The following is a 57,671-nucleotide window of genomic DNA, read 5'->3' as shown; positions in this document are numbered from 1 at the left end:
CGTGGGAAAACGGCAAGCCTGTACGAGAAACTCTGGCTGCAGACATTCCTTTGGTTGTCGATCACTTCCGTTACTTTGCGGGTTGTATTCGAGCTCAAGAAGGCAGCGCAGCAGAGCTAGATTCAAACACCGCAAGTTATCACTTCCCAGAACCTATTGGTGTGGTGGGGCAGATCATTCCTTGGAACTTCCCGATTTTAATGGCGGCTTGGAAACTGGCTCCAGCACTTGCTGCGGGCTGTTGTGTGGTAATGAAACCCGCCGAGCAAACACCAACATCGATTTTGGTGATGATGGAGAAGATCGCTGACCTTCTACCAGCAGGCGTGGTCAACATCGTGAATGGTTTTGGTAGCGAAGCGGGTCAAGCGTTAGCAACCAGCGATCGTTTGGCGAAGCTGGCTTTTACCGGTTCGACAGAAGTTGGGCATCATATTTTGAAATGTGCGGCTGAAAGCTTGATTCCATCAACGGTTGAGCTTGGCGGTAAGTCTCCAAACATCTACTTCCCAGACATCTTTAACCATGAAGATGAATACCTAGATAAGTGTGTCGAAGGCATGCTGCTTGCGTTCTTCAACCAAGGTGAAGTGTGTACTTGTCCATCACGTGTGTTGATTCATGAATCGGTATACGACAAGTTCATCGCCAAGGTAGTCGAGCGTGCTCAAACTATTAAACAAGGTAACCCGCTAGATACCGATACTCAGGTTGGCGCACAAGCTTCAAAAGAGCAGTTTGATAAGATCTTGAGCTACCTAGAAATCGGTCGTCAAGAAGGTGCGAAAGTGCTAACAGGTGGTGAAATCGCGCAACAACCAGATGATCTCGGCAACGGTTACTACATTCAGCCAACCATGCTGGAAGGACACAACAAGATGCGTGTATTCCAAGAAGAGATCTTCGGCCCTGTTATCGCGGTAACTACCTTTAAAGATGAAGCAGAAGCGTTAGAGATCGCCAATGATACCGAGTATGGCTTGGGTGCAGGCGTGTGGACGCGTGATGCAAACCTAGCGTATCGCATGGGGCGCAACATTGAAGCGGGGCGTATTTGGGTGAACTGTTACCATGCTTATCCAGCACATGCCGCGTTTGGTGGTTATAAGAAATCAGGCATCGGCCGTGAGACACACAAGATGATGCTCGACCACTACCAAAATACTAAGAACCTATTGATCAGCTACGATACTAATCCGTTGGGCTTCTTCTGATACAGGTTCGTTCTAAAAGAATGAGAATGAATCATGGGTACAAAGAATAACTAACAACGCAGTCGGCTCTAATAAAAACAAAAAACAAAAAACAAAAAGCAAAACCAAAACGCCCAATTCAATTGAGTTGGGCGTTTTTATGTTTGAATTGGTCTAGCTTTTCGAAAAGAAGATCTCGGGCTTGTGGACAGGGCCATAGTTGCCTTCTAGCTGAGTGAGCTCTAAACCTTGCTTTCCGATCAGAGTACCGACCAACTGGCGGTTAAACGGGTAGCTGTCGGGGTTGTTAATATACTCTTCAACATCAATCCATTTAGCTTCTGCAATTTCATCAGTGTCTTGAATCGCGATATCTTGAGTTTGAGCGATAAGGTGACAAATAAAGTAGAGGTTTGATTTACCGAATTGATACGGGTGTCTTGTCGCCATGCCAACCACCGAAACGAACGTTGCCTCGATACCGGTTTCTTCCAATGTTTCCCGAACCACAGACTCTTCTATGCCTTCACCCAATTCAATATGACCACCCGGTAATTTGTAACCTGTCATACCGTGCTCTTTGATCATCAGCACTTGGTTATGTTCGTTGGTGATCAACGCGCCAGCGCCCAAGGTGTGGGTCGGAATGAAAGGCACAAATTCTACCATCTCGGATTTATGAATCAGTGTAATCTCGTCTTCTAAGCAGTTGTGAAACACGAAGCCTAGCTCAGTCGCTACCGGAATAAGGTGCGAGACTGAAATAGGCAAACTAATCCAAATGATACCTTTGTTATTTTGCTTTGAAAATTCGGTGATCTCGCTAAGTTCGGCATTGAATGAGTCAGCATCGTGAGGGGCTGTTGCTGGGTCGATGATGATGCCGTTAAATTTGTCGAGCGTAAATTCCACGGGTGATCCTTTATTATTTTTGATTTATAGGGAGTCGAGCATAGGTGGAGCTTATAACATCTTAAGGGCTTATAAAACCTGCTCTGCTTGTAGCATTTTTAAGAGCACGGCAGTGATGGGTAAAAAGTGGGGGAGAGTGCATAGCGGGCGGGTTGAAACGACAATTGCGCTAGAAACAAAAACTGCGCTTGGAAGCCAAAGCGCAGTTTTAAAATTGGGTCTATTTGGATTCGACGCTAACGAATATAGTTTGCATCAACACTTACGTACCAGTGCTGAAGCTTGCCGTCAGATTTTTTGATCCACAAATCGTTGGTGTAGCTCTCTATTTTACCGTTAACCGTTAAACTGAACGTGTTCTCGTCGAATTCGCCAAGCTTCACGAACTGGTCTGTGGTAACTAGGAACGGGTCCATGTCGTCCACGCCAACCACATCTGAAATCACATAGTAGTGGTAGGTCAGCGGCTTGCTCGCATCATTTGGGTTGCTGCGGTACGCCACAAGCTTGAATGGTTCCGTTAATGGAACATCAAGCGTTTGCTTGTCCATGGTCGCTGGAATCGGGATAAACAGCCAAGCGGTAAACAGACCGCTCAATAAAACCATCAGGAAGAAAAGAGTCTTAATTGCTTTCATAGCAACCTTCAAAATAGGTGATGTTGAAGACGCTATGGTAACAGGTTTGATTTGCTGATTGTAAGAGTATGAATAAGTGAAGGCGACACCTGTCTGTTAGGAAGTTTGAATGAATTGACACACTGTTAATAAGTCACTATCTACACTAGTGTGAGTGACCTTGAGATAGGTTGATCATCACAACACCTGCCGCCACAAATAACATACCAACCCACACCATAGTATCGAGGTGCTGGCGGTAAACAAACGTAGAAATCAAGCTCACGGTTACGATAGCCAAGCCCGCCCACAAAGAGTGAACCACACCTACAGGCATCCCTTTCATTGCTTGGCTCAAAAATAGAAATGCCGCCAAGTGTCCTGAAATCACCAATAGAGCAGGGATGGGTTTAGACAAACTGAAACCGTCGGTTGCTTTAAGTGCTACGTGAGAAAGTGCTTCCGCCATCACGCCCATCATTAAGAAAAACCAGCTCATAGTCGTACCTTTTAGTTGTATTGTTTTTGTTGGTATAGCGGAGTGTTTGAAAGAGTGAATCTTTGTTGCTGCTATTGAATAACAACGAGCTGCCCAAACAGCAGGTACAAAAAAGCCCACACCTCACGCTTTTGCAAGGTGTGGGCTAATTCGGTGTGACTACTTGTTTAGGTAAGCAGCATGGAACTCAATATGTTCATCAATAAAGCTAGAGATGAAGTAGTAGCTGTGGTCGTAACCTGGCTGCATACGTAGCTCTAAATCGGCATTGGTTACCTTAGCCGCTTCGACTAATTGCTCAGGCTTAAGCTGCTCAATCAGGAAGTTATCGGCTTCACCTTGGTCAACCAACATTGGCAGCTTAGTGCCTTTGGTTTTTAGAAGCTCAGAGGCATCGTATTGCTTCCATTCTTCAATATCTAAGCCTAGATATTGGTTGAATGCTTTTTGTCCCCAAGGGCATTGCATTGGGTTGGTGATTGGGCTGAATGCGGAGATAGAACGGTAGCTATCTTCGTTTTTGATACCAATCGTTAGGGCACCGTGTCCGCCCATGCTGTGACCAGAAATCGATTTCACCGAAGTCACAGGGAAGAAAGATTCAATCAAGGCTGGAAGCTCTGTTACCACGTAGTCGTACATGTGGTAATGGCTGTCCCATGGTGCTTGAGTGGCATTCACGTAGAAGCCTGCGCCTTGGCCGAGATCGTAGCTTTCATTGTCGGCAACGCCTTCACCGCGCGGACTAGTGTCCGGTGCAACAATAGCAATGCCTTGCTCAGCCGCAGCTTTGAATGCGCCGGCTTTTTGCATGAAGTTTTCATCGGTACAGGTTAAGCCTGATAACCAATACAAAACAGGAACTGGGTTTTCTTTGCTTGCGTTAGGTGGCAAGAAAATCGCAAAACGCATGTTGCAGTCAAGCGTTGCAGAAAAGTGGGTGTATTGTTTGTGCCAACCACCAGCAACCTTTGCTTGGCTAATGTTTTCGATTGTCATCTATTGTGCTCCGTTAGGTTGATGGTTTGTATATCACTTAAAGTTTCACCACCCACCGGGCAGGAGGTGGTGAAGACAGTTTGTTGCTTTTCATTTATAACTTTGGCCTCGATGCTCGAAAGAATCGAGGCCAAGAGGTGTTATACCAATCACAGTAAGTAGATGGTCATAAATAGCGTAGGAAAAAGGCTTGAGAACAAGGCAGAAATTTTCGATAAGTAGTTATTCTACAATCAAAATTTCTAACGCCGTTATCGAGTGTTTTAACAAGCTAGAATGACCAGTTATTTACTACGATTGGTATTATTTATCCATGTGTAGAACAGTACGGATAGATTCACCTTTGTGCATTAGGTCGAATGCTTCGTTTACGTCTTGCAGACCCATAGTGTGAGTGATGAACTCTTGAAGACCAAACTCACCCGCCATGTAACGGTTAACGATTTCTGGAAGCTCAGAGCGGCCTTTAACACCACCGAAAGCAGAACCACGCCATACACGACCAGTCACTAGTTGGAATGGACGAGTTGCGATCTCTTGACCTGCACCCGCAACACCAATGATGACTGATTCGCCCCAACCTTTGTGACAGCACTCAAGTGCTTGACGCATAACGTTTACGTTGCCGATACACTCGAAAGAGTACTCAACGCCGCCGTCTGTCATATCAACAATCACTTCTTGGATTGGCTTGTCGAATTTCTGTGGGTTAATACAGTGAGTCGCACCAAGTTGTTTTGCTAGTTCGAATTTGCTCTCGTTGATGTCAACACCAATGATTATTTTCGCACCAGCCATACGAGCGCCGATGATTGCAGAAAGACCGATACCGCCAAGGCCGAATACAGCAACGTTGTCGCCTTTTTCAACTTTAGCTGTGTTCAATACAGCGCCCATACCCGTTGTTACACCACAACCTAGAAGACAAACTTCTTCAAGTGGTGCTTCTTTGCTTACTTTCGCTAGAGAGATTTCTGGAAGTACTGTGTACTCAGAGAAAGTAGAGCAACCCATGTAATGGAAAATTGTTTCGCCGTTAATAGAGAAGCGGCTTGTACCGTCTGGCATTAGGCCTTTACCTTGCGTTTCACGAACCGCTTGGCATAGGTTAGTTTTACCTGATTTACAGAACTTACATTCGCCACATTCAGCTGTGTAAAGTGGGATAACGTGGTCACCAATCTCAACACTTGTCACGCCTTCGCCGATCATCTCAACGATACCGCCACCTTCGTGACCAAGAATTGAAGGGAAGATACCTTCTGGATCGTCACCTGATAATGTGAATGCGTCAGTGTGACAAACACCAGTAGCAACGATGCGAACTAGAACCTCACCCGCTTTAGGAAGTTGTACATCAACTTCTTCCATTTTTAGTGGCTCGCCAGCTGCCCATGCAACCATTGCTTTTGATTTGATATGAGTTTGACCAGGTTTAATTTCGATTGTCATTGGATGCTTCCTATATATGTCAGTACAGCGGATAACTGTGCAATTAGCTTTAACCCGTTAAGAGTAGTTGAGCTTAATTGTTTCCGCTCTCTCGTTTTGTTGGAGCTAGTATAGGTGTGAGTGCGAGTTTTGATAATCCCCTTAAATAGAAAATGATTATTACGTATTTGTAATAATTCGCGTGTTCAGAGGAGTTCGGAGAGGGGGAGTTACTCAGAAAATGTAAGAACATTCTGGGTAGCTTTCTATGGAAGGCACTAATTGGAAACAAATGGGGAGTAAGTTAATAGCCTATGTGACTTGGTATGGTGGTCATCAATTTGTTTTCGAAGTTTGTGGGTCACTAGGATCTCTAACTCATTTCTGCCCCATTGTAATCTAGACCTTTTACTCATTCACAATCTGTTCATGAGCTTTTCCCCTACGAAAGGTTATCTGAAGCAATGTGTTGTCAAAGTTATATGCAAAGGCTATTTACCCCGTCATATCTGTTGGTATTGTTGAAGGTTAAAAAGAAAGAAGGCATTATTGGCCCATAAAATACGGACAGTCGACATATAGAAAGCGTTATGAGCTTCCAAGAATAGAAGGAAAATATGGCAGTTTTAGAAATTCTGACTGCACCAGATCCAAGGCTTAAGGTCAAAGCGGAAAAGGTGCAAGATCTCTCCACGGTACAAACATTAATAGACGACATGTTGGAAACGTTATATGCGACTGACAATGGTATTGGTTTGGCTTCAACTCAAGTTGGTCGTAAAGAGGCCGTTGTTATTATTGACCTTTCCGAAAGTCGAGATGAACCATTAGTTTTGGTTAACCCTGAAGTGGTTAGCGGCTCGGATAAAACATTGGGTCAAGAGGGTTGTTTATCAGTTCCTGACTATTATGCCGACGTAGAGCGTTTTACTTCAGTTGTTGTGTCTGCTTTAGATCGCGAAGGTAAACCAATGACCATCGAAAGTGATGAGTTTCTAGCTATCGTAATGCAGCACGAAATAGATCATTTGTCGGGTAACTTGTTTATTGACTATCTTTCACCACTTAAGCGTCAAATGGCTATGAAAAAGGTTAAAAAGTACGTTAAAGCGCACTCTTAACTTCCGCCTATCAATATAGGTAATTACATCCTGTTGGCTGCGTGAGTAGCCAATGCTTTTCGAACAACAAAGTTATCTGCTTCGCTTTGTCATTTCGGTCATTAAACATTGCTTACGACAAACACATATAGAAGATCTCTTATTGTGGTCTCTCCGCAGCCAACCACTATTGGCTAGGCCATTAGACATTTATCGGTACGACAGAATCGCTTGGTGATCACACGAGCTAGCCATCGTGACTAACTCAGAGCTGCCCCAAAGTGAGCCAGAAAGGGATTGAACTCAGTTTGAAACCCTGTAACTTGACTTACTTTTCCTCATGCCTAGATCTCCAACAATGTAGCTAAATGTTCTAATCCACAACAGACTAACCTTCAATAACACTCACGCACGAACATATTGTTCAACTATTTCTAAGCTATTGAATAATTGAGAACTAAAGGGAAGTTTTGATTGATAACATGCCTTGAATTGGAAGCAATATGTGCTTGCACGGTTTTCAACTAGAAATTAGATTCAAACTAATTATATGCATAATTTTCAGTTGGTTAGATAGGGTTCTTGAGATATGCTGAATACATAAATTCGTGCTGGCACGATATTAAAATGTTATAAAAATCAATGAAATTTGAGTAAAAATGAAGTTAATACATATAAATCCAAATGTTAAGTATAATGAATCTTTCCTTGAAGATACATACAGAATGGCAACTTACACCTCTTTAAATCTTGGAGGTAAAACTGAATTATTTATATTAAAAATGCACCTTTGTATTGAAGAAATGTTTGAAAAAATAATTAAGACATCATTTCCTTATCCAAACTCAATTTTAAAAAGTGAATTGTCATTTTCACAGAAGCATGGAATCATTAAAGCTATATTATATCGTGATGACATAGCGCTAATGTTTAGAGATATTGATCTTCTAAATAAAATTAGAAATGAGTTGGCTCATAATTTAGAAAGTCAGAAATATGCTCAGAGGTTAGCTGAATTAGATGCCAATTTAGAAATCAGCTCGGGATTTGAATTAACACCAGAGTCATTGAATCTTTTTCAGAAACGGTATCAATGTTTATATGGATCTCTTTTAGACATATATCGTCAAATCTAAACGCGCTTTAAGGATTTTTATAACAAATGCATCAACACGATTTCGTACCTCTCTCCCTAGACGAGGTATGGATAGAACTCGGCGGTGTTTAATGCTGTTGGCTTGGAAGTCAAAATGCCATTTGGCCTGTACTGCAATTAGGCCATTCCACCACATCAAGATTTCAGCGAGCAACGCAATAAGAAGCAGGATATCTAATCGCTTAGTACAGCGAGTTCTGTTGTGACGAAGTGCGATCCCATAGGCAGAACTCTTTAGATCGCGGAATGCCTCTTCTATCTGCATACGCTTGGCGTACAGATTGGTAATTTGTACTTCATTTAAGATATGTCGAGGGACATTAGTCGCGAGTAGCCACGGCTCCTTTGCACTGCGTTGATAGAGATGTGTAGCGGAGTGTTTTTGGCTGGTTCGGCTATGGCGCTGGGCTTTTCTGCCTTTTTCTAATCCCTTATAAACATAGGCTTCACAAGATATCGGTGATCTCTTTGCTAGTAAGCAGTGGCCAAGATATTTGGGTTTATGGACAGCGGTTGGATAAAAGGTTTTATTTGAGACCCAAGGTTTATGAGGTTGTTTGATTGATACTTCACCTCGGACACGACCTAACCAAAACCAGCCTTTCTTTTGAACTTGTCGGAACCAAGTATTTCGAAAACCCGCATCAGAAACGATGATTGGACTGGTTTTACTGGGTAAAATACTCTGCAATTTATCGAGGAATGTTTGGTGACTTTTCGGTGAATTATATTGGCCATACTCAAAAACTTGTTCAAAGATTGTGATGGCTCGACCATCAAGTGCAACGGATGCTCTTAACGTCATATAACGAAGTTGTTCACGAACATCAGACCAATCCACAAGGATCACAGGGCATGAGTTGGCGCCCGTTATTAAGTAGGCATGCCATTTATAAATAAGGTCTTTTTCACGATGTAGTTGGCGATTTCCAAGCAGTCTATCAACGCGTTTGATTGCATGTTTTACCGTGGTATTAGTTTCCAGTTTCCGACCTAGTTTAGTCAGCGTTAAATCTGAGCCGTCAAGTACACTTTTTGTAGCAAGTATCAGAGAACTAACGCGTTTTTTGTGAATGGAGGGGCATTGGTTTTGTATGGTTTGTTGTAGAATCTGAATGTCGTGCATTGTTAACCCACTTGTTCGAAATGTGTGTTCAGCGATAGTCATTAGATCAAAGACGGCGATGCACGTCTACCTCATTGTTTTTACGCCTGATTATGAGGGGATTCGCAAGATGCAGGCGTTATGCGAAATGGAGGTGTTATGTTTACCAATTGGCTTAAAAAATATTTTTCGATAGAAAAAAGAATTGAATGTCATCCAAAATTTAGAGACGCCTTTAAGATCGTAGGGTATGTTTTAGCTGGTGACAAAACAACAATGGTAGAAGGTATTCAAGCTCAATATTCAAAAGCCGTCTTAATATTGTGTGTTCGTGATGCTCAAGAGTACTATCAAGTTTGGGAGTCGGAAGAATATCGATACCATGAAGATGCATTGAATGTATTAAAAGCTGAATGCGGTCGTATTTCTGAGTTTATCTACAAACGAATTGAAATTTGTGATTTTTCGTCTAAAACAGGAAATAATGAAACTATTGATATATATAATGAAAATAACCGACAGTATATTTTAGAATCAACAAATCTGTGAGATATCGCATAACAAAAGCATCAACACGATTTAGTTTATTACCATAACAGCCGTTGTGCGTAGGTGGTCGATTTACCATAACGGCACTTAATACGCACCTAACATAAACCAATACTTTTGCTAGTGCGATGTTACTCATCGCACTAGCTCTTCACAAGTAAATTTGCCATACCTGTAGTTATTGATGATTTTCTAATTTAGCAAAAGCACTGGCAAGGTTATGTCCAAAAATGAGTTAGTAATCTTTAAACAACCCCCTCACACCCCAACACAGTCACAAACGCATCCAAATATTGTTCAATAGTCAGATCCGCAGAAACGGGCGGTAGTTCTACGGTAATGCACGGTAGGCTTCTTTCTTGGCACCAAGTGCCGAATGAGCCTGGGGTTTCGTAATCGACGTCTTCGACGAGTGGTAGGTTGAACTGCTTGCCTAGCCAAGTGGCGAGTTCTGATTGGATTGGGGCGTCGACCATGGCGAGTGGTTCGTGGAAAGATATGACGAATTTGGGTTGGCGTAGTTCAATGAGGTTGATGAGCGACTGCACTTCCGGTTCAAGTTGGTTGGCTTGTCCCGTTTTCACTTTTACATCTCTGGCTGGGGTGTGAGAACTCCAGCGATAGACGGTGCCGTTTTCTGTCCAGTTTTGAGTTGGAAAGGCGCGGTTGAGATCGACTTGGTTAGCGTTGGCGCGAGTGCCTAACTGATTGCCGTCTGGGTTCATCGATAAGATCACATCGTGTCGCAAGTTGGCGGCAGGTAAGCTTCTTAGCGCGCAAGATAAACCCGCGATAGAAGCAGTTTCATCGCCGTGTGTGCCTGCTAAGATCAGCCCGCGAGATTCGCTTTCGATTTGCGCGGGGAAATAGAGCAAAGGCGCACCCAACCCCGATTTTCCATATGACAGCGGCTTTATCGAAAACGCAGCTCTTTCCGTTCTTGGAATTAAACTCACCTTAATCTCCTGATTGATCAAGTACTATCAAAGTGTCACTACTATTTAGATGACCTCTATTAAATAAACCATAGCGTCAAAACTCGTCAACCGTCGCATTGTTAATTTTATTACTTTGCTTCAAAGATAGGCTAGGAGAGCAAAAAAACATGGATTTTAAGAAACATTCAACGGCTTTACTCATTTCATCTTTATTGACCCCTTTTATATCAGTGACTGCCGTTGCTGAAACCTTACCTGCCGGAACTTCTCTGGCGAAAGAGCAACATTTGGTGCGAGCCAATGATGCAGAAGCTGCGACACTCGATCCGGCAAAGGCAGAAGGCTTGCCTGAAATGCACATTCTACGTGACCTGTTTGAAGGTTTAGTGATTCAAGATCGCGATGGCAATATCACCCCAGGTGTTGCGGAATCTTGGGAAACCGAAGACAACCAGACGTTTGTATTCCACTTGCGTAAAGACGCGCAATGGTCGAATGGCGATCCGGTGACGGCCGATGATTTCGTGTATGCGATAAGACGCGCGGTCGACCCGAAACTCGCTTCGCCAAATGTGTGGTATCTCAAGCTAACTCAAATCAAAAATATCGCTGATGTGGCAGAAGGTAAGAAGCCTGTTGAAGAGCTCGGTATCTCGGCCGTTGATACGCATACGGTGAAGTTCGAGCTTGATAGTAAAGTGCCATATTTTGTGGCGATGACAGGTCACACTTCAATGATGCCCATTCACAAGACAACGCTAGAAAACAGCGACAAGCCGTGGAGCGATCCTAAGCAGTTTGTGGGGAATGGCGCTTTTGTTTTAGACGAGTGGGTGGTTAACGAACGGATTGAACTGAAGAAGAATCCTAACTATTGGGACAGTTCAGATACGAACCTAACTCAAGTGACATACATTCCGTTTGAGAACCAAAATTCCTCGATTAACCGTTATGCGGTGGGCGAGGTTGATATCACGTCTGATGTGCCGACACACATGGCGCAGCAGCTGAAAACAAAGTATCAAGACGCTTATACCGCCGTCCCTCTACTGTGTACTTATTACTACGCATTCAATACCACACGACCTCCGTTTGATGACGCGAGAGTGCGTCAAGCAGTGTCTTACTCAATGATGCGTGATGTGATTACCAATGGCGTCACTCAGGTGGGTAACTTGCCGGCTTATACCTTTGCCCATGAATACACAGCAGGTTTTGATGCGACTCAGCCTGAATACAGCTCATGGACACAAAAAGAGCGGGACCAAAAGGCGAAAGAGCTGTTGAAAGAAGCGGGGTACGATGCCGCTAATCCACTAGATTTCAAATTGCTCTACAACACCAGTGAATCGAATAAGTCGATTGCGGTGGCGATTGCATCCATGCTGAAAAGTAATCTAGGCGCGCAAGTTGAGTTGGAAAACCAAGAGTGGAAGTCTTACCTAGTATCACGTCGCCAAGGTGATTTTGATGTGATGCGAGCATCTTGGTGTGGTGATTACAATGAAGCGTCGACCTTCTTAAGCCTTCTGCGTTCTGAATCTTCAGGTAACTTTGCTCGTTACAACAATGACAAGTACGATTCAGCAATGGATAGCGCATTGGCTGCAACTAACGAGCAAGAACGCCAAGGTTTCTATGATCAAGCGGAGCAGTTACTGGCTGAAGATATGCCGATCGCGCCAATCTACTACTACATGCAAGCACGCCTAGTGCGACCAAGTGTCGGTGGGTTTGCTAAGAACAACGTTGAAGGGCGCATCTATTCTAAGGATCTTTATATCAAAGAATAGATAGATTAACTGTGAGATCTGATATGGCGGTTTGAAGACATGACGGATCTAAGAAATAGCGCATAAAGATCAAAAAAAGAAGAAGAGGGACGTTGAACATAAATATATGATTAACGTCCCTTTATTATACCTCTGTTTTAGATAAGGCTATTTATAGGCAATTTTAGCTGCCTATAAATGAACGTTGAGGCTCGAAGTCGATACTAACGATTATTATTTTTGAATTCGTTACGGAGAGCCACTCTAAAGCTATTGATATTTATAATATTTGAGGTTTTCTGCAAAAATCACCCTCTATTTGTTGAGTTCTAAATATCTATTTTTCTATTTAGTCTATTTGTATTTAAGTTGATATCGATCAATTGAAAAAGCCTAATTCATTCCTACGCTTAATTATATAAATAGAGCAATGGGATTTAGGAAGGTAATAATGAAGTACTCAATGATGACGCTATCAGCCGTGGCTGTACTTATGATCATTCCAGCCAGTGCTGTTCAAGCAAAAGATAAGATACTAGAGAGCAGTAAGCTTGCCTCAAATATAGTTATCGATGGCAGCGTTGATGCCGTTTGGGATCAAGCTAAACCGCTGACTCAGAAGGTGAATAAATTACCGTATAAGCCAAATAATGGCTATGAGGGTATTAAAAAAACCAGCGTGGAAATGAAATCAATGTATGACGATGAATACATTTATTTCTTGTTTAGTTATGCCGATCCGACCAAAAGTATTGACCGCTTTCCTTGGATTAAGCAAGAGGATGGTTCATGGAAACAGTTAAAAAATAAAGATGACACCGGACATGACAATACCTACTACGAAGACAAATTTGCGGTCTATTGGAATATCAATGCTGAAGGCTTTTCTGATAAGGGGTGTAATGCTGCGTGTCACAGAGCTAAAAAGGGAAAAAACGCAGGGCGTGATGACAAGAACCCTGCACGGAAATACACCAATCGTGAAGGTGAGTTTATTGATATGTGGCACTGGAAAGGTGTGAGAACTGCGGTTCATAACCAGCTCGATGACCAATACGTCGATAGCAATACTGATCCAGAACAAAACAAAGGTTGGGGACGTAAAGGTGACAGCAAAACAGGTGGTGGGTACGTTAATAACGTAAAAGACGGCCAGCCAGCCTATGTATCAGATAACTTGACTAATGAAACGTTACTGATTTTAGACTCAGGGAAGAAACCATTTACACCTGACTACAATCAGTTGGAACGAATCCCAGGTTTAACGGGTAAGCCATTTACCGGTTCTCGTGGTGATATCGAAGTCGGTGCCGTTTGGAGAGAGGGTATTTGGACTCTTGAAATGAAGCGTAAGCTTGTCACTACTGGTGAAAATTCAGAAACGCAAGATGTGCAATTTAATGATTTGAGCCAATTATATCCATTTGGTGTTGCGGTTTTTGATAACTCTCAAATTAATCACATATACCATCGTGGTGTGTTAAATCTTGAGTTTAAATAAGTATAACACTCGTCACTAACTGAAATGATTTGTGTCGAAATAATCGGCTCAAATCATTTCTTCACAGAAGAGTACTATTATGGTCAAAACAGTTACTCAATATGTTTCTTATTTATTTGTGTTGACCACGTTGAGTATATTCTTTATTCCGTTATCGCTCTCATCTGAGTCAACAGTTCAGGATTCCGCTGTCCATAATGTAAAACCGTTTTCTAGCCAAATTACCAATGAAGCGGGAATGCATACTTTAATAAAGGAAAATAAGCGTTGTATACGGTGCCATCAAAAAAAGCGTCTGCTTAAAAATATTGATGCCATCGCTTCTGTAGGCGCACATGCCAGTACCGAGTTTTACAACAACTGCACGGCTTGTCATGGCAGAAAAGGTTCTCACCCCAAAGATTCTGATCTAGTGAGTGTGATTCCATTCGATGATCATGTCGACTTACCAATTTTCGAACAAAACCAAAAGTGTATCGCCTGTCATTCTCCAGAAAGCTTGAGGGCCAGTGAGTGGACCCACGATGTACACGCCACCAAATTAACATGTTCCAACTGCCACAATTTACATCGAGATTCAGACCCGATTATCGGTATCAGTAAGAAGTTCCGTATTGGGCTATGTGCAACCTGCCATGAAGCTATTCTGCGTGAGAAAGCGCTTAAGTCGCATCGGTAAGAAGGAGCCAGTTTTATGAGTACGACTAAATATTTAATTGGTGTGTTACTTGCTGGAGTATGCGTTCTGGTGGTCGCTGAAGATTTACCTAATCCAGATGAGCATAATCTAGCGAATATTCACCTAAAGGATGAAACATGTGCGGGGCAGTGCCATCTAGACGAAGAGCCTTCTGACGATCTTGAGTTTGAATATAACAGCTGCGTGGAGTGTCATGATGATTTTGGTCACCTCGAAGGGCGCCAGCATAATCTAAAGCACAAAGAGAGCGAGGAGATGGAGTGCGTCGAGTGTCATCTTCCTCATGAAGAATTTGATCCTAAGGATAGCTGTATAGATTGCCACGATGAAGAAGACGAGGAATTATCAGACTTTTATTCAGTTAGGCTAGAGCGCTATTTAAATACGTCTAGCCTTAATTTCTAGAAACTCACCATATTAAAAGAGTAGAGCCGCGCACACTTACTTTAGATTTGGTGGGTTTACTCCTTCAACGTCTTTAAGCGGTGCGTGCTTCGCAAATATCTGCATTTTCTAGAGCTGCGTTATTCCAAAGATCGCTACATCAAAGAATAGATAAGTCTGATGCGATCTTGGATCTATCGCTCAATGGAGCCATGTTACCCCCCTCTACGCGCTCTTGTTGCGTTCTAAGCTGTTGCTCGTATTGGTTCCATTGGCGCGGCTGCCCGAGAGCTTTGTGTCACTCAAGCTGCGGTTAGTCAGCTGCTCAAAAGTTTAGAAACCTTCTTCGCCTGCCACCCTTCTATAAAAAATACTCTTTTATCAGGCTCGATATTTAGCTGGTGGACTGGCCATCAACCACCCCTTGTCAGAATGTTGATATCGAACTGACTAACGGCAAGGTCGAAAGCGAAGACATTCATTGCGAGCGACTGTTTCAAGAACATTGGCAGTTGGTGTGCAGCCCTTTCAGAGAAATTACGCTCAGCAATTCAGAAGATCAAACTTGAGCAACAACCAACTCTAACAATTACGTCTAGTTTTGGTATTAGCTTGCTATCAGAAAATGAAAAGTGGAAAGACTGTGTCGATCGCGCTGATAGGGCGCTTTATCAAGCAAAGCTTAAAGGACGAAATACAGTTGTGATTGAAGAGTCATATGGCAGTTACTCGACATCAACAAAAGCGATTGGCAGCTCTTAGTTTGGCTAAGAGCTAATATTCTCACAAATTGTTCTTGCCATGTTTTAGCCTTAAAAGGTTTTCGTCGCGCAGAGTGATGACGAAAATCGGTAAACAAAAGTTAAAAATAAAAACGCGAGCGGTAGATTGCGATTTATGTTGGTGCTACGTTATGAGCAATTTATAACATATAAGTCATGACACATTAGACTGAGAGATAGCAGCTAACGATGAACAAGACAAAAAGATATCCGGCCAACATAGTATTCAGTTACTTAATACTGTCATCTTTATGGGTTTTATTTTCTGATCTCGCGGTCGAATCACTATCAAATGACTTGCGAGAACACGCCTTAGCACAGACAGTCAAAGGCCTGGTATTTATCATTCTAACGTCTGCTTTGTTATGGGTAATGGTTCGGAAAAATAATCGAGATTTAGAGAGCGCTAACGATCTTGATAGTGTCACTGGGCTTCATAGCCCATCCGTTTTTTATCGATATTTAAACAAAAGGCTAAAAAAATCCCAGGCCAGTGACCATTATGTCCTCTTCTTACTCGATATTGATAACTTCAAATCTGTAGCTGATCAGATTGGGTTCGAAAATACGAATTTATTTTTAAAAGACATCGCCCGATCGATTGAACTTCCTATTGAGCATCAACCACTTTCTTCACGGGTACATTCCGATGGTTTCGCATGTTTAGTCAAACTCGATGATAAGGAAGATATTGAATCCTACATTGCTCTCGTACATCGTAGATTTAACCAATGTGCTTATCGTTATGATATCAACGCCACTTGTTGTATTGGCGCTGCTCTATTCCCCTCTGATGGAAATAATGCCAAGCAACTTATGGCATCAGCAATCCACGCCTTAACTGAAGCAAAGAAAAGCAAGAATACGATTGAGTTTCATGACCCAAAGCTCACTGAGCTTGAACGTCAACGTCAAGAGATGGTGCAAGAATTACGTAAAGCGATTGATGACAAAGCGATTGATATTGTGTTTCAGCCTAAATACAACATTGAAAGTAAATTTGTCGCTGGCGTGGAAGTGTTGTCTCGTTGGACGCATGAGCGCTATGGTGTCGTTTCACCGGATATCTTTGTCGCGCTAGCAGAAGAAAATCATTTTTGTCGTGATTTGACTACGTTAGTTCTAGAGAAGACTGCGTCACAACTTAGGGCTAATGGCTTGCTAGGAAATGAGCTTAAAAGTGTCTCGGTCAATATTTCAGCGGTAGAGCTAAATAGCGTTGATGACATGAACCATCTGGATGAATATCTACGAAAGGATCCCGAGTTTGCTCGCTTACTTTGTCTTGAAATCACTGAAACCGCTATTTTGAAAGATATAGATCAGTGTGCAATCGCTGTTCAGACGTTAAAAAAACAAGGGGTGTCCTTTTCGATAGATGACTTTGGTGTTGGTTACACTTCTTTTGGTATATTTAGTAAATTAGATGTAGATGAAATCAAAGTCGACCGCAGTTACATCAATGGGTTAGAAGATGATTATCGTTCTAGAGCCATAACGTCTGGTATCATTGATATAGCGCGAGGGTTTGGCATTAATGTCGTGGCTGAAGGGGTTGAAAATGCTCAACAACTGTCAATTTTGAAAACGTTGAATTGCGAACAAGCCCAAGGTTATTATCTGGGCTACCCGATGACCTCCAAACAGTTAAAAGTAAGTCTCACCCCTGAAAAAGAACCATGTTCAACAACATAACGTAATATTTTTTCATCTAAGCGACAGGGATACAGATGACTTGTATCGAGAAGGATACTGTTAGCCTAACTATAAAAAATCCCCATTCGTTGATAAACGAATGGGGATTTTAGTTACTAGGGGGTAGTTACTTTATCAATAGTGAGCATTCACTAATTTATTGATTCTTTTAGATAGCTTTTGGCTTTAGATAACCTTTGGCTTTAAATAGCGACCATAGTCGCGGCTTTCTTCATCGCTTCCTTAGTCGAGCATTCAATCACGTTCGCGTTAGCAAAGCGGTGTGCGTCTTTCACTTGAATATCGTGAGCCAAGATAACCAGCCTTGCGTTAGCCACATCTAGGTCGCTGATGCGGTTCTGAATACCGTTTTGACCTTGTGTTTCTACCTTAATCTTAAGGCCTGCTGCTAAACCTGCTTTCTCTAATGCTTTTGCTGCCATGAAGGTGTGTGCAACACCAGAAGGACAACATGTTACTGCTACGATGTCGTACTCGCCTTCGCCTGCTACTGGAGCCGCTTGAGCTTGTACTGGCGCTTCAGCCATGTCTTCATCGGTTTCAACAGCCACTGGTTTCCAGAAGCCAACGATAACGGCTGTGGTTAGTGAGCCAAGCGCAATACCGACCACGTACATTGGAATGTTGCTTGATACTGGCGCAGTGATTAGGCCGCCCCATGGTGCGTGCAGTAGAACGTCTGTCATGAAGCCGAACACACAGCCCACGATACCACCGGCAACGATTGAAGGAAGTACGCGCATTGGGTCATTCGCTGCGAATGGGATAGCACCCTCAGAGATACCGATAGAACCCATGATTGCTGCTGCTTTACCTGCTTCTTGCTCTTGTTTAGAGAACTTGTTTTTGAATAGGAAAGTCGCCAGTGCCATACCTAGAGGTGGCGTACAAATCGCGATGCCTACGCCGCCCATTAGCCACGGTTGTGTGTCTACTTGAGTTTGAGCAAATAGGGTCGCTACTTTGTTGATAGGGCCGCCCATATCAAACGCAGTCATACCGCCAAGGATTGTGCCTAGAACCATCTTAGATGCGCCAGCCATTGAAGCTAAGAACTCGTTCATAGAAGACATGAACAGTTTGATTGGCTCACCGATGCCCCACAATACGATACCTGCAGAGATTAAAGTGCCTAGAAGCGGGTAGATGAAGTACGCACCCAGCGCTGTCATGTTCGCAGAAAGTGGGATCTTCTTAAGCTGGAAGACGACGCCACCGGCGATAAAGCCTGCCACGATACAGCCAAGGAAGCCGCCGCCCATGTCAGCCATGATGCCAGAAGAAATCATAGCAGGAGCTAGCGCTGGTTTGTCTGCAATGGAGTAACCAATAAAGCCGCCAAGAATGATTGGGAAAAGAACAAGGCCTTTGATACCGATATTAGAGATGTCTGCCAGCAAGCCGTCGGCAGGTACTGCGCCTTTACCCGATGCCATTACCGCTAAAGCCAACAGAACACCACCGGCTACGATGAAAGGTAGCATGTGTGATGTACCAAAAAGCAGGTGACCTTTCATGGTACTAAGGATTTTTTTATAGTCGCTACTACTATTCTTATTATTAGAATTGCTACTGGTATTCGTAGCTTGATTTGCTAGGGTGCTCATAATTTTCTACGCCTTATGAATTAATTAAAATATTAAGGATTTGCTGTTCGTCTTTTGTGTTATGGATATTTTGAATAAATTCATCGCTGAATTTTCCAAATAATTCTTGTAGTACATAAATATGATGGTCAGCACCGTTATCTGGTGATGCAATCATAAAAAATACGGTTGGGTTAATGCCGTCTTCATCGCCATACTCAATGCCTTCACGCTTAACACCGACAGCAATTGCGGGTTCAGTGACTGCCTTGCTTTTTGCGTGTGGGTAAGCAATGCCGTCCATTGAGGTAATGCTTTGAGATTCACGAATTTCGATGTCTTCCAAGAAGGCTTCTTTACTGCTGATTCGCTTGTTCTCAAATAACATGCCTGCCAATTCTTCAAACAGTTCTTTTTTATTTTTCGCTTGAAGGTTGCTATTAATTAAGTTGACGTTAGTTAGCTGTGTGATCATTTATTAACTCATTCACTATTGAAGTTCTTGAATTAAAATTAATGGATTAACCCGATTCGCGAAATAGCAAATAAAAGCCCTTCACTGCATATTTGTACCAAGCAAAATTAAGTGTGATTTGCATCATTAATGCAGTGTGATACGGGTCATACTTAATGGCGTTTTGATTATGTTTTGATACGCCAATAGGCTTCGTAAAAACAAAAATGCCCCGCAAAAGCAGGGCATGATCAGTGTGAGTTTATTTAGATTTTCTCAGTGCTGACTAACTGTAAGCGCGTGCAACACGCCCAACACAATCCAGTTTGTAACTCTCAGCATAAGCGGGAATGAAAACCGATTGGCCTTTCTCTATCACACAGGTTTCACCGCATTGATGGGTGAGCACCATGGATTCATCGAGCGGCAGCAAGATCTCTGCGCCCTCAGTAGTGATCTCTCTCTTATGAGAATTCTGGACGATAGAGAACTTAAAATCCTCGACGGGAATTTGGTATTCCATTACATCACCTTGCTCAACTGGGCTTAGCAGTAACCTATCCGCGGGCTTTTCATTGAATTGAGTACAAGAGACTAGTTCATTGATATCCATGTACTTAGGTGTCAACCCGGCACGAAGCACATTATCGGAATTCGCCATGATCTCTAATCCAGTCCCTTTGATGTAAGCGTGGGGCGTTTCGGCATCCAAATACATGGCTTGCCCTGGCTTTAGGGTGATCACATTCAATAGCAGCGGGGCAAACAAACCGACATCACCTGGGTATTGCTCTTCCAACTCTGAGATCAACTGGAATACACGGTCATCAGAAAGCTTGGCCCTCATGATCAACATGGTGAGTGCCATTTCTTTTTGTTCGCCTTCCAAAGATAACAGGCTTGCGAAAAAGCACGCTAATCCATTCGGTGTTTGATCGCCCGCTAAATCGTTGATCATCGAATGCAGCTCTGGAATATCGAGGTAGTGGAAATGTTCAAGGATCTCGTCGATCGACCTAAAACCATTCATCGCCGTGTAGTCGGTTAGGGCATACACCAGTTCTGGCTTGTGATTGGCATCTTTGTAGTTACGGTTGCCCGCCGTCATTGGAATGCCTTGCTGCTCTTCGAGTGCATACCCAGATTCCGCTTGTTGCTTATTCGGGTGTACTTGAACTGAGAGCGCTTTCTCTGCTGCTAATACCTTAAACAGATACGGCAGCTCACCAAAACGACTCGCCACTTTCTCGCTTAGAAACAGGTTGAGGTTCTTGGAAATAAGGCTCGACAACGTGGTTTGCTGACCATTGTCAGTGACCATCGAACAACCATTGGGGTGGGCGCCCATCCAGATCTCCGCTTGCGGCTCACCAGATTGGTTATCAATACCAAACAGTTGGCTAAACGAAGAAGGGCTACCCCATGCGTAGTTCTGAATCACGTTGGTCATAGGGTAGAAAAAGCGTTGTACGAACGAGTCGTTCGCTAAAGAAAAATCAGACATCGAAATCACCATGAAGGGAAACATGGCTTGAGCTGTAATCGACTGACTCGTTAGTAAAAAACTAGTTACTAAAACTATTAGTTATCAAAAACAGAGAGTCGAAGGGCTCAAGCCATTGGAGTTGAAATGGCTTAAGCCGCTGCTGTCGTTAGCTTGGCTTTGCGTAGATTTTTAAGCGCGATACATGTAACCGCAGTTACGCCCGCACCTGAAGCCATACACAGAAGTGCCAGCATTGGGTAGTTCATTGCACCGAGTAGAGCCACAACTGGACCACCGTGGGCAACGCTGTTGGTGATACCAAATGAGAACGCCATAACCGCTGCAGTCATTGAACCCAGTACGTTGGCAGGGATAACTGACATCGGATCTTGAGCCGCGAAAGGAATCGCACCTTCAGAGATACCCACTAAGCCCATCGCGCCTGCAGCCTTACCCGCTTCAATTTCAGAAGATTCGAATAGGTCGAACTTACGGCCAAGTCTGGTTGCGATAGCCATACCCAGTGGAGCAACAGGAATTGCACACGCCATTGCACCCATGAATTGAGTTTGACCGCTCGCAATCATGCCGACCGAGAATAGGAACGCCACCTTGTTGAATGGGCCGCCCATATCGAAACCAGCCATACCACCAAGGACAATGCCTAGCAGAACCACGTTGCCTGTGCTCATGCTCGTTAGCAGTGCAGTCAGTGCATCCATCAGCCCAGCGATAGGTGCGCCAATCACAAAAATGAACAGACCCGCGATGAACAGAGAACCAGTGATCGGAGCGATCATGATAGGCACAAGTGGTTGAACGAATTTGTGGTAGTTAAATGAGGTAATCCATTTAACGAAGTAACCGACTAACAAGCCTGCGATGATCGCGCCAATGAAGCCTGTACCCGCATCAGCGCCGTAGAAAGAACCGTTGTTCGCAATCCAACCGCCAATCAAGCCAGGGGTTAGGGCAGGGCGGTCAGCAATCGCGTAAGCAATGTAGCCAGCCAAGATTGGGATCATTAGGGTGAAAGCAACCACGCCCACTTCTAGAATTTGGTTCCACATGCTGCCCGCAGGAATCGCCATGCCGGATTCACTTGGCTCGCCGCCAATGGCCAGTGCAAGTGCGATCAATAGGCCGCCAGTGACTACGAATGGGATCATGTGTGATACGCCATTCATCAAGTAACGGTAAAGGTCTGAACGCGCTTGTGAGGCTTTTTCTACAACAGATTGGTTGGTCGGCGTTTGGTCTGCTTGATAACTTGGTGCGTTGAGCGCTTGCTTAATCAAACCTTGTGCGTCTTTGATTGGTGCTTTTACGTTGGTGCTGAGGACGCGTTTTCCCGCAAAGCGCGCCATGTCGACCTGCTTGTCACAAGCCACGACAATCGCGTCAGCACGTTCGATCTCTTCTTGAGTTGGGCTGTTTTTAACACCAATAGAACCGTTGGTTTCGACCTTGATGTCGTAACCAAGTGCCGCCGCGCCTTTCTCAAGTGCTTCTGCTGCTAAATAAGTGTGTGCAACGCCAGCTGGGCAGCCTGTCACACCAATGATGAAGCCTTGCTTCTCAACGTTGGTTTCGATTGTTGATGGTTCAGGTTTAGTAAGCAGTAGTTCCAACGCCGCTTGTTCTGATTCGGCATTCATGAAGCTTTCGATAAAGCCTTCTTCAATCAGTTTTGAAGAAAGCTCTGCTAGAACTTCGATGTGATGGTTATCGCCGCCATCAGGAGAGGCAATCATAAAAAAGAGTTTGGATGGCTGACCGTCATCTGCGCCGTAGTCGATGCCCTGCTTGTGGACGCCGATCACAACCGCGGGTTTGATTACCGCGCTACTTTTCGCGTGTGGAAGGGCGATACCTTCTTCAAAGCCAGTATTACCTTGTGCTTCACGCGCCTTAATATCGGCAAGAAATTGTGTTTTATCTGAAATTCGACCCTGTGCATAAAGCACGTCTATTAGCTCTTTAAATACGTCTTCTTTTGAATTAGCGCTAAGCGAAAGCTTAATCAAATCTTGATTGATCAATGTCGTGATCATAATGAACCCCTAATACGTTTTTATTTTGTAATGGGTATTCTGGAATTGATCACTCACCTTCTGTAGTGCAGAAAAAATGCATTTACTGGATGATTGTTGCGTTCTAAAAAGAGTGTGATTTTGATCGGTATAACCGTCGATTTTAGGCCTATCTTGACAGCGTTGATAATGCAACGAGGCTTTTATTTATAAAGGTTGTGGCGTAGTGGTCTATTTTAAAAATGACGTTCTATATCAGTTTTCAGACTGGATATTTATTTCTATGACTGGATTTTTGTAACCTGGATCTCAAATTGTGATTTTGCTCAATAGCGCTATGTTTCACTAAGGGGTATATCTATTCTCGTAGCCTTATTGCTGCCCATCAGAGTACGAATAATGATATTTCATGACTTAATCTCCTCGGTGTTAAATGAGAGAGAACCGTTTCATAACATCTGGTTTGCTGGAGATTTTCATACGCCTTCAGCTTTTAGTTATCAGGTGAACTTTCCGCGTTTAGAGTTGGTTCTTGACGGAGAGTATATTAATGAAATGGAAAGTCATGATCGCAAAATCACTAACGTTGTTGCCAAAGCCGGAGATGCGATTTTCATTCCGCCTAACTGCTGGAATAAGCCTAATTGGGATACCGATTGTTCTGTGTTGAGCATGTTGTTTGGGCGTCGTCAGCTTGGTTTAAGTTTGGTGAGTAAGCGCAAAGGGGAAGAGAGTTTCTATGATATTCAAAAGCACAGTATTCAGACTCGATCTGGGTTTGCGATTGATAACATTCTAGAGGCGCTCAGCTCACTAGCAAGAGAGAGCAACAAGCAGCCTATGGATGAGTTATTGCTACAGGCTCTTCTTCAATACAGTAAGTCGATGTTGGATGCGCCGGTCGAGAAGTCTCACAGCCGAGTGCAGGATGTATATCAGGGAATTTGTATCTACATTCAAGAGAACTTCCATCGCCAAATAACCCGAGACAGCATTGCCTCACGCTTTAGTATTTCATCCAATCACTTATCACGCATGTTCCGCCAGCAGGGCCATATGACGCTGGCAGAGTACATCACACGCGTGCGAGTCGACCGCGCCAAGTTCATGCTCAAAAAGTACAACTTCAAGCTCAATGAAGTGGCGGTGCGTTGTGGCTTCAAGGATGTGAATTACTTTTGTCGAGTGTTCAAAAACCGAACAGGAAGAACACCGACACAATATCGTGGGTCAATCTAGCGAACTGTTTGTATAGGTAATCAGATCTATCCCGTTAAGAAGTACTATATAAGACGTGACGAGATATACATCAGCAACGCCTGCAAATCGACACTGCTTCGAGTCATTTGTAAACGTTCATTGACCTGATCGTGGAGCAGGTTTCTGGTTAGATTGGTGGCCGCTACAATATGTTCTCTTTGTGGTTTGGTTGGCAGTACAAGTGCGATGGCAACGTGTACTTGGCCAATTTGAGACGCCCAATCAATCGCTTCGTCACTGACGATGACCGCGATGGAAAGATCTTTGGTCGATTCAAACATCACATGAGGTAATGCGATGCCCGGCGATACACACGTTGAAGAGCGTTCTTCTCGCTTAATGAAAGCCAGAATAAGCTCATCAGGATCGTCTGGGTGAACTAAGTGAGCGAGTCCTTTTAAGCATTCGAATTTGGTTAATTGAGTTTGTGCTTTGGCATGATGCCATTTGATCTCACAAGGTGGGCATATCTGCGGCATACGCTGAATTAAATCGTTAGAGAACTCATGGTTTACTTGCGATCCAACCATGGCGTAATGCTCGGCGATTATGTCTTTAAGAACAAAGCACGCCAGTTCCGCATCGATACCAACAGCGGTTATCTGACACAAATCACCACGAAGTAGACCGACTTGTAACATCGCGACAGATTTGGATAGATCGGCCGTTCGATTTTGAGTGATGTTGATAATACGGATGTTACTTTTGAACTTCTTCGCCAAACGGGTGAGAGGCTGCGCAACGTGAGAATTAGCCGCTGGGTCGTCTACGAAGAAGGTGATCTGATATTCATTCATACCGAGGATTAGCTGCGACAAGGCTTCGTATCACGACAAGGTTTTAGGTCACGACAATGCTTGATAAAGACCTTTTCGACGCTTAACAGTACTTCCTCCATTGAGATCAACACGGTTTTCGCAGGATCAAATCGGTTTGGTTGTTCAATGTCGATATCGGAGACGATCAGGATTTTATCAGCCTGCACGATATCGTGATCTGTCAGTAAGTTTTCAATACCCATCGCACCTTGCGTTTCAACCTTGATTGAAACGTTGAACTTAGGGGCGGTTTTAACTAATGCATCCGCTGCCATGTAGGTATGGGCAATGCCTGTAGGGCACGCAGTTACCGCTACAATTCTCATTATTATTCTCGGCTTGTGTGGATCAGATACTATTATCCGAATCTGTGGATTTTATGGATTGCCGTTTTTAATTCAAAGGTGGACGTCACACTCTGAGTTCTTGGTTACAATTATCCAGTTAATGCACTTTTCGTCCTATATATTGAGAAGCCTTGCGTCGTTAATCTTTTCATCTCATTAACTTCTTTAGCTCATTTACTTAAATCGGCACTCGTACGAGGCAGCATATGGATATCACTAACATTATCGAGCCAGAGATTATCTGCTTGGAATTACAGGCAGACTCGAAACAGGCGGTATTTGAAGAGCTTGTTGAACTGCTCGACCGTGCCGGTAAGCTCTCGAGTAAAAGTGATTTCCTTGATGATATCTGGAAGCGTGAAGCTATAGGTAATACTGGATTTGATGATGGTATTGCGATTCCACACGCGAAAAGTAAAGCCGTAGCTAAACCTGCTGTCGCCGTTGGTATCAGTCGTTCTGGAATCGATTATGGGGCCGACGGTGGTGAGTTGTCGGATGTGTTCTTCATGCTCGCTTCACCCGATAACAATGATGATCATCATATCGAGGTATTGGCTCAAATATCGACCAAACTGATTGAAGATGACTTTGTTACAAAATTAAAGGCGGTGGAGTCGGTAGAGGAAGCTTTAGAGTTGTTTCTCGAAGCCAATTCTGAATCGTTCGATAGTTACGCCTCAAACTATAATGAAGTTTACGTCGAGCCGCTCAGCCCTTGGGCTCAATCTCTCAATCGCCTTAAAGAACACTTGTTGTACGGCACTTCACACATGATTCCATTCGTGGTCGCGGGCGGTGTTCTGTTGTCTTTATCGGTGATGATGTCTGGTCACGGTGCCGTTCCAGAGAGCGGCGTTTTGGCTGACATTGCACAAATGGGTATTGCGGGCTTAACGCTTTTTACCGCCGTGCTCGGCGGTTACATCGCGTATTCAATGGCAGACAAACCGGGTTTAGCACCAGGCATGATTGGTTCTTGGGTGGCGGTTAATCAATACAACACTGGTTTCCTTGGTGCGATTGTGGTCGGCTTTTTCGCAGGCTTTGTGGTTAATCTACTTAAGAAGATCAAGCTGCCAGACAGCATGATCTCGCTGAGCTCTATCTTCATCTATCCGCTTGTCGGCACGTTTGTTACCTGTGGGGCTGTGATGTGGGTGATTGGTGCCCCCATTGCGCAGGTGATGCTTGAGATGAACCAAATGCTGACTGGCATGGCCGGCTCAGGAAAAGTGGTGCTGGGTAGCATTCTAGGTGCAATGACCGCGTTTGATATGGGCGGCCCAATCAACAAAGTAGCCACGCTGTTTGCACAAACTCAGGTGAATACTCAGCCATGGTTAATGGGGGGGGTTGGCATTGCCATTTGTACACCTCCATTAGGTATGGCGCTGGCGACTTTCTTATCGCCAAAGAAGTTTAAACGAGACGAACGCGAAGCAGGTAAAGCAGCAGGTATTATGGGAATGATTGGCATCAGTGAAGGTGCAATCCCATTTGCAGCGGCCGATCCTGCGCGTGTTCTGCCTGCGGTTGTGGCTGGTGGCATTGTCGGTAACGTGGTTGGTTTTATGTTCCATGTAGTAAACCATGCTCCTTGGGGGGGCTGGATTGTTTTGCCTGTGGTTGATGGCAAGATTGGCTACATTGTTGGGACGTTAGCGGGTGCACTGACGACGGCTGCGATCGTGATACTGCTTAAAAAGAATGTGGTTGAAGATGAGTCTCGCTCTAATCAATTTGCGGGTGGTTCGGTAACGGAAGAAGGGCAAGCTGATGTACTTGCTATTACTTCTTGCCCGTCAGGTGTCGCGCACACTTTTCTGGCGGCTAAGTCTTTGGAAAAGGCGGCGCATCATCTTGGGGTTCGGATAAAAGTCGAAACACAAGGTGCAAACGGGATAGGCAATCGCATTACACAAAAAGATATTGAAAAAGCTAGGCTAGTGATTTTTGCTCACGATGTGGCAATCAAAGAAGTCGAGCGCTTTGCGAACGTTAAAACCTTAGATGTCAGCACCAAAGAAGCGATGCTTAATGCACAGGCGTTAATCATGACGAAAGTATCAAAGTAATCGGCTCTTGAGATTGGCTGAAAAGCGATAAATAAAAAGACGCCCAAGTATTGATAATAATACTTGGGCGTCTTTTTATATGGTCTGAGCTTATATAAGTTCAGCCTCTAAAAAGGGTGGTACTTAAATACGTCCTCAACCATCGAGTTGAGTAATTCGATGTCGTCGCATGTTTTGGCATAGGTACGCAAGCCTGCGATCTGAACTTGAACATGACGAGCAAGCTGAGCGGGTTCTCGCTCTTTGCTTATCTCACCTAGATCTTGTGATTCAGCTATCAACTTGGCGAATTCACCTTCCATGATCTTTAGTGATTTCTTCGCTTCTGCTAATAATTCTGCGTGCTCGTCAGTCAGTTCAGCAACCGTTTTAGCTAACATACACATGCCGTTAGGAGAGCTCTGTTTAGATTCGACAACGGCACGCTTTACGAAGTTTTCTAGCGCTTTGATTGGAGAATCCGTTTCGCTGCGGAAGCGGTTCAGATTGAGAATGCCAAGCTCGGTATAACGAGCAAGCGTTTCCTTAAATAGGCCTTCTTTGCTGCCAAAAGTCGCGTAGATGCTTCCCGGACGCATATCAATCACGTCTTGCAGGTTGCGCATAGAAGTCGCGTGAAAGCCCTTTTCCCAATACAGGTTAGTTGCTTTATCTACCACATCTTGTCTATCGAACTTCGCTGTCTTGGCCATAACATCTACTTCATTAATCTGAACATATGTTCAATATTTTATGCTGAACGCCCGTTCTAGTAAAGAAGAGCCAGCAAGAAAGTAAGCCGCTTAGTTTAGTTATTTGCTAAGTATTTGAAATAAAGTGGCCAGTGTGTAGCCACAAGGCTGTAATTTACGCGTCGACTACTTCTACAGTTTTATGTTGCGCGCCGTAATAGGTGCCTTCATCAATGGTATACATTAGAGTTTCATCGCATTCTGGGCAGTTGAATTCTTCGTTGGGTTCAATTGCTGCCTCTTCTACCCACTCCCATCCAATGTTTTCTTCGCAAGCAGGACAATTCATAAAACCTCTAATTATGCATCTACGTTAATTTTAAGAGCTCGGCATTATACATATTTGATGTTGAATTTATAGATGATCGCGAGTGCATGGTTTGGTAAGGATTATACTGCGAGCGCCGATCTACCTCTTTATGGTTATGCAAAAGCTGTCAATTTTTAGTCACTCCGCCAATAAAATGTTGTTGCACGCATTTGTATGGCTACTAAGGTTGCATAGCTTGCAGTTTTATAAATAAATCAATGAGTTTTGTAAGGTTAAGTGTTAGATTTATCGATTGCCGTCGATATAGAACGGTAATTGTTAAAACTGAATAATTATATGATCTCAACAAGGGCATGCCGGTTTAGAAGTGTGTCTAATTACATGACAGATAGAGATTTGTTAGCTGCTAGGGAATAAAAATGAAATTATCCGATATGTCTTTTAAGCAAAAAATCATTGCTTTGCTTATTTTGCCGATCTTAGGGTTTCTATGGCTCAGTGTTTCTACGATTTCAAAAGGCGTAGAAACGACGAGTGAAATGTCATCATTGAATCAACTGACACGCTTGTCGGTTGTTTACAGTGAATTGGTACATGAGTTGCAAAAAGAGCGAGGCATGACGGCTGGCTTTATCGGCTCTCAAGGCACTCAATTTGTCAGTGAATTACGTTCACAACGTACTAGTGCAGATAGTCGACGTGATCAGAGAAACGAATACTGGCAGTCGGCTGATATCGATCTGCCACAGATCAATCGCTTGAACAGTGAAATAAGCCAAAGCCTTAATCAAATAACCACGATTCGAAACCGAGTGGATTCTCAATCAATTCCACTCTCTGAGGCGTTAGGTTACTACACAAAACTGAATGCAAAACTGCTTAGTGTATCGGCTTTGATTGCGGAACTGAGCTCAGACTCGACGATTACTACTGAAACCATCGCTTACTACAATTTCTTGCAAGGTAAAGAGCGAGCTGGTATCGAGCGTGCTGTCCTCAACAACACCTTTTCTAAAAATGAATTTGGCCCAGGTATGTTGGTTAAATTCATCTCTTTGGTGACTGAGCAAAATACCTATTTCTCGAACTTTGAAGTTCTGGGTAACCCAGACAATGTTCGCTTTTTTGAACAACAATTGAATGACCGCTCGGTCGCGGAAGTCGAGAAGCTTCGTGATGTGGCTGAATCGAAAATGAGCGGATTTGATGTCGACCCTGTCTATTGGTTCGCGCAATCAACGGCGCGCATTGTTCAGCTGAAGAAGACCGAGAACCAACTGGCAGACTCTCTTATTGCATTGACTGATCAGAAAACTCAGCAAGCTCAATCAGCAATGATGGGCAGTATCACGATGTTTGTTGTGATCACTCTGTTTGCTACCTTTATTAGCTTTAAAGCCATTACAGATTTAACAACTCGAGTTAAAGATCTTACGCGTGTGCTTTCTAAAGTCCGTCATGACAATGATCTAACCGTTCGTGCTACTTACGAAGGTAACAGCGAATTGGGTCAGATTTCGTCATCGCTTAACGAAACGTTAGAGAAGTTCTCTCAGGTGATCGATAACTTGTCTCAATCAAGCTTAACACTCGCTTCGGCAGCCGAAGAGACGGCGCAAACTTGCCAATACAACTCCAATACATTAGTTGAGCAACAAGACCAAATTGGGCTGATTGCAACGGCAACTGAAGAGCTTTCGGCAACCGTGAATGAAGTCGCGGCTAAAACGCAGCAAACGGCAACTTCGGCGAAAATGGTGGATCAACAGTCACAAGAGGGCTTGAGCACAGTTCAACACTCTTATGAATCGATTGAAATATTGGCATCTGAGATTAATGGCTTAGCTGAGAAAATTACCCACCTACACGAAAGCAGCAATAACATTAACAGCGTTATCGATGTGATTAAGTCGGTTGCTGATCAAACAAACTTGTTAGCACTAAACGCAGCGATCGAAGCGGCACGTGCAGGTGAACAAGGCCGTGGTTTCGCGGTGGTAGCTGATGAAGTTCGTACACTGGCTCAACGCACTCAAGAGTCGACGTTGGAAATTGAAGGCTTCATTAGTTCGCTACAGTCTGATGTTCAAACGGCGTTCAATGTGATTGAGAACAGTAAGAAAATGTCATCAAGAGCGGTTGAAGATTCGCGAGAAGTAGAACAAACGCTACAAGATATTTCTAGTGCTGTGAGCGAGATATTCAGCATGACAGAGCAGATTGCAACGGCAACAGAAGAGCAAGCGGTCGTGACACAAGACATTGCTCAGAACGTGGTGGCGGTTGAGCAGAAATCGACCGAATCGACGACGGGCGCGACTCAAATTGCAGCAACAGCCAAAGAACAAGCAGAATTGGCAACATCACTGAAAGAACTCTCGAATACGTTTAAGAGTTAGCATCTCAGAGCTAGAAGCTTTCTATCTTATATAAAAAATGTCCCGCCTAGTGCGGGACATTTTTTTAGGAATTAAAACGATCAGTAGAGTCGCTTAGAGCTCGAATAGTACATCAGTACGAATAATGTATTTTGTCCCAGAAAGTATCGGTGCTGAGCCGTGTATACAATGGGCAGGGTGAGTACCGTGAGGAAAACAAAGCACGCTGCCGCTCGGTGTTCTAACCGATTCTATATCTGCACTCTCATGATGATGCCCTTGACGACGAGCAGGCTTACTCGGGTCATCATGGCTAACCATGAATTGAGTTTCGCCACCGACGAAATCATCACTCAAGAGAAGCAAAAAGGTATACATGCTCCAACGGTCGCCAAAAGAGTCATCGATCAGTTCTCCATCGACAACTTGACTACCGGGCCAAGAGCCATCGGTGTGCATTTTAAAGAAATCCCCTTCATCGTAGCGATAAAATCGAAAACGACCGTTGATTCCAAGTGGTTTCACACCAGCAAAATGGCCGTACTTATCAACGAAATGATCTTTGCAACGCTTCCAAATAATGTCGAGGGTTTCAGTATCCGCGATCAAGTTGAGATTCTGATTGTGGCGAACTTCTCTTGGTAGAGACACAGCTGCATCTTCTGTAAAACCAAGTTGGTTGGCTTCATCGAGTATGCGCTGAACTTCTTCAGGAAGCAGCACATCGAGTAACTGAAAAGCACCCGGTACATTGCTTACTTCAGCGCGTGATACCGCGTTAACGTTCTTATCAAGTGCAAATGGGTTTGCAGACTTTGGTGCCCAAACGGGAAGGTCACTGCGCTGAGTGCCTGATTCTCGTCTAACAACGTAGAAGTTCTGTTCGTTATTCATCATGAATCCTTATTTTGAAACCACTTTTACTTGTGCAAACTGACGGTGTCCGTCAACCGAGCCGTGGTAACCAAGGCCACTCTGTTTCGCGCCAACCCAGGGAGCGTCGCCACTACCGCCTTGTCCTTGATTGATGCCAACCATGCCAGCATCAAGTTCATCAGCAACCTCGTTGGCGCCTTGGTTTCCGAACACCACAGCACCCAACCCATACTCGCTGTTGTTAGCGCGCTCAATCGCATCTTCAATGTCGGAATAGCGACTGATCGCGACCACTGGCCCAAAAGTCTCTTCTGTTTCTAACTTCATTTCAGGAGTCATTCCGGTGATAACAGTAGGGCGGATATAACGCTCTGGTTGTTCAATATCACCTAGAAGGAAAGTTGCCCCTTTTTGTTGTGCGTCTTTTAATTGTTCAACGATTTTTCCATGTTGCGTAGCATTGATGATTGGTCCTATGTTTACGTTAGGCATATCCCACGGGCCAATCTGGTACATATTTGCGATCTCAGTGACACGTTGTTCGAATTTATCGGCGATTCGCTCATCAACATAAATACGTTCGATGGACGTGCACATTTGCCCTGAGTTCTCAAAGCTACCCGCGACGGCAAAACGTGCTGCTTGCTCTAAGTTAGCATCGCGCATCACAATCATTGGGTCTTTGCCACCTAGCTCCATGACCAAGCGTTTCACTTTGCTTGCTGCACGAACCATGATGTCTTGGCCTGCTGCTTTAGAACCCGTGAACGCAATCATTTGAATATCACCTTCAACTAAAGACTTACCCGTTTCGCGGTCGCCATGCAAAATTGTTAATACGCCTTCGGGTAGGTGTTTCTGTAGCTCACCAAAGAATGCTTGAGCGATAAGAGGGGTCTCTTCAGAAGGTTTTAGAATCACGGTATTACCCGCGACTAACGCAGGCACGATGAGGTTATTTGCCATCATCACCGGGTAGTTCCAAGGAGAGATTACACCGACAACCCCAAGTGGGCGATATTGAAGCTCTGTTGACCCCGACAATTTGCGAGTGTTGAGCGCGCGTTGTGCTTCTTCTGCATAATGCTGACCCATATAAATCGCGCCTGTTGCTTCGCCAATCGCGCGACCAATATCTTTACCCATTTCGCGGGCAAGTAATTCTGAGAAGGAGTCTGCATGCTGATCAAGGTGTTGGTAAGCTCTAATAATGGTTCGCACGCGCTCATTTATCGGGAGTTTTCTCCATGCTTTTTGTGCTGCCTTTGATTGGCGAATCGTTTGAACTACTTCATATCTAGAGGCGTTATTGACCTCACCAAGCAGTTCTCCATTACTAGGATTAAAAGATTGAATAGACTTGCTCATGTTTACCAACTCCGTTTAATTTTTCGTATATTTTTTCTATTTAGTTGCACATCCGCATAGTTAGATATCGAGAAATCTCGATATCTAATCTTCCAAAAATAGATAAGATTAAAATGGGCGGCGTTATCCACCCAGTCTGTTTTGATTCTGCTTCTTAGAGTGAGTTAGATAACTCTTTTAAAAACGTCTCGATGTATTCGTCATTACGCTTGTAGTACGTCCACGAGCCAATGCGTTTTGAAGTAACCAGCTTTGCACGTTGCAAGTTAGAGAGATAAGACGAGACGGTCGATTGGGATAAGCCACTCTTCTCTTGAATAATGCTAACGCATACCCCCTCAACATCGGTATCAACGAGTTGTTTCTCTAGGTTAAAGTGCTCTTGAGGCGACTTAAGCCAATGAAGAATATCTCTGCGTACAGGGTTGTTGATTGACTTTAAAACTTCATTCATATCTGACATGGTGTTTGGCTGCTGTTTTCGATTAACGTGAAATATACTCTTTAAAGTAAGATATCGCAATATCTCAATATCATGATTTGGCTGCATTGAGGTAAGAATGTCATTCACGCTTATCGTCGGCGTGTTGATTTTCATCGTTAAGTTCTAGGTTCTCGTTCTATGCTTTAAGAACCAAGAACCAAGAACTAAAGCGCTTGTCCGTTAACCGACAATTTCACATCAATGTTGCCACGAACCGCGTTTGAGTAAGGGCAAACTTGGTGAGCCGTTTTCACAAGCGTAACAGCTTGTTCCTGATCTAAATCGAGTTCAACGGCTAGTGAAACGGTTAAAGCAAAGCCACCATTCTCATTTGGACCAATGCCTACCGTTGCAGTGGTTGGCGCTGATGCGATCTTAATCTTCATCTCTTTCGCTACATGAAGCAACGCGTTTGAGAAGCACGCAGAATAGCCCGCAGCAAATAGCTGCTCTGGGTTGGTCGCTTCACCTGAACCGCCCATCTCTTTAGGGTAGCTCAATGCCACTGAGAGTAGATTGTCATCAGTTGATACTTGGCCATTACGACCTGCCGTTGCTGTTGCAGAAGTTGTGTAGAGTGTTGTCATTGTTTTAGTCCTTACTTGAATTGCGTAAAATTAAATTGCGCACAACTTAATTTTAGAGCTAGCTTAATTGATAAAACTTGAGCGCGCAAGTATATTGTGCACAATTTAATTTATTGGTGAGGTGATCATGAGCGACCAAGATGACTATCTAAAGCTGGATAATCAGGTGTGTTTTGCGTTGTATAGTGCGTCGAATGCAATGAGTAGGGCGTATCAACCTTTATTGAAAGCGCTTGACCTTACTTACTTGCAGTACATTGTGATGATGGTGCTTTGGGAAGAAAAAGAGATAAATGTCAAAGCGCTAGGCGCAAAAACGCATTTAGATTCTGGTACCTTGACGCCACTACTCAAGCGTTTGGAAGCGAAAGGTTATGTGCTTAGAACTCGCAGTGCTGAAGATGAACGAGTTCGAGTTATCACGTTGACACCTGCAGGGGTCGCTCTCAAAGAACAAGCGCAAACCGTGCCAGTTGAAATGCTGTGTCTCTCCAAGATGAACGAAGATGAGCTTAAATCATTAAAAGCACAGTGTGAGCAATTGCTTGGTAACTTGACCAAATGAGAGAGGGCTTTTAGTTCTCGGCAATGATAATCAGAAAATGAAAAAGCCCGTAAGCCTTTACTACTAATTAGCGGTCATTGCTAATCCAGAGTAATGCTCACGGGCTTTTTGGTATCGACTACCGTTGAAATGGTCACTTGATATTGTATTAGTTTGAGAATTAACCCATAAACCAAGAGATAAAAATCAACGCACCAAAACCAAATGTTGCGATAAGTGCCGTGTCGCCACCGGCTGCGGTATAGCTGCCTTGAGTCTGTAGGTGAGGAAAGTCTGGCCTACGAACTTTAACCACCATTGCAAGTGGTCCCCAGATAGCTAAGAACACCAACACCATCCCCGCGTAATCCAACATGCTCACGAATTGGCTAGCGAATAACTCAGCTAATACCAAAGGTAGAACGAAGGTTAGGGCATAAGCCAATGCTTTGTTGCTGGTGACTGCATCTTTGTTTTGGTCATACAGCGCCATAGACACACCAAGGAAAGATGTCACCAATGCCAATACTGAGAACAGCACAATCACTACTTTCAGCCAAGAAGACTGTCCGCTAAACGCCGAGATCAGTTCTGAAATGTTATGGAATTGGCTGATAGCGTCTGTACCAAGGTTACCGATAATCGCGAATAACCAAGTGAGGTAGCAGATTAGTGGAATCACAGAGCCTAGCAGAATCATATTGCGGATCTGCTTTTGAGTCGCTTCTCGGTTGTATATAACCAGTGACGGAATCACCACCATAGAGGCAAAGCTGGTAAAGATAACTGCGCTGTACTGCACCACGTCATTAGCCGTGTATTTGCTAGCTTGAGTCAGGTAATCAAGGCGAATGTTGCTAAACAAAGAGGCGATAACGATAAGCAGCATCACCACCATCGTGATGAATAAACCGCGATTTAACTTGTCGATATACGACTTACCCGCCACCACAATCACACCCATTAATAGGCTGAAAACGGTATAAGCAGCGGATGCAGAGATGTCTATACCGACATCGAGCAGTAACTTATGAATGATGTCGCCGACACCCAAGATATAAGCGATGAGCATGCACACCAACAGCAGGTAAAAGAGTGCATTGATAAAGTGTTTGCCTTTGCTGCCTAACGTTAGGTAAGCAACACTGCTCATTCCACTGTTGTCTTTGGTTTTGGTGCACGCTTCTGCCAGGAGGAGTGCTGAGTAGGTGGTGCCAATAAAGATAAGCAGCATAAGCACTGAGCTGATCATGAAGCCAAATTGGGCCAACACCATGGGAATGGCAAGCATACCAGCCCCTAATGCAGTTCCTGAAAGAATCAAAGAACTGCCGAATAATTTCATATTCAAGAAAACAACCTCGAGGTATCCAATTAATTTTTAGTTGGATTGTAAATATTTGTTGCCAAGACTAACAAATTACTCAGTAAAGTTAGGGGTTAAATTCTAATAAATTTTGAATTTTTCTAAAAAAATTACGCAGAGATTTGCGCTGCATATGGCTGGTTGTTTTTGATATTCATCTTGTGAGTTGTTTTATCTTTTTGATAACTTATGTTCATTAACAGCCGTTTAATCATTCGTTCTATACGGCTGATTAACGGATGCCTTAATTTCAGTGAAACCAAGTCAAAACCTTGCTAATTTGATGATTTCCTGCCGGATTCCCTTATTTTATGAGTATTAATTGGATCTCCTCAATGAAGAGACTATCCAGTTGTAGCATGAGGGTTTGTCGTAAATGGAAAGATCCGTTGTCGTAGATACCACTCGGTAGTTTGGCGTTTCGCTCTTATTATCCTCACACCAATTATGTGGGGGTGTTATGTACCGTTTTCTATTTTGTAGTTTTACGCTTGTTCTCTTGTATCCAACGGCTATTGATTTGTATTTGGTTGGGTTGCCTCAAATTGCCGCGGACCTAAATGCGTCTGAGGCTCAGCTTCATGCCGCGTTCTCTATTTATCTCGCAGGAATGGCAACCACCATGTTGTTTGCCGGTAAATTTGCCGACAGTGTAGGAAGAAAACCTGTCGCTATTTTCGGTGCAATTGTCTTTGCTACCTCTTCGATGTTCGGCGGTGTTGTGACCAGTGCAGAACCATTTCTTCTTGTGCGTTTCTTTCAAGGTGTGGGTGCTGGCTCTTGTTATGTGGTGGCGTTCGCTATCTTGCGAGATCTATTGGATGACCAAAAACGCGCTAAGGTGCTGTCGATGATGAATGGCATTACCTGCATCGTACCAGTGCTTGCGCCTGTGATTGGCCACTTAATCATGACGGTTTACCCGTGGCCGAGCTTGTTCACGACCATGGCGAGCATGGGTGTTGTGGTGTGTTTGTTGTCGGTGCTCGTGCTAAAAGAGACTAAACCTAAAGTTATAGGGTCGGTGTTAGCGAAAGCTTCTTTATCTGAAACATTTCAACCGACTTCAACTGAAACGTTCAAAGACCCGTTGTTTATCAGCCGAGTGATCATGACCAGCCTAGGAGTGACCGCAATTCTCACTTATGTGAATGTCTCTCCACTGTTGATCATGACAGAGCTAGGCTTCGACCGAGGTCAGTATTCTTACACTATGGCATTAACCGCATTGGTGAGTATGTTGGTGTCATTCTCTGCACCATTTGCTTTGAATGTGTTTAAGCAAAAGAACTTAATGCTGACTTCACAAGTTTGCTTTGTCGTTGCGGCTATCTTGTTGCTCGCATCGATTGATGGTGGGTTAGGGCATTACGTGACGTTGTTGGGCTTTGCTTTTGTGTGCGGCGGCTTCTCATTGGGTTTTGGTGTCGCGATGAGCCAAGCATTGAGCTGTTATTCACAGCGCGCAGGTGTGGCAAGTTCAATACTCGGAGTTTCCCAAGTATGTACTTCAGCACTGTTTATCTGGTTTATGGGCGTTATCGGGTTAAGTGCATTGAATATGTTGGCATTTATATTGGCTGCTGGTGGAGTTATCAGTATTGCTCTAATACTATGGGTAGGTCCTTCCCAAGTTAAAAGTGATTATGAAGAAGCCACTAGCCCGTCTTGATCTGAATTTGTTATTCACTCTGCAATTGCTGTTGCAAGAGCAGAGTGTTTCAAAAGCTGCCAAAAAGCTCAACGTCACGCCTTCAACGGTAAGCAAATCACTGACTAAACTTCGAGACTGGTTCGATGATCCTCTATTTGTGAAAACGCCGAGGGGCTTAACGCCAACACCACTTGCGCTGAGCATGGTGAAAGATCTTCAAGACTGGTTGCAGATTGGTAGTCAAATACTCACTACTCGTGGCGACGATGCCCCAAAGGACTTACGTTTAAATTTAGAAGCCGAATCTCCGTTATCGTTGATCATGCTGAACGAATTGACGCAAAGCGTGTATCAACGTTATCCCAATGCGAAGATCAAAATGCGCAATTGGGACTACGATTCGATAGATTCCATCGTACGTGGCGAATCTGATATTGGATTTTCAGGGCGAGAAAGCCACCCACGTTCTAAAGAGTCTCTAGATGCACTGCCATACTTCATTGATTTCGAGGTATTGTTCCACGATTTGCCCGTGGTGTATCTGAGAAAAGACCACCCAGCCTTGCAAGAAGAGTGGAACCTTGAGGCTTTCCTCAAATACCCTCACATCAATATTGTGTGGGAGAAAAGTGAAACATGGGCGTTGGATGAAATTCTCACAGATTTGCAACTCGACCGACATATCGCACTTACGCTAGCGGGTTTTGAGCAGTCTTTGTTTATGGCGGCTCAGTCAAACCACACCATGACAACCGTGGCACCGAATTACTGCCGGCGTTACGTTGAACAACTTCACCCTAATCTTACTTGTCTGCCTATTCCTCTAGATGAAGAGAACGCCAAAAAGCTGCTGATCCCGTTCACCATGATTTGGCATAAACGCAATGCTTACAACCCAATCGTTCTATGGCTAAAAGACACGCTTAGAGAGCTTTATCAGTTTGAAGGGAAAAGTGTCTAACCTTGTGATGAGATTAAATGTGATTAGGTGACCTGAAGGCTTGTACCGTTAATATTGATCGTTGATTGAAATAAGAATTCAGAGTTAGAAGCGAGCCCATCAGATGTTATCTGATGGGCTTTTTTATTTTAAATCATACGGATAGGGTCAGAACTTCTCAAATGAATACGGTTATTTCTTAATTGTTGATTCGATAAATAGAGTTAATTTGAACGATTGTTCAAATTAATTCTTGAACGATCGTTCTATTTTGATCTATATTGTTTTCACGCCAACGGAGAACAGTCATATATCACTCCGATTGTGAATCAAATTAGTATAAAGAATCGAAAGGAATAGAACATGAGCAACTTTAAAATTCACTCAGTAGAATCAGCACCAGAGCAAAGCAAACCCATTCTTGAAGGGGCTGTAAAACAGATGGGTCGAGTTCCTGGTCTTTTTGGGGTGATGGCTGAATCACCTAATACTCTCAAAGCTTACACGCAGCTTCATCAAGCATTTAGTGATTCGTCTTTTGATGCTGATGAGTTAACCGTGGTATGGCAAACCATAAATGTTGAGCACGAGTGCCACTACTGTGTTCCTGCTCATACTGGCATTGCACATTCAATGAAGGTTGATCCTGCAATCACCGAAGCACTTCGTAACCGTACTGCACTGCCAACTGAAAAACTGCAAGCATTGCACGACTTCACGTTAAGCATGGTACGTAATCGTGGCAATGTGCCAGCGGACGAAATGGAAGCCTTCTTTGCGGCGGGTTACGGTCAACAACAAGTGCTAGAAGTCATTCTAGGTTTGTCTCAGAAAGTGATCAGTAACTACGTAAACCGTGTTGCTGAAACGCCAGTAGACAAGGTGTTCGAACAGTTTGCTTGGCAAGGTTAATTTACCTTTAAATAAGTAAATAGTAAGAATGATGAAAGCCCCGCTCAGTTGAGTGGGGCTTTGTTGTTTGGAGTGGATGACGTTTTCTAGTTACTTACTTATCTACAGCTAATGCTACTTTTAGTCGTACCAAAGCGTCTGCTAATACTTCTGCAGGGCACCCTAGATTCAATCGAATAAACCCTGAACCTTCTTCGCCAAAGGCACAACCCATACTCGGTACAATACCGGCTGCAATGAGTTGTTGCTCAAGCTCTGCATCGCTTAGTTTCATTGCACGGCAATTTAGCCATGCAAGATACGTCGCTTCGGGTTTAGTGAAACGAATATGAGGTAGTTCTGTTTTCAAGAATCCATGCAGCGTTTCGATGTTGTCTTGCAGATAGTGTTTTAAGTCCGTCAGCCAAGTGTCACACTCTTGATATGCTGTGGTCGCCGCAGACATGGATAGGCTGTTGAAGCAATCCATGCCATGAGCATCCAAACGGCGAACAAACTGCTCTTTCAACTCCGAGTTAGGAATGATGAAGTTTGAGATTCTCAATGATGACAAACCAAACGTTTTACTGGCCGCAGTCGCCACAATAAGTTTGTCGGTTAGCGAACTTGGCAAGCTTAACGTCGAATGGAATACATTAGGTGTTAGCGTTAGGTCACTCCAAATTTCATCACTGATCAGCCATACATCGTGTTTTCTACACAGCTCTGCAACTTGCGTTATCTCTTGCTCGTTCCATGCTCTGCCTGTTGGGTTGTGAGGATTACAGAAGATCAACGCCTTTGCACCACTAGCAAAGCAGTCTTCCAAGTGAGCAAAATCAAGCTGGTAGTGACCATCAGATTCAATCAGTGGGTTGTTCAAAACTCTGCGGTCATTCAGTTCGATGATCTTACGAAATGAACCGTAGCCTGGGCTTTGAATAACGATCTGGTCATTCTCTTGAGTGAGCATTTGCAGCGCCATTGCGATACCCGGCAATACACCATGTATCGTGGTTATCCACTCTTTTTCGATGTTAGTATTATGTTGGTTTTTAAACCAATCAATCACAGCTTGGTAATAGTCATCCTGACGTTCTGAGTACCCAAAAATACCATGAGCGATATCTTGAGCTAAACGGTCGAGCACTTGCTGAGGAGCTTGGAAATCGTAGTCTGATACCCACATCGGTAGTAAGTCAGATCCTTCCAACCCTAGTTTCTGCTCCATAAAGTCCCACTTTACCGACCCTGTATTTCGGCGGTTAATCGTATTGTCGAAAGAATTCATAGGATATGAGCCTTACTTAGTGCTGTGAGCTAGAGATGTTTCTACTGAGTCTTCTGACTGTTCAGGCTTTGCACGTGCAATACCAAACCCAGTGAAGCCATAAATCAGAGCGAAAACGACACCGGTGTAACATTGGATAGCCCAAGGTAGGTAATCTAACGTTGCTACGCCGAGTGTGCTTGCCATGTAAATACCCGCAGCTGTCCAAGGAACCAGTGGTTCAATAATCGTGCCTGCGTCTTCGATGGTTCTGGATAGGTTTTTAGTATCTAGCCCCATTTTACGGTAAGCGTTTTGGAACAATTCACCTGGGATAAGAAGGGCTAGTTTGCCATCAGATGTCGTGAAAACTACGGTAATAGTCGCGATCACTGTTGATGCGATAAGCTGTCCTGTTGAGTGAATCATATGCAAGAAACGACCTAGTACCACATTCAATGCACCGGTTAGGCTTAAAACACCTGCAAAAGAGAACGCACAGAAAACCAGTAGGATGGTGCTCATCATTGAGAACAAACCTCCACGGTTTAGTAGCTTAGACACATCAGGAATTAAGCCATCAATCGCCGTACCTTTCGCTTCAAACAGAGCGACATTGAAGCCGTCGACATAAGCTTGGAAACCTTGTTGTAGAGAGAAACCTTGTAGAACCATACCTAATACAATCGCTAGGGCAGACGCACCTAGCATCAGTGGCAGAACAGGCTTTTTGGTTAATGCACCCCAAAGAATCATTACTGGTGGGATAATTAGGAGAATGTTGAAGTTATAGAGGCTATCTAGCCCAGCAAGAATTTGAGTCACTTTTTCTGGCTCGCCAACCGTGCTGATATCGGCACTTTGCCCTGCGAAGAAAAAGACAACAGAAGCAATCACAAAGCCCGGTAGCGTTGTGTAAAGCATGTGCTGAATGTGTTCGTATAAGGTCGTGCTTGAAACGACAGGTGCAAAGTTGGTTGAGTCAGAAAGAGGCGAGATCTTATCGCCAAAATATGCGCCAGAAACAACGGCGCCGGCAGCAGCAGCCAGTGATACATCTAAACCCGCCGCAACGCCCATCAGTGCAACACCAACGGTACCCGCAGATCCCCAAGAAGTACCAGTACACACAGAGACAACAGAAGTAACAAAAAAGGCAGCAATGAGTATGTATTCAGCACTGATGACTTTAAGTCCCCAGTAAACCATGTAAGGGATGGTGCCGCTGATCATCCAGCTGGCGATAAGGCCGCCCACTGAAACCAATATCAAAATAACAGGCATCGCTTTTGCGAGTTTCTCAACAATCGCGTTGATGATGTCATCCCAGTTGTAGCCCATCTTCCAAGCAATACATGCCGTGAAAGTCGCGGAAATGAGTAGCAGAACTTCAATGCGAAGTCCTAAAACACCGTATCCAATAGCAAGCAGCGCAAACATAACGGCTATAGGTGCTAATGCTAATCCGAACGATGGTAGAGGCTTTGAGTTATTCATATTTGTTGTCCTCAGGTGAATGTAGGGTTTGTTCGGAATGGATAATAAGCGTGCTCTGAAATCGAAAGTGCGACTTCAATACTGTTTTCATGTAAGCGGTTACATGAGGTGTGTACATGGGATTTTGGTCACATTTCGTCTCATTTTAGTGCTTGATTGACTTTACGGTCTGCCTTTCAACCAGTGTCGCTTCGAATTTATGTTGCTTGGGAGGCGCGTATCCTGCGGCTTTAAGTTTAATGGCAAGGTTAGCCGCATAAGTCGACATCTCGTCGATAGGGTTGTGCATGGTGGTTAACCGAGGGTAAAGGTAGCGAGCGAGTAAAACATCATCAAAGCCGATGACTGAAATATCGTTGGGAACCGAGATACCTTGATCTTGTAAGCTCGTCATTAATCCGGCTGCCATAACATCATTAAAGGTGACGGCGGCTGTGACCTCTGGGCATTGGTTTACCAAGATATCACCTGCCGCTTCACCACCTGATTCACTAAAATTTTGGTTGATGATCCAGTTTGATTGTATTTCGATATTGGCCGCTTTCATGGCTTCTTTGTAGCCTTGCAAACGGTCTGTTCTGTCTTGGATTGGAAGGTCGCTCGAGACATAGGCAATTTTTCGATGACCTAATTCGATGAGGTGCTGCACCGATACTTGAGCCCCGAGTTGATTGTCTACCCAAACCGAGCGATTCGATATTTGAGCGATCGTACGGTTGAGTAAAACCATTGCAGGTAATTGAGCGGAGTAACGAAGTAAGGTCACGTCATCGAGCATTTTCGAGTGAGCCACCATTGCCTCACAGCCTTGGCTGATTAGGAAGTCGAGGCCTTCTTTCTCTCGCTGAGCATTGTGCCCGCCACTCACCACAACCAGCTGGTATCCGTTTGTTCTCGCGACTTCTTCAACGCTCTTGGCAACAAGCGCAAAGAAAGGGTCAGCTAAGTTGCCCGTCAATAAGCCTAACGTGTTGCTACTTCGACTTGCTAAAGCCGTGGCACGCGCGTCTCGGTGGTAATTGAGTTCTTTGATTGCACGTTCTACGCGTTCCAACGTGATAGGTTCGACATAGCAGGTACGGTTCATTACTCGTGAAACGGTTGCTGTTGAAACCCCGGCAAGTGCCGCTACATCTTTGATAGTTGCCACGTCGAACTCCGCTAGGCATAGAAAGGCTGCGAGTGTAGCGAATCTTTGCTGTTGAAAATGTTAATAAGGTCAAAGCTTGTTAACGCCAATTCTATGAGTTTAGCTAGGTCTCGCGATATTTAGAACGTATGTTTGGCGATTATCCGAGCCAACATCACCACGCCTTCTTTCCACTCTTTACTCTCTTCTATGTTTGCTACGGTGAAACGCAAACAATTTTTATATTGGTCATTCGTCCCAAACACGGTTCCGGGTAAGATGCCTAATTTGTGTTTCAAGCAATCTTGATAGACCGCATAGCTGTCGACCGATTCTGGCAGTGTTATCCAGTTGAGAAATGAACCTTCCGGCTTTGACAAATGGTAGCGACCAACAAGGTGCGGGTAGCTATCCAGAGCTTGTATTAATAGACTTTGGAATTGTTTTTGATTGGTTTGATAGAGCCGTTTCATCTTAGATAAATGACTGCGGTATTTACCTGTCGTGAGAAACTGTCCGACCGCCGATTGCATCAGATTGGAACTGCCCATGTTGTCGCAAAGTAGATACTTCTCGACTAAGGGCTGATAGCGCCCTGACAGTAACCAACCGATTCGCAAGCGTGAGTCTAAGGTTTTAGACAGTGAGTTGACGTAGATGACTCTATCTTGATCATCAAGCTCTTTGAGGCTCGCGATTGGTGCGTCAAACGCCAAGCTACCGAATACATCGTCTTCGATAATCGGTAAAGAGCCGGTGATCTCCAACAAGGCCTTTCGATTAGCCAGAGGCATTCTTGAGCCAGTCGGGTTGGTAAAGTTTGGTGTCAGCAGCAGCGTTTTCACTTCCCATTTGTCCAACGCACTCTGTAGTGATGGAATATCGATTCCGTGACTAACACTGCTTGGTATTTCTAGGGCTTGCAAACCAAGTGATTCGAGTAAAAGTAAATTGCCGAAGTAACACGGTGACTCTACCGCCACGATGTCACCCGGTCTGGTGAGCGCACGTAAAGCCAAACTGATCGCCTGTTGAGCTCCGTGAGTAATCGCAATCTCTTTCGATCCGGCTGGCACACCAAGATCATGGGTGATCTTTAACAATTGCTTTACTAATTGCTCGTCACCGGGAGGGAGTTGATAGTAGCCCGGTAGTTGAGTTTGCAAACGGCTATGGCGACCGATTTCGGCGTACAAGCTACGAATCGCAGGATTGTTGATGTTCGGGTGTGCAGAACCAGCAAGTAGCTTCAAGCGACCTTTCGGACGAGAGAGTACAGATTTGGTGACAGACAAGAGGTCGACTTTTTGAGGTTGGCTGGGCGCATCCCAACTTGTGGTGTTCGGTGCTTTGACGCGATAACCCGACTTGGGGACCGAATAAACCCAGCCTGTCGCTTCCAATTCTTGATAGGCGCGAATCACGGTATTTTTGCTCACGCCAAGCTGTTCGCTTAGTTGACGAATTGAGGGAAGGCGATCGTCTGGATGAAAAAGCCCTTTATCAATCTGAGCCTTAATATGTTGTTCGGTAGCAAGATATTTATTACCGCTGAGTTCTGCTTCCACGTTGTTTTCCCTCGTTGCTCATTTTTAATCTGTAACCATTTAAAGTGTTATATCTGTATCTTTATTAGTTATCTGTACCCAACTAAGGTAACAGCATTGATGAAGAGTTGACCAGAGGTTTGTAATGCTGATTAAAATGATTCCGTTTGTGTTTGTAATATTGTGGTCGTCAGGTTTTGTCGGCGCACGTCTTGGTGTGGAATACGCGGAACCCGCAACATTACTCTCACTGAGGATGGTGGCTAACGTAGCGCTGTTCTTGGTTTTGATTGCAATCCTTAAGCGTCGTATCCCTCGTGGTCGCGCATTCTTCCATGCTTGTGTGGTCGGCATCTTGATTCATGGTTTCTACCTTGGTGGCACCTATCTGGCGATTGATATGGGTATGCCCGCTGGGTTGAGTTCTTTACTGGTTGGCTTACAACCGATTCTGACTGCCTTGATTATGATCAGCTGTACCTCACAGCGTTTTAATTTTGCACAGTGGTTGGGATTAGCGCTCGGCTTTGCGGGTATCAGTTTGGTGCTGATGGGCAATATTGAATGGCAGTCAGACGACCAAAAAGGCCTGGCAACGTTATTGTGTTTGGTTTCTTTGGTTGGTATTACCTGCGGCACTCTGTATCAGAAGCGTTTCTGCAAAGGGACAGATATGGTCGGCGGCGCGATGGTGCAATACTTGGCTTCTGCAGCGTTGTTTCTACCGTTCGCAATGCGTTACGAAACCATGCAAGTGAACTGGACTGTAGAATTCACGTTGACTCTAACCTGGCTGGTGGTTGTTCTGTCTTGTGTTGCCATCCTTTTGCTGCTGTACATGGTAGAGCACGGCGCTTCTTCAAGTGTTGCATCGGTGTTTTACTTGGTTCCACCGACGACAGCTATTCAAGCGTGGCTTATCTTTGGTGAGTCGTTCGATATCTACGGCGCGACGGGCTTCGCTTTGTCTGCGGCTGCTGTTTATCTGGTGGTGAAGAAGCCAGAATGGATCAAGGCTCGCAGGCGAACAGCGTTAGAGCGGTAAGCGTATTTCATCAAAACTAACTGGGTTTAAAGCCGAGTGATAGAAACAAAAAAGAGCCTGAATATTCAGGCTCTTTCTGTATCAAATATTGGCTAGCGACTATTGATTAGCGCTGCATCAAGCAAGCGTAAGCCGTTGTAAACGGTGCTTCTTGGTATTGCTTAAGGCCAGTTTCTTTGAACTTCATCATAAGAGGGTTGCGCTTAAGGCTCTCCTTGATGTCAGCAGGTGACACAACGGTTACGTCTAGGCCGTCGATCAGTTGAATTGCTGCTTCTAGTTTGAAGCCAAAGCCACCGCCAGCAAATTTGCCTTTTGTTTGGCGTTGACGAATCACAACTTTGTCTACTTGGTAATCTTCCATCAACTTTGCAAAAGAGAATTGAAAGTCTTTCATATTCTGCGTGTCGTTTGCGTCGCTAATCGCAACCTTAGAAACTCGGCAATCAGGGATATTAAATACACCATCTGACAGAGAAAGAAGACAGATGACTGCATCGTTACCTTTGATTTCAACACCACAAATTTTCATGTTCATACCTATTTACTTTTGAGCCGTACATTATGGTGTTATTTCCAATACTTCTCCAGTGTTTGAGCATGTCTAGGGTAAATAAGTGCGATATTTGCTTTCTTCAGATCTTTTTCAAGTTGACGTTTGGTTAAGTATTCGACAGTTGACTCAAGGGTAACGTTTGCTATGCAACTAGGTTTACAAACTTTTAGCTAGCTTTTAAATTGATACTGTATATTATGCGCGCGTCCCTATTTACTGTGTGGTTATAAACCCCCTTATGAGTATCAACAACCTCTCAATTAAGAGTAAAATTGCGATTCCACTAATGGTGATCGTGATTGTTTTCTCGACTGTTACTGTGCTTAATGTCATTAGATCTAATGCTCAGGCTGCGATCAACTATGAGTTGAATAATGTGGTTCAGCCTGTGTTAGATAATTTGGAAGATGGCTATCGTGATATTTACCAAGTTATTGCCTCAGCTCAAGGTCTATTGCTAGCGAAAGACGAAGCGGCGATTGAATACCAAAAATTCGAGTTTAAAGATAACGCATACAAAGCGGTGCCTCGTTTTGAAAGTGTGGAAACCTTATATACAGCGGGTGTGCTGGATCCTTCTTCTCGCGGTGAGTTGTCAAAGCTTGTGAACGCGATGAGCAAGTGGGTGGCGCTGCATGAACCAATGTTTGCAGATCCTGCCAACGCATACCAATACAACATCAATTACTCACCAGCATTAGACGCTGAGTTTGCAATCATTCGTGTTCAGCTTCGTGATATCAGAACCCTGATTGAACAGAAGCAGAGAGAGCTTCGCCAGCAAGCTGCTGACTCTATCGAATCAAGTAAGTTGATCATTGAAGTGGGTATGGCGGTCGCTGTTTTCGCTGCGCTTTTTGCGATGTGGTTATCTAACCGTTTTATCGTCCAACCAATCCAGAACGTAGAGAAAGCGATGAATGAGATCGCATCGGGCGACGGTAACTTGTCTCAACGCATGAAGGTTGAAGGTAACGACGAAATTGCTCGCTTAAGCTCCGCATTTAACCAGTTTGTTGGCAAGATTCATGTAACCGTGGAACAAGTTATTCTCACATCGAACGCAGTACGTGGCGAGATGGAAAACATCAAATCGCTCACGCAAAGTGTTGCTGAATTTTCATCGAACCAACAGAGAGAAAGTGAAGTCGTAGCGGCAGCGGTTCATGAAATGCAAGCAACTAGCGAAGTGGTCAGTGGTAATGCACTGGATGCCGCAACTGCAAGTAACGTTGCCAATCATGAAGTGGAATCGGCAGATACGACGTTGGGTTTAACCGTGACTTCTATTGAACGCCTTGCGCAAGATATCGAGAACGCGGGTGGGGTGGTTCAAGAGCTGGATACCGATGTGAAGAACATAGCTTCAATTCTTGGCGTGATCAAAGGCATTGCAGAGCAAACCAACCTGCTTGCATTAAATGCGGCGATTGAAGCAGCTCGTGCCGGTGAGCAAGGCCGTGGTTTTGCCGTAGTCGCAGATGAAGTAAGAGCGCTGGCGAGTAAAACTCAAGACAGCACTGGCGAAATCCAATCAATGATTGAACGCTTAGAAGTGGGTGCTAAACACGCGGTTGGCGTGATGACCGAAAGCAAAGTGAGTGGCGAGAAAACCATTGTTCAGGCAGGAACTGCGGCGTCTTCACTGAGTGAGATTCGTAACTCAATCGGCAAGATGAATGACATGAACACACAAATCGCAACCGCAGCTTCTCAGCAGTCTCAAGTGTCTGAAGAAGTGAACAAGAATGTTCAACGCATCGCAGAAAGCACTATGCAAATGGTTGAAATGGCGAGCAGCGCTGAGAATGCTTGCATGGCATTGGCCGAACAGTGTGAAGCGCTTGATAGCCTTGTATCTCAGTTTGAGGTTTAATCTTCAAAAATAAGCAGATAAACATGAGCTGACAATGGTTGCTCGCTTTGGCTCCCATTGACCATAGCTGAACGACAAAAAAGCCCGCATTCTATGAGTGCGGGCTTTTTTTTGACTAGGTGATCAGTTTTTAGACCTAATCAATCATTCGGTGTTAGCTGCTACGACCGTCTTTGTATGTGTAACGGTAGTCAACTTTTACGTTCGCTTGGTAATGAATGTCGCCGTTCATATTCGTGATTTTCTTCACTTCCATATTCGCGTCATCAATCTTGAACGAATCGTACTTTGTTGTTTGTTGGAACTGTGGCAGTTCTCTTGAAAGCTCAAAAGAAGTTTTTGTGCCTAACTCATCCATAAGGTTCGTGCCTGCATCGTATGCTTCCGCTTCAGTAACAAATGTATCAGACTTTAGCGTTGTTTCTTGAATTGTTGTTTTAGTTGCTGCAAACGCTGTGGTGCTGAGAACAAGAGTTGATGCAAGTATGATTAATTTTTTCATAGGATTACCTTACTTTGTTGGAATACCTGTGTTCCGGTACAGAACCAACATACCAATGAAGTGGTAAGATGAGTGTCAGGAGAAAAGCCGATTTTGTTAGTATTAGGTAAGGAATATGGAGAAATGTCAGGTGTTGGTTGTATTGATTTTGAACGATTGTAGATGAAGACCATTTATGAACAGCGCATATCAAGCAAGGTGACACTGATATCTATCTTCAATACACTGTCTGGGTAACCATCGTTCAGCATAAGGTAAAAACATGGCCAATTGGGAAGGGGTAAGTGAGTTTGTTGCAGTGGCAGAGCGTGAAAGCTTTACCGGTGCGGCGCAGAAGCTCGCTACGTCGGTGGCTCAAATCAGTCGTAGAGTAGCAAATCTCGAAGAACGACTCGCGGTGAAACTGCTCAATCGAACGACGCGTAAGGTTTCTCTTACAGAGGCTGGGCAACTCTATTATCAGCAGTGTAAGTTGCTGGTTGAAGGCTTAGAAATTGCTGAGCTTGCGGTCACGCAGATGCAATCTACGCCAAAAGGCTTACTGAAAGTCACCGCGCCTGTGACCTATGGTGAGCGCCAACTCGCTCCAATACTTCATCAATTTTTAAAGCTTCACCCACAAGTAGAACTTGAGCTGATGCTGACCAATCAAAAGCTCGACCTCATCGATTCTGGTGTTGATGTGGCGATTCGCCTTGGCCGCTTAGAAGATTCAAGCTTGGTCGCAAAGAAGTTATCGCAGCGACAGCTTTATGTATGTGCAAGTCCTGAATACATTGAACGCTATGGTGAGCCGCATACGCTCTCTGAATTGAGTCATCACCAATGCTTAGTGGGTGGTTTTGAGCATTGGCGCTTCAAGGAAAATGGTCGTCCGCGTTCGGTTCGTGTTAATGGACGAATTAGGTGTAACAGTGGCTTAGCCTTATTGGACGCCGCTAAACAGAGCATTGGCTTGGTTCAACTGCCAGAATATTACGTGAGTGAAGATCTAGAGTCGGGAGAGTTGGTCGAAGTGTTATCCGATTACCGAGACGATAAAGAAGGGATCTGGGCGCTGTATCCGCAGAACCGTAACCTGTCTTCAAAGGTTCGCTTGCTGGTGGACTTCCTGTCTGAGCAATTGGATTAGTTCTATTTTACCAAATCACTTCAGATAAAAAGGTGCTTCAGAATAGAAATTCTGAAGCACCTTTTTATTAATGCTCTATAGCTTTACTTGTTAAACCGTGAAGCGATCAACCAAGTGGTACAGCTCATTTGCGCGGCTGTTGAGGTTTTGGCTACCCGCGCGGTTTTGATTCGCTAATGATGCCGATTGTGAGCTTTGATCGGAAATCACCACAATGCGTTGAGATATCTCTTGGCCAACAATGTTTTGCTGCTCTGTCGCGGTAGCAATCAATGAGTTCATGTCCATGATCGTATCAATCGACTCTTGGATTTTCGCCAGTGCTGCGGCTGCGGCATTCGCTTCTTCCACCGTTTGAGCACTTTTATTTTGGCTCGAATCCATTGCTTTTACGGCAGCATCTGAGGCAGCTTTTAGCTGCTGAATCATTTTATGGATGTCGCCAGTGCTTTCTTGAGTTCGGCTTGCCAGTTTACGAACCTCGTCCGCAACCACTGCAAATCCTCGCCCTTGCTCACCTGCACGAGCGGCTTCAATTGCTGCATTCAGTGCTAATAAGTTTGTTTGTTCGGCAATATCTTGAATGACCGTCAGTGACGACGAAATGTTTTGTACATCACCCTCTAATCTAGATACCACTGTGTTGGCTTCGGACACTTCGCTAGCAAGACCAGCAACAGAGTTGGCAGCAGCGTTCACTATTTGTTGAGCTTCTTTGGCATTACCCTCTGCAAGCTTCGCTGAGTCAGCCGCCTGACTTGCGTTACTGGAGATCTCTTGTGCTGTTGTTGTCATTTCGGTCATTGCTGTTGCAACTTGTTCAGTCTCTTCACGCTGACCAGTGGCAATTTCATCAACCTGAGCGGCGCGAGAAGACATACTGCTGGTTTCAGCGACAACTTGCTGGCCAACATCACTCACGCTGCGGATGATGGTTTGTAGGCTAGCAACGAAGGCGTTGAAGTTCTCGCTGAGCTTAGTGAACTCAGGGGCTTTGAATTTTTCCATTCGAGCGGTTAAATCGGCCTCGCCACTTGCAAAGGCACTAATTGATCGGTCGAACTGCTCAAGAGGTTGCATGATGGTACGGTTCACTGCAACAGCGAAAACGGCTACCACTAGGGCAATCAATCCGCAGAAAATCGCGATAGCAGTCAGGGAACTTTGTAGCGCGACATTTGAACTCTCTTTCATCTCGGCAATAACAGTGTCGATGTCATCGGTGTAGAAGCCAGTACCAAGCATTAAGTCCCATTGCGGAACAAATACTGAGTAGCTGAGTTTTGGTAACGCGATAGATTGGCCCGGTTTCGGGAAATAGTAAGTCGTAAATTCACCCAATTTTGAGTTCTTGATCAGGTCTCGGATTAGGTAATTACCTTGTTTGTCTTGAAGGTCATAGTAGTTTTTACCAATACCATCGTTACTTTGCCCAACCACAACTCGGACACCTTTAGAGTCATAGCCAAAAATATAGCCTGATTCGCCATATTCTAGGGTTCTCAATGTTGGTAAAGCCTCTTCTAGCGTTGCCCCTTTATCTAAAAATGGGCTGATCGAAGAGTAGGCCATTAGCAGGTACGCTTTGAGTTCCTTTTCTTTCATCGCCATCATATTGCTACGCGTCGATTCTACTTGCTGTGCGGTTAGCTCGGTGCTCTTCATATACGTAACGCTCATCATGCCAATTGCCATTAGTAGCAAAGGAATGAAAGAGAGAATATAAAGGCGGTTTTTGATGGTTAGGGTCATGTCACGCTTCCTGTGTGATTTTCTCATACAATTTTCAACACATTATTAATGTGGTTTCAAAATGTAAATGGGCTTGTTGTCTAATTGTTACTCTAGAGTGTTTTTGTTTGATAAATATGATGATGGTTAAGTTTTTCAAGTGAGAAGCCTTGCAATTAGAGGCTTAAGAGCGAAAAAGCGAGTTTGTATCGATGCTTTTGAATTCGACGCTGCTTTGGTAGAATGCGGCCCTTTGTAGCACCTTGCTATGTTTATTCGTTAAGTGAGATATATTCATGAACAAAAGCCATGTGATTATTGGTTTAACTAACCCAAAGAGCCCGACGAATGTTGGCGCTGTTATGCGTGCGGCTGGTTGTTACCAAGTCGACGAAGTTAAATACACAGGGCAACGCTACGAAAAAGCCGCTAAATTCCACACTGATACGAAGAGCGCAGCGCGCACGATCCCGCTTACTGCCGCTGAGTCATTTTTAGATAATCTTGACGCGGAAACTCAGATTGTGTGTGTAGAACTAGCAGAAGGTGCGACACCACTGCCTCGTTTTAAACACCCTGAAAACGCTATCTATATCTTTGGCCCTGAAGACGGCTCAATTTCTCAAGATGTTGCGGATAGAGCTGACCACGTTGTGTATGTACCTACGGTTGGCTGCATGAACTTGGCTGCGACAGTGAATGTGCTGCTTTATGACCGCCTTGCAAAGTCAGATGAAATGGATGAGAGCAACGAGCTTATTAAAAAGAGCCGTGATAATCGCAATCACTTATTAGTAAAAGAAAAGTAATTCTCCGCTTCTAGTGTTATCTATCCCTCATGCAATCGGATATTATCTGAGTTCACCACCAGATATTTGAAGGGTTAGATAACACCATGGAAGACAAGCAATTACTTGCCGCGCTACAACAAAATCCTGTCCTCGATTTATACAAGTTATTCCAAGAAGTCGGTCAAAACCACTCTTTATATGCTTTATTAGAGCGATTATCTTCCCTTAAAGAACAGCATCAATTAAATACTCGTCTTAGCCCTTTCAAACCTCACATTGAAGGATTATTGGCTCAATTTGATAGCACTACTCCGGATAGCGAGATCCTCAAAGCGGTCGCTCTTCAGTCTGAGATTCAACAACGAGGCCACAGCATGAGCCGTTACATCATGACATCAGACAATCACCGTCATTTTTCTCCAAATGCAGACTTAGTGATGTTTGGTGACTCGATCACTGAATGGGCTCCGTGGGCGGATATTTTCCGCGATGTTTCGATGGTCAACCGCGGCCTAGCAGGCGACACCACAAACGGTATGTTGCGCCGTATTGATACCACGTTGAATGTGAAGCCAAAGCTGGTGTGCTTTATGGCAGGGATAAACGATTTGGCTCAGGGTTATGGTGTCGAACATATCTACCAGAACTACATTGATATGCTTGAAGTGTGGCAAGCAAACGATATTCGAATCTTGGTGCAATCAACGCTTTATGTTGGCTCTAAACTGCAAGGTTTGAATTCGTCGGTTGAACTGCTCAATAGCAAGTTAAGCGAGTACTGTTCTCAGCAAGGCATTGCGTTCTTAGATGTGAACTCAGTATTGTCACCTAATAAGCTTTTGTCGAATGAGTACTCGTGTGATGATCTGCATCTGAATGCTAAAGCTTACCAAGCTTGGGCTGAGGTGCTTCAACCTACGATAGCTGAGTTACTAAAATAAACTCACGCAAATAGCCAAGTAGATAAATAGACAGCTAAACCGATAAACAGCTTAGCTAATACAAGAAAAGCCAACCCCTAGATTTGTTTCGTGAACCATAAGGACATCAATGTGAACCTAAGACAGCTGGAAGTCTTTTACGCCATTATGCAAACCGGCACCGTATCTGGAGCCGCACGTAATCTGCATGTGTCACAACCTAACGTGACGCGTATTCTGGCGCACACAGAGCAACAACTTGGTTTTGGATTGTTTGAGCGTGTCAAAGGTCGGTTGGTGCCAACGGTTGAAGCGAGAACCTTGCTGCCAGAAGCGGAAAAGGTGTATCAGCAGTTAGGTCAATTTCGTTCTTTGACGAATAAGGTTAAGCAAGGACATCGGCACCTACGTATTGGTGCACCACCGATACTGGCGACCAAATTGCTGACTCCGGTAATAGCCCAAATGTCTCGCGAACAAGATCTCTCTTTTGAGTTACTAACAGCAAACCGTGATGAACTTTGTGCTGGATTATTAAAGCATGAGCTTGATATTGCCATCGCGTTTGGGGACGAAACACCGCCTGCCATATTAAGTGAAACACTCTTAACTGAATCCCTCAAGGTTCTGGTTCCATCCCACACTGTTGAACAGTTACCGACGGAATTAACCCTTGATGACCTGATCAATTATCCCTTACCAATCATCGGGCTCGATAGCCGCGATCCATTAGGCCTCCTGTTACATCAAAGCCTTATTGCGCGAGATGAGCATTATCACCATCCGATATCTGTGCGTGGATATAGCGCGGCGGCGGAACTGGTGAAGCACCAAGCAGGCTTTGCGATTGTTGACCCGTGGACGGCAGAGCAGTATCAACATGACGACTCGGTTTGTGTGCTTTCACTGCAGCCGGATATCCAATTTTCGGTCTCGATGCTTTGTGCAGAGCACACCCCTCAGTCGATTTCCGTTAAGCAATTTATCGTTTCATTGAAGAGCCACACTCACCCTATAACTTAAGGTTATAGGCTCGCCATAAATAGGTATTCGGCAGCTTCTAAGTTCTTAATTAAAGTAAACCCATACAAGGATTTATTAATTAGGAATACTCATGTCTATCGCTCAACCTTACCTTCTTTTTCTTGGGGATGTTACCGACCCACTTGCCGCAAAAACAGCTCGCGGTATCCACCAATGGCGACCAGAAATCTGCCTAGGTCAACTGCGCTTAACAGGCGATACGGTTTCTCTTGGCTTAACGGACATGACCTTGCAAGAGGCGCAAGCACAGGGCGCGAAAACGCTAGTGATTGGCACAGCAAACCCTGGTGGTGTTATTCCTGACTCTTGGCAGCCAACCATAATGGCCGCTGCAGAAATGGGATTTGAGATTGCATCTGGCATGCACCAGCGCTTGAGTGAATTTTCACCGCTTGCTGACATGCAACAGCGAGGATTGACTAAGCTTCATGATGTACGCCATTTTGATGGTGATCTAAAGGTTGGTAACGGCAAACCTCGTCAGGGTAAGCGCCTTCTTACGGTTGGAACAGATTGCTCAGTCGGCAAAATGTTCTCGGCGTTGGCGATTGAAAAATCGCTTAAACAAGCGGGAACGTCAGCTCAGTTTAAAGCGACAGGGCAGACGGGTATCTTGATTGAAGGTAGCGGGGTTTCGATTGATGCTGTGGTCGCGGATTTCATTTCCGGCGCGGTTGAAGCGATTAGCCCCGATTTTACTGACCACGAATGGGACATCATTGAAGGCCAAGGTTCGTTATTTAACCCTTCGTTTGCAGGCGTGAGTTTGGGTCTTTTACATGGCGCACAAGCTGATGCTTTGGTGTTGTGTCATGAAGTTGGGCGACCACATATTCGCAACCTTCCTCATGCGCAATTGCCAACGATTGAACAGACGATCGAAGCTAACTTGCAAGCCGCGCGATTGACGAATCCAGATGTGAAATTGGTTGGCATCTGCTTGAACACGTCGGCAATCAGCATTGAAGACGCTGAGACATTATGCCAAGAATGGACCACACTCTATCAAGTGCCCGTGACGGACCCAGTACGTTTTGGTGTACAAAATATTACTGATCATTTGCGACATTCACTTTAACGATTTCATCATTTCTACGTTTCCATTTGTTAAAGCGAACATCAACCGAGTGAAATTATGAAGATTACAGCAGAACCTATTACTATCGCGATGCAAACACCTTTTCGCATCTCTCGTGGCAGCCGAACTGAGTGTCACGTTGTTCGTGTTTATATTGAACATGATGGCAAACAAGCTCAGGGCGAATGCACGCCTTACCCACGATACGGCGAGTCATCGGAGTCTGTGTTAGCGCAAATCCAACAAGCGTCTAGTGCCCTTGAAGGTATGTTTGAGCGAGGCGTTACCGATCCCGCAGAGCTAAGAGATCATCTTCAGTCTTTATTGACCGGAGGGGCAGCGCGAAATGCGGTCGATTGTGCGCTTTGGGATTTCGAAGCGCAGCAGAACGAACAGATGTTTCCAAATAGCTTGTTTGAGTTACCTGCTCAAATTGTGACTGCAATGACAGTCTCCATCGGCACACCAAAAGCTATGGCGACCCAAGCTCGAGATTATGTGGCGAATGGTGCGAAACTTCTAAAAGTGAAGCTTGATGGCGAGCAGGTAGTAGAGCGTGTTTGCGCTGTGCGAGAAGCTGCACCTGATGTTCAGATTGTACTGGATGCTAATGAAGCGTGGACAGGGTTGAATCTCGAAGAGTTGTTTAATCAACTTACTGAGTTTGATATCGCGATGATCGAGCAGCCTTTGCCGCAACAACATGATGCGTCACTGGCACATATCAATCACCCGATCCCACTGTGTGCTGATGAAAGCTGTCATACCACTTCGCAACTATCATCTTTGTTAGGCAAGTATGAAATGGTCAACATCAAGCTCGATAAAACGGGCGGTTTGACCGAAGCCTTGGTACTTGCTGAGGAAGCTCAAAGGCTCGGTTTTACTTTGATGTCGGGTTGTATGTTAGGCACCTCATTGGCGATGCGAGCGGCGCTGCCTATTGCGGTTCAGTCTGAGATTGTCGACCTCGATGGTCCGGTGTTACTTGGACAAGATGTTACGCCAGCTTTAACTTATCGAGATGGTATGATCATTATCTAAGATCGTTCAGTTTCGGCTAGTTGATGGACATGACATAATAAATGAAATCGCATCAGTGAAAGCTTGTGCGATTTTTTAGATCTCTAAACCTTAACTTATTAAATAATCAAAGATTTTCCCTGATTGATTGAGAGTGCTATTCGTATAATTTAAGGGCTTATTGATAAACTAATCACGTTTCTGTCGGTGGGGTCACTTTCTATTATCGCAAAACAGACAGCTCAAGCTTTATAAAACAATTGTTATGATATCTTATGTGAAATGTTAATGATTACTCTTCATTTAATAGCTTCACTAAAGCTATTCGATGCAAACCTAAGTAAGGCTCACACCCTAACTAATTGAATCATTGACAGTTCCTGTTGATTATTTGATGAGAAGAAGGTGGGGCGAGTGAGTAGTCATGTCTCCGAGGTTGTAGAAAATAAGGATAGTTTCGAGCGCCCGTTCTCGATCAAAATCCCACGTCGTAAGTGGTTTGGTTGGAAAGGTATTGAGCTGCGCTTAGTACTTGCGTTAGCCATGCTATCGATGACCACTATCTTCCTCTCGGTTGTCTCCAGCTTTACATTCGATGATTTAAACCAACGTCTTGTTGAGCTAAAGGAGAGTGAAATCCCGGCCTTAGATAATGCCGCACGTCTTAATGATATGGTGCGAGTGATTATTACAACGTCTTCTCAGCTCAGTGACGCTGAATCGAATTTAGAGCGCAAGCAGGCGATGCTAAAAATCGAAGACGCTATTTCTGTGATGAATAGCGTAATGGTTCAGTTTCCGGATTATCACTCCTATTTTAAAGATCTTATCGCCCAAGTTAATAACAGCCTTAGCTTGTTGTATCAAAGTGAAATTGAGTCAGAACAGCTCAACCAAGAACTTCGTAATCTACTGGAAGGTTTTTACCCGCTGCTGCAACAGGCCAGTGATTCACTTGATAGCCTACCTGAGTTTGACAAAGCTCAAATCCAGTACACACAGCTCAAGTCTCTGCTTTATTACC

Annotated in this window: 52 protein-coding genes and 2 pseudogenes (2 of these 54 cut by a window edge); 27 read left to right on the top strand and 27 right to left on the bottom strand. The window is 44.3% G+C overall.

What is annotated here, in order from left to right:
* Nucleotides 1-1,214, top strand: the 3' portion of a protein-coding gene (exaC, locus tag AC3CIA_RS17735) for an acetaldehyde dehydrogenase ExaC (protein WP_004732897.1). 307 nt of this gene lie to the left of the window's left edge; 1,214 of the gene's 1,521 nt are visible here — the last part of the coding sequence; its start codon lies off the left edge, out of view; its stop codon occupies nt 1,212-1,214.
* Between the two features lie 153 nt (nt 1,215-1,367).
* Here exaC and AC3CIA_RS17730 read toward each other — a convergent pair whose 3' ends face one another.
* From AC3CIA_RS17730 to AC3CIA_RS17710, 5 genes are all read right to left on the bottom strand, one after another.
* Entirely contained in the window at nt 1,368-2,105 is a 738-nt protein-coding gene (locus tag AC3CIA_RS17730) for an NUDIX hydrolase (RefSeq protein WP_488519394.1), read from the bottom strand.
* 236 nt (nt 2,106-2,341) lie between these two features.
* Nucleotides 2,342-2,743: a hypothetical protein gene (locus tag AC3CIA_RS17725; protein WP_012601127.1), complete on the bottom strand. Its 402-nt coding sequence runs from the start codon at nt 2,741-2,743 to the stop codon at nt 2,342-2,344.
* 145 nt (nt 2,744-2,888) lie between these two features.
* Nucleotides 2,889-3,221 (bottom strand): DMT family transporter, encoded by a 333-nt coding sequence (locus AC3CIA_RS17720; RefSeq protein WP_012601126.1) that lies wholly within the window; start codon nt 3,219-3,221, stop codon nt 2,889-2,891.
* A gap of 159 nt (nt 3,222-3,380) precedes the next feature.
* Nucleotides 3,381-4,220 carry an S-formylglutathione hydrolase gene (fghA, locus tag AC3CIA_RS17715; protein ID WP_102265547.1) on the bottom strand — a complete coding sequence of 280 codons (840 nt, stop codon included), beginning with the start codon at nt 4,218-4,220 and terminating at the stop codon, nt 3,381-3,383.
* Nucleotides 4,221-4,523: 303 nt separating this feature from the next.
* Complete coding sequence (locus AC3CIA_RS17710) at nt 4,524-5,672, bottom strand: S-(hydroxymethyl)glutathione dehydrogenase/class III alcohol dehydrogenase (protein ID WP_488519393.1); 1,149 nt, start codon at nt 5,670-5,672, stop codon at nt 4,524-4,526.
* Between the two features lie 596 nt (nt 5,673-6,268).
* Between AC3CIA_RS17710 and def the strand changes: the two genes are divergently transcribed.
* Together def and AC3CIA_RS17700 are read left to right on the top strand one after the other, a co-directional pair.
* Complete coding sequence (def, locus tag AC3CIA_RS17705; RefSeq protein ID WP_016785410.1) at nt 6,269-6,772, top strand: peptide deformylase; 504 nt, start codon at nt 6,269-6,271, stop codon at nt 6,770-6,772.
* 638 nt (nt 6,773-7,410) lie between these two features.
* A complete protein-coding gene (locus AC3CIA_RS17700) occupies nt 7,411-7,887 on the top strand; it encodes a hypothetical protein (RefSeq protein ID WP_488519392.1) in 477 nt (158 codons plus the stop codon).
* Here the strand turns inward: AC3CIA_RS17700 and AC3CIA_RS17695 are convergent.
* Complete coding sequence (locus AC3CIA_RS17695) at nt 7,864-9,033, bottom strand: IS4 family transposase (protein ID WP_488519391.1); 1,170 nt, start codon at nt 9,031-9,033, stop codon at nt 7,864-7,866. The two genes, AC3CIA_RS17700 and AC3CIA_RS17695, sit on opposite strands and share 24 nt — an antisense overlap.
* A gap of 138 nt (nt 9,034-9,171) precedes the next feature.
* On the opposite strand from AC3CIA_RS17695, the gene AC3CIA_RS17690 reads away from it, so the two are divergent.
* Entirely contained in the window at nt 9,172-9,561 is a 390-nt protein-coding gene (locus tag AC3CIA_RS17690) for a hypothetical protein (protein ID WP_488519390.1), read from the top strand.
* Nucleotides 9,562-9,806: 245 nt separating this feature from the next.
* Here AC3CIA_RS17690 and mpaA read toward each other — a convergent pair whose 3' ends face one another.
* Complete coding sequence (gene mpaA, locus AC3CIA_RS17685; RefSeq protein ID WP_488519634.1) at nt 9,807-10,508, bottom strand: murein tripeptide amidase MpaA; 702 nt, start codon at nt 10,506-10,508, stop codon at nt 9,807-9,809.
* Between the two features lie 158 nt (nt 10,509-10,666).
* Here mpaA and AC3CIA_RS17680 point away from each other — a divergent pair, with 158 nt between their 5' ends.
* From AC3CIA_RS17680 to AC3CIA_RS17650, 7 genes and pseudogenes are all read left to right on the top strand, one after another.
* Nucleotides 10,667-12,292 carry an ABC transporter substrate-binding protein gene (locus AC3CIA_RS17680; protein WP_488519389.1) on the top strand — a complete coding sequence of 542 codons (1,626 nt, stop codon included), beginning with the start codon at nt 10,667-10,669 and terminating at the stop codon, nt 12,290-12,292.
* A gap of 430 nt (nt 12,293-12,722) precedes the next feature.
* On the top strand, nt 12,723-13,772 hold the full coding sequence (locus AC3CIA_RS17675) for an ethylbenzene dehydrogenase-related protein (RefSeq protein ID WP_488519388.1): 1,050 nt from the start codon (nt 12,723-12,725) through the stop codon (nt 13,770-13,772).
* Nucleotides 13,773-14,010: 238 nt separating this feature from the next.
* Entirely contained in the window at nt 14,011-14,451 is a 441-nt protein-coding gene (locus AC3CIA_RS17670) for a cytochrome C (RefSeq protein WP_488519387.1), read from the top strand.
* 15 nt (nt 14,452-14,466) lie between these two features.
* On the top strand, nt 14,467-14,877 hold the full coding sequence (locus tag AC3CIA_RS17665; RefSeq protein WP_114635682.1) for a cytochrome c3 family protein: 411 nt from the start codon (nt 14,467-14,469) through the stop codon (nt 14,875-14,877).
* 240 nt (nt 14,878-15,117) lie between these two features.
* Nucleotides 15,118-15,383 (top strand): annotated as a pseudogene (locus AC3CIA_RS17660) (LysR family transcriptional regulator); the annotation flags it as partial.
* A pseudogene (locus tag AC3CIA_RS17655) lies at nt 15,376-15,618 on the top strand (diguanylate cyclase domain-containing protein); the annotation flags it as partial. The pseudogenes AC3CIA_RS17660 and AC3CIA_RS17655, both read left to right, overlap by 8 nt.
* A gap of 209 nt (nt 15,619-15,827) precedes the next feature.
* Nucleotides 15,828-17,333, top strand: a complete 1,506-nt coding sequence (locus tag AC3CIA_RS17650) for a putative bifunctional diguanylate cyclase/phosphodiesterase (protein WP_488519386.1) — start codon at nt 15,828-15,830, stop codon at nt 17,331-17,333.
* A 203-nt stretch (nt 17,334-17,536) separates the two neighbouring features.
* Here AC3CIA_RS17650 and AC3CIA_RS17645 read toward each other — a convergent pair whose 3' ends face one another.
* From AC3CIA_RS17645 to AC3CIA_RS17630, 4 genes are all read right to left on the bottom strand, one after another.
* Complete coding sequence (locus tag AC3CIA_RS17645) at nt 17,537-18,961, bottom strand: PTS fructose transporter subunit IIBC (RefSeq protein ID WP_065206331.1); 1,425 nt, start codon at nt 18,959-18,961, stop codon at nt 17,537-17,539.
* A gap of 13 nt (nt 18,962-18,974) precedes the next feature.
* Nucleotides 18,975-19,415 carry a PTS sugar transporter subunit IIA gene (locus tag AC3CIA_RS17640; protein ID WP_488519385.1) on the bottom strand — a complete coding sequence of 147 codons (441 nt, stop codon included), beginning with the start codon at nt 19,413-19,415 and terminating at the stop codon, nt 18,975-18,977.
* 265 nt (nt 19,416-19,680) lie between these two features.
* Nucleotides 19,681-20,898 (bottom strand): mannose-6-phosphate isomerase, class I, encoded by a 1,218-nt coding sequence (gene manA / locus AC3CIA_RS17635; RefSeq protein WP_488519384.1) that lies wholly within the window; start codon nt 20,896-20,898, stop codon nt 19,681-19,683.
* A 131-nt stretch (nt 20,899-21,029) separates the two neighbouring features.
* Entirely contained in the window at nt 21,030-22,934 is a 1,905-nt protein-coding gene (locus tag AC3CIA_RS17630; RefSeq protein ID WP_488519383.1) for a PTS fructose transporter subunit IIABC, read from the bottom strand.
* Nucleotides 22,935-23,312: 378 nt separating this feature from the next.
* On the opposite strand from AC3CIA_RS17630, the gene AC3CIA_RS17625 reads away from it, so the two are divergent.
* The gene (locus AC3CIA_RS17625; RefSeq protein ID WP_488519382.1) at nt 23,313-24,152 is read left to right on the top strand and encodes a helix-turn-helix transcriptional regulator; all 840 of its coding nucleotides are present in this window, start codon (nt 23,313-23,315) and stop codon (nt 24,150-24,152) included.
* 44 nt (nt 24,153-24,196) lie between these two features.
* Here AC3CIA_RS17625 and AC3CIA_RS17620 read toward each other — a convergent pair whose 3' ends face one another.
* Together AC3CIA_RS17620 and AC3CIA_RS17615 are read right to left on the bottom strand one after the other, a co-directional pair.
* The gene (locus AC3CIA_RS17620) at nt 24,197-24,970 is read right to left on the bottom strand and encodes a PTS sugar transporter subunit IIA (RefSeq protein WP_488519381.1); all 774 of its coding nucleotides are present in this window, start codon (nt 24,968-24,970) and stop codon (nt 24,197-24,199) included.
* An 8-nt stretch (nt 24,971-24,978) separates the two neighbouring features.
* Nucleotides 24,979-25,317, bottom strand: coding sequence for a PTS fructose transporter subunit IIB (locus tag AC3CIA_RS17615; RefSeq protein ID WP_017074509.1), 339 nt, complete (start codon nt 25,315-25,317; stop codon nt 24,979-24,981).
* Between the two features lie 227 nt (nt 25,318-25,544).
* Here AC3CIA_RS17615 and AC3CIA_RS17610 point away from each other — a divergent pair, with 227 nt between their 5' ends.
* Nucleotides 25,545-27,416: a fructose-specific PTS transporter subunit EIIC gene (locus AC3CIA_RS17610; RefSeq protein ID WP_488519380.1), complete on the top strand. Its 1,872-nt coding sequence runs from the start codon at nt 25,545-25,547 to the stop codon at nt 27,414-27,416.
* Between the two features lie 107 nt (nt 27,417-27,523).
* Here AC3CIA_RS17610 and AC3CIA_RS17605 read toward each other — a convergent pair whose 3' ends face one another.
* Both AC3CIA_RS17605 and AC3CIA_RS17600 read right to left on the bottom strand, forming a co-directional pair.
* The gene (locus tag AC3CIA_RS17605; protein ID WP_065206324.1) at nt 27,524-28,108 is read right to left on the bottom strand and encodes a TetR/AcrR family transcriptional regulator; all 585 of its coding nucleotides are present in this window, start codon (nt 28,106-28,108) and stop codon (nt 27,524-27,526) included.
* 154 nt (nt 28,109-28,262) lie between these two features.
* A complete protein-coding gene (locus AC3CIA_RS17600) occupies nt 28,263-28,436 on the bottom strand; it encodes a hypothetical protein (protein WP_162838716.1) in 174 nt (57 codons plus the stop codon).
* Between the two features lie 401 nt (nt 28,437-28,837).
* Between AC3CIA_RS17600 and AC3CIA_RS17595 the strand changes: the two genes are divergently transcribed.
* Nucleotides 28,838-30,817, top strand: a complete 1,980-nt coding sequence (locus AC3CIA_RS17595; protein WP_488519379.1) for a methyl-accepting chemotaxis protein — start codon at nt 28,838-28,840, stop codon at nt 30,815-30,817.
* A gap of 93 nt (nt 30,818-30,910) precedes the next feature.
* Here the strand turns inward: AC3CIA_RS17595 and AC3CIA_RS17590 are convergent, their stop codons facing one another.
* The 4 genes from AC3CIA_RS17590 to ohr form a co-directional block, all read right to left on the bottom strand.
* On the bottom strand, nt 30,911-31,690 hold the full coding sequence (locus tag AC3CIA_RS17590) for a 2OG-Fe(II) oxygenase family protein (protein ID WP_488519378.1): 780 nt from the start codon (nt 31,688-31,690) through the stop codon (nt 30,911-30,913).
* 9 nt (nt 31,691-31,699) lie between these two features.
* On the bottom strand, nt 31,700-33,040 hold the full coding sequence (locus AC3CIA_RS17585; protein ID WP_488519377.1) for an aldehyde dehydrogenase family protein: 1,341 nt from the start codon (nt 33,038-33,040) through the stop codon (nt 31,700-31,702).
* 154 nt (nt 33,041-33,194) lie between these two features.
* Nucleotides 33,195-33,503 carry an ArsR/SmtB family transcription factor gene (locus AC3CIA_RS17580; protein ID WP_054546255.1) on the bottom strand — a complete coding sequence of 103 codons (309 nt, stop codon included), beginning with the start codon at nt 33,501-33,503 and terminating at the stop codon, nt 33,195-33,197.
* Between the two features lie 185 nt (nt 33,504-33,688).
* Nucleotides 33,689-34,111 (bottom strand): organic hydroperoxide reductase Ohr, encoded by a 423-nt coding sequence (gene ohr / locus AC3CIA_RS17575; protein ID WP_016797728.1) that lies wholly within the window; start codon nt 34,109-34,111, stop codon nt 33,689-33,691.
* 127 nt (nt 34,112-34,238) lie between these two features.
* Between ohr and ohrR the strand changes: the two genes are divergently transcribed.
* Nucleotides 34,239-34,676, top strand: coding sequence for a transcriptional regulator OhrR (gene ohrR, locus AC3CIA_RS17570; RefSeq protein WP_029225260.1), 438 nt, complete (start codon nt 34,239-34,241; stop codon nt 34,674-34,676).
* A gap of 160 nt (nt 34,677-34,836) precedes the next feature.
* Here ohrR and AC3CIA_RS17565 read toward each other — a convergent pair whose 3' ends face one another.
* Nucleotides 34,837-36,000, bottom strand: coding sequence for an amino acid permease (locus AC3CIA_RS17565; RefSeq protein WP_488519633.1), 1,164 nt, complete (start codon nt 35,998-36,000; stop codon nt 34,837-34,839).
* A 481-nt stretch (nt 36,001-36,481) separates the two neighbouring features.
* Between AC3CIA_RS17565 and AC3CIA_RS17560 the strand changes: the two genes are divergently transcribed.
* The 3 genes from AC3CIA_RS17560 to AC3CIA_RS17550 all read left to right on the top strand — a co-directional run bounded on the left by AC3CIA_RS17560 (nt 36,482) and on the right by AC3CIA_RS17550 (nt 39,527).
* Nucleotides 36,482-37,693: an MdtL family multidrug efflux MFS transporter gene (locus AC3CIA_RS17560; RefSeq protein WP_488519376.1), complete on the top strand. Its 1,212-nt coding sequence runs from the start codon at nt 36,482-36,484 to the stop codon at nt 37,691-37,693.
* Nucleotides 37,668-38,636, top strand: a complete 969-nt coding sequence (yidZ, locus tag AC3CIA_RS17555; RefSeq protein ID WP_145562944.1) for an HTH-type transcriptional regulator YidZ — start codon at nt 37,668-37,670, stop codon at nt 38,634-38,636. The genes AC3CIA_RS17560 and yidZ overlap by 26 nt, the downstream gene beginning before the upstream one ends.
* A 342-nt stretch (nt 38,637-38,978) precedes the next feature.
* Nucleotides 38,979-39,527, top strand: coding sequence for a carboxymuconolactone decarboxylase family protein (locus AC3CIA_RS17550; RefSeq protein ID WP_265974174.1), 549 nt, complete (start codon nt 38,979-38,981; stop codon nt 39,525-39,527).
* A 94-nt stretch (nt 39,528-39,621) separates the two neighbouring features.
* Here AC3CIA_RS17550 and AC3CIA_RS17545 read toward each other — a convergent pair whose 3' ends face one another.
* The 4 genes from AC3CIA_RS17545 to AC3CIA_RS17530 all read right to left on the bottom strand — a co-directional run bounded on the left by AC3CIA_RS17545 (nt 39,622) and on the right by AC3CIA_RS17530 (nt 44,970).
* A complete protein-coding gene (locus AC3CIA_RS17545; protein ID WP_488519375.1) occupies nt 39,622-40,797 on the bottom strand; it encodes a MalY/PatB family protein in 1,176 nt (391 codons plus the stop codon).
* A 12-nt stretch (nt 40,798-40,809) separates the two neighbouring features.
* Entirely contained in the window at nt 40,810-42,273 is a 1,464-nt protein-coding gene (gene nhaC / locus AC3CIA_RS17540; protein ID WP_488519374.1) for a Na+/H+ antiporter NhaC, read from the bottom strand.
* Between the two features lie 145 nt (nt 42,274-42,418).
* On the bottom strand, nt 42,419-43,423 hold the full coding sequence (locus tag AC3CIA_RS17535) for a LacI family DNA-binding transcriptional regulator (protein ID WP_488519373.1): 1,005 nt from the start codon (nt 43,421-43,423) through the stop codon (nt 42,419-42,421).
* A gap of 119 nt (nt 43,424-43,542) precedes the next feature.
* A complete protein-coding gene (locus AC3CIA_RS17530; protein ID WP_488519372.1) occupies nt 43,543-44,970 on the bottom strand; it encodes an aminotransferase-like domain-containing protein in 1,428 nt (475 codons plus the stop codon).
* Nucleotides 44,971-45,094: 124 nt separating this feature from the next.
* Between AC3CIA_RS17530 and AC3CIA_RS17525 the strand changes: the two genes are divergently transcribed.
* Nucleotides 45,095-45,994 (top strand): DMT family transporter, encoded by a 900-nt coding sequence (locus tag AC3CIA_RS17525; RefSeq protein WP_488519371.1) that lies wholly within the window; start codon nt 45,095-45,097, stop codon nt 45,992-45,994.
* Between the two features lie 106 nt (nt 45,995-46,100).
* Here the strand turns inward: AC3CIA_RS17525 and AC3CIA_RS17520 are convergent, their stop codons facing one another.
* Nucleotides 46,101-46,526, bottom strand: coding sequence for a DUF3010 family protein (locus AC3CIA_RS17520; protein WP_010432976.1), 426 nt, complete (start codon nt 46,524-46,526; stop codon nt 46,101-46,103).
* A gap of 262 nt (nt 46,527-46,788) precedes the next feature.
* On the opposite strand from AC3CIA_RS17520, the gene AC3CIA_RS17515 reads away from it, so the two are divergent.
* Complete coding sequence (locus AC3CIA_RS17515; protein WP_488519370.1) at nt 46,789-48,426, top strand: methyl-accepting chemotaxis protein; 1,638 nt, start codon at nt 46,789-46,791, stop codon at nt 48,424-48,426.
* 154 nt (nt 48,427-48,580) lie between these two features.
* Here AC3CIA_RS17515 and AC3CIA_RS17510 read toward each other — a convergent pair whose 3' ends face one another.
* On the bottom strand, nt 48,581-48,928 hold the full coding sequence (locus AC3CIA_RS17510) for a DUF3316 domain-containing protein (protein WP_114635660.1): 348 nt from the start codon (nt 48,926-48,928) through the stop codon (nt 48,581-48,583).
* 262 nt (nt 48,929-49,190) lie between these two features.
* Here AC3CIA_RS17510 and AC3CIA_RS17505 point away from each other — a divergent pair, with 262 nt between their 5' ends.
* Complete coding sequence (locus AC3CIA_RS17505; RefSeq protein ID WP_017088293.1) at nt 49,191-50,060, top strand: LysR family transcriptional regulator; 870 nt, start codon at nt 49,191-49,193, stop codon at nt 50,058-50,060.
* 90 nt (nt 50,061-50,150) lie between these two features.
* Here the strand turns inward: AC3CIA_RS17505 and AC3CIA_RS17500 are convergent, their stop codons facing one another.
* Nucleotides 50,151-51,812, bottom strand: a complete 1,662-nt coding sequence (locus AC3CIA_RS17500) for a methyl-accepting chemotaxis protein (RefSeq protein WP_488519369.1) — start codon at nt 51,810-51,812, stop codon at nt 50,151-50,153.
* A 275-nt stretch (nt 51,813-52,087) separates the two neighbouring features.
* On the opposite strand from AC3CIA_RS17500, the gene AC3CIA_RS17495 reads away from it, so the two are divergent.
* The 6 genes from AC3CIA_RS17495 to AC3CIA_RS17470 all read left to right on the top strand — a co-directional run.
* Nucleotides 52,088-52,600, top strand: coding sequence for an RNA methyltransferase (locus AC3CIA_RS17495; RefSeq protein ID WP_102450444.1), 513 nt, complete (start codon nt 52,088-52,090; stop codon nt 52,598-52,600).
* Nucleotides 52,601-52,686: 86 nt separating this feature from the next.
* Nucleotides 52,687-53,523, top strand: coding sequence for an SGNH/GDSL hydrolase family protein (locus AC3CIA_RS17490; protein ID WP_488519368.1), 837 nt, complete (start codon nt 52,687-52,689; stop codon nt 53,521-53,523).
* Between the two features lie 111 nt (nt 53,524-53,634).
* Nucleotides 53,635-54,525: a LysR family transcriptional regulator gene (locus AC3CIA_RS17485; RefSeq protein WP_488519367.1), complete on the top strand. Its 891-nt coding sequence runs from the start codon at nt 53,635-53,637 to the stop codon at nt 54,523-54,525.
* 91 nt (nt 54,526-54,616) lie between these two features.
* Nucleotides 54,617-55,624, top strand: a complete 1,008-nt coding sequence (gene dgcN / locus AC3CIA_RS17480) for an N-acetyltransferase DgcN (protein ID WP_488519366.1) — start codon at nt 54,617-54,619, stop codon at nt 55,622-55,624.
* A gap of 57 nt (nt 55,625-55,681) precedes the next feature.
* On the top strand, nt 55,682-56,668 hold the full coding sequence (gene dgcA / locus AC3CIA_RS17475) for an N-acetyl-D-Glu racemase DgcA (protein WP_488519365.1): 987 nt from the start codon (nt 55,682-55,684) through the stop codon (nt 56,666-56,668).
* Between the two features lie 384 nt (nt 56,669-57,052).
* Nucleotides 57,053-57,671, top strand: partial view of an ATP-binding protein gene (locus AC3CIA_RS17470; protein WP_488519364.1) — the beginning only. Its footprint extends 1,355 nt past the window's final position; 619 of the gene's 1,974 nt are visible here — the first part of the coding sequence; the start codon lies at nt 57,053-57,055; its stop codon lies off the right edge, out of view.

It is taken from the genome of Vibrio sp. QJM3NY_27, assembly GCF_057785955.1.
Note: the sequence above shows the minus strand (reverse complement) of the source record. Positions and strands in the feature narration are given on the sequence as shown.

Excerpts from the sequence above, each read along its gene's own strand:
- AC3CIA_RS17725 (WP_012601127.1), bottom strand. The coding sequence starts at position 2,743 with ATGAAAGCAATTAAGACTCTTTTCTTCCTGATGGTTTTATTGAGCGGT.
- AC3CIA_RS17720 (WP_012601126.1), bottom strand. The coding sequence starts at position 3,221 with ATGAGCTGGTTTTTCTTAATGATGGGCGTGATGGCGGAAGCACTTTCT.
- fghA (WP_102265547.1), bottom strand. The coding sequence starts at position 4,220 with ATGACAATCGAAAACATTAGCCAAGCAAAGGTTGCTGGTGGTTGGCAC.
- AC3CIA_RS17710 (WP_488519393.1), bottom strand. The coding sequence starts at position 5,672 with ATGACAATCGAAATTAAACCTGGTCAAACTCATATCAAATCAAAAGCA.
- def (WP_016785410.1), top strand. The coding sequence starts at position 6,269 with ATGGCAGTTTTAGAAATTCTGACTGCACCAGATCCAAGGCTTAAGGTC.
- AC3CIA_RS17700 (WP_488519392.1), top strand. The coding sequence starts at position 7,411 with ATGAAGTTAATACATATAAATCCAAATGTTAAGTATAATGAATCTTTC.
- AC3CIA_RS17695 (WP_488519391.1), bottom strand. The coding sequence starts at position 9,033 with ATGCACGACATTCAGATTCTACAACAAACCATACAAAACCAATGCCCC.
- AC3CIA_RS17690 (WP_488519390.1), top strand. The coding sequence starts at position 9,172 with ATGTTTACCAATTGGCTTAAAAAATATTTTTCGATAGAAAAAAGAATT.
- AC3CIA_RS17680 (WP_488519389.1), top strand. The coding sequence starts at position 10,667 with ATGGATTTTAAGAAACATTCAACGGCTTTACTCATTTCATCTTTATTG.
- AC3CIA_RS17675 (WP_488519388.1), top strand. The coding sequence starts at position 12,723 with ATGAAGTACTCAATGATGACGCTATCAGCCGTGGCTGTACTTATGATC.
- AC3CIA_RS17670 (WP_488519387.1), top strand. The coding sequence starts at position 14,011 with ATGCATACTTTAATAAAGGAAAATAAGCGTTGTATACGGTGCCATCAA.
- AC3CIA_RS17665 (WP_114635682.1), top strand. The coding sequence starts at position 14,467 with ATGAGTACGACTAAATATTTAATTGGTGTGTTACTTGCTGGAGTATGC.
- AC3CIA_RS17650 (WP_488519386.1), top strand. The coding sequence starts at position 15,828 with ATGAACAAGACAAAAAGATATCCGGCCAACATAGTATTCAGTTACTTA.
- AC3CIA_RS17645 (WP_065206331.1), bottom strand. The coding sequence starts at position 18,961 with ATGAGCACCCTAGCAAATCAAGCTACGAATACCAGTAGCAATTCTAAT.
- AC3CIA_RS17640 (WP_488519385.1), bottom strand. The coding sequence starts at position 19,415 with ATGATCACACAGCTAACTAACGTCAACTTAATTAATAGCAACCTTCAA.
- manA (WP_488519384.1), bottom strand. The coding sequence starts at position 20,898 with ATGTCTGATTTTTCTTTAGCGAACGACTCGTTCGTACAACGCTTTTTC.
- AC3CIA_RS17630 (WP_488519383.1), bottom strand. The coding sequence starts at position 22,934 with ATGATCACGACATTGATCAATCAAGATTTGATTAAGCTTTCGCTTAGC.
- AC3CIA_RS17625 (WP_488519382.1), top strand. The coding sequence starts at position 23,313 with ATGATATTTCATGACTTAATCTCCTCGGTGTTAAATGAGAGAGAACCG.
- AC3CIA_RS17620 (WP_488519381.1), bottom strand. The coding sequence starts at position 24,970 with ATGAATGAATATCAGATCACCTTCTTCGTAGACGACCCAGCGGCTAAT.
- AC3CIA_RS17615 (WP_017074509.1), bottom strand. The coding sequence starts at position 25,317 with ATGAGAATTGTAGCGGTAACTGCGTGCCCTACAGGCATTGCCCATACC.
- AC3CIA_RS17610 (WP_488519380.1), top strand. The coding sequence starts at position 25,545 with ATGGATATCACTAACATTATCGAGCCAGAGATTATCTGCTTGGAATTA.
- AC3CIA_RS17605 (WP_065206324.1), bottom strand. The coding sequence starts at position 28,108 with ATGGCCAAGACAGCGAAGTTCGATAGACAAGATGTGGTAGATAAAGCA.
- AC3CIA_RS17600 (WP_162838716.1), bottom strand. The coding sequence starts at position 28,436 with ATGAATTGTCCTGCTTGCGAAGAAAACATTGGATGGGAGTGGGTAGAA.
- AC3CIA_RS17595 (WP_488519379.1), top strand. The coding sequence starts at position 28,838 with ATGAAATTATCCGATATGTCTTTTAAGCAAAAAATCATTGCTTTGCTT.
- AC3CIA_RS17590 (WP_488519378.1), bottom strand. The coding sequence starts at position 31,690 with ATGAATAACGAACAGAACTTCTACGTTGTTAGACGAGAATCAGGCACT.
- AC3CIA_RS17585 (WP_488519377.1), bottom strand. The coding sequence starts at position 33,040 with ATGAGCAAGTCTATTCAATCTTTTAATCCTAGTAATGGAGAACTGCTT.
- AC3CIA_RS17580 (WP_054546255.1), bottom strand. The coding sequence starts at position 33,503 with ATGTCAGATATGAATGAAGTTTTAAAGTCAATCAACAACCCTGTACGC.
- ohr (WP_016797728.1), bottom strand. The coding sequence starts at position 34,111 with ATGACAACACTCTACACAACTTCTGCAACAGCAACGGCAGGTCGTAAT.
- ohrR (WP_029225260.1), top strand. The coding sequence starts at position 34,239 with ATGAGCGACCAAGATGACTATCTAAAGCTGGATAATCAGGTGTGTTTT.
- AC3CIA_RS17565 (WP_488519633.1), bottom strand. The coding sequence starts at position 36,000 with ATGAAATTATTCGGCAGTTCTTTGATTCTTTCAGGAACTGCATTAGGG.
- AC3CIA_RS17560 (WP_488519376.1), top strand. The coding sequence starts at position 36,482 with ATGTACCGTTTTCTATTTTGTAGTTTTACGCTTGTTCTCTTGTATCCA.
- yidZ (WP_145562944.1), top strand. The coding sequence starts at position 37,668 with ATGAAGAAGCCACTAGCCCGTCTTGATCTGAATTTGTTATTCACTCTG.
- AC3CIA_RS17550 (WP_265974174.1), top strand. The coding sequence starts at position 38,979 with ATGAGCAACTTTAAAATTCACTCAGTAGAATCAGCACCAGAGCAAAGC.
- AC3CIA_RS17545 (WP_488519375.1), bottom strand. The coding sequence starts at position 40,797 with ATGAATTCTTTCGACAATACGATTAACCGCCGAAATACAGGGTCGGTA.
- nhaC (WP_488519374.1), bottom strand. The coding sequence starts at position 42,273 with ATGAATAACTCAAAGCCTCTACCATCGTTCGGATTAGCATTAGCACCT.
- AC3CIA_RS17525 (WP_488519371.1), top strand. The coding sequence starts at position 45,095 with ATGCTGATTAAAATGATTCCGTTTGTGTTTGTAATATTGTGGTCGTCA.
- AC3CIA_RS17520 (WP_010432976.1), bottom strand. The coding sequence starts at position 46,526 with ATGAAAATTTGTGGTGTTGAAATCAAAGGTAACGATGCAGTCATCTGT.
- AC3CIA_RS17515 (WP_488519370.1), top strand. The coding sequence starts at position 46,789 with ATGAGTATCAACAACCTCTCAATTAAGAGTAAAATTGCGATTCCACTA.
- AC3CIA_RS17510 (WP_114635660.1), bottom strand. The coding sequence starts at position 48,928 with ATGAAAAAATTAATCATACTTGCATCAACTCTTGTTCTCAGCACCACA.
- AC3CIA_RS17505 (WP_017088293.1), top strand. The coding sequence starts at position 49,191 with ATGGCCAATTGGGAAGGGGTAAGTGAGTTTGTTGCAGTGGCAGAGCGT.
- AC3CIA_RS17500 (WP_488519369.1), bottom strand. The coding sequence starts at position 51,812 with ATGACCCTAACCATCAAAAACCGCCTTTATATTCTCTCTTTCATTCCT.
- AC3CIA_RS17495 (WP_102450444.1), top strand. The coding sequence starts at position 52,088 with ATGAACAAAAGCCATGTGATTATTGGTTTAACTAACCCAAAGAGCCCG.
- AC3CIA_RS17490 (WP_488519368.1), top strand. The coding sequence starts at position 52,687 with ATGGAAGACAAGCAATTACTTGCCGCGCTACAACAAAATCCTGTCCTC.
- dgcN (WP_488519366.1), top strand. The coding sequence starts at position 54,617 with ATGTCTATCGCTCAACCTTACCTTCTTTTTCTTGGGGATGTTACCGAC.
- dgcA (WP_488519365.1), top strand. The coding sequence starts at position 55,682 with ATGAAGATTACAGCAGAACCTATTACTATCGCGATGCAAACACCTTTT.